The sequence below is a fragment of the Brachybacterium vulturis genome, assembly GCF_043641765.1.
In the GTDB taxonomy this organism is placed as follows: Bacteria; Actinomycetota; Actinomycetes; order Actinomycetales; family Dermabacteraceae; genus Brachybacterium; species Brachybacterium vulturis_A.
On sequence record NZ_JBHZRO010000020.1, the window covers coordinates 1 to 57,671 of the forward strand.

General features: G+C 71.0%; 47 protein-coding genes and 1 tRNA gene (1 of these 48 running past the window's edge). 21 read left to right on the plus strand and 27 right to left on the minus strand.

Translation table 11 applies throughout. The features are described from left to right. Positions 1 to 264 precede the first annotated feature (264 nt). The 6 genes from ACHUEU_RS13975 (at position 265) to ACHUEU_RS14000 (ending at position 7,169) form a co-directional block, all read left to right on the plus strand. Positions 265 to 1,299, plus strand: coding sequence for an ABC transporter substrate-binding protein (locus tag ACHUEU_RS13975; protein WP_394216739.1), 1,035 nt, complete (start codon positions 265 to 267; stop codon positions 1,297 to 1,299). Positions 1,300 to 1,308: 9 nt separating this feature from the next. After that, entirely contained in the window at positions 1,309 to 2,304 is a 996-nt protein-coding gene (locus ACHUEU_RS13980; RefSeq protein WP_394216740.1) for a FecCD family ABC transporter permease, read from the plus strand. After that, positions 2,301 to 3,350, plus strand: a complete 1,050-nt coding sequence (locus tag ACHUEU_RS13985) for a FecCD family ABC transporter permease (RefSeq protein WP_394216741.1) — start codon at positions 2,301 to 2,303, stop codon at positions 3,348 to 3,350. Before ACHUEU_RS13980 ends, ACHUEU_RS13985 begins: the two co-directional genes overlap by 4 nt. A 10-nt stretch (positions 3,351 to 3,360) precedes the next feature. Next, positions 3,361 to 5,238, plus strand: coding sequence for an SIP domain-containing protein (locus ACHUEU_RS13990; RefSeq protein ID WP_394216742.1), 1,878 nt, complete (start codon positions 3,361 to 3,363; stop codon positions 5,236 to 5,238). Between the two features lie 127 nt (positions 5,239 to 5,365). Beyond that, positions 5,366 to 6,313, plus strand: a complete 948-nt coding sequence (locus ACHUEU_RS13995) for an ABC transporter permease (RefSeq protein WP_394216743.1) — start codon at positions 5,366 to 5,368, stop codon at positions 6,311 to 6,313. Then, complete coding sequence (locus ACHUEU_RS14000; RefSeq protein WP_394216744.1) at positions 6,306 to 7,169, plus strand: ABC transporter ATP-binding protein; 864 nt, start codon at positions 6,306 to 6,308, stop codon at positions 7,167 to 7,169. Before ACHUEU_RS13995 ends, ACHUEU_RS14000 begins: the two co-directional genes overlap by 8 nt. Positions 7,170 to 7,196: 27 nt before the next feature. Here ACHUEU_RS14000 and ACHUEU_RS14005 read toward each other — a convergent pair whose 3' ends face one another. The 5 genes from ACHUEU_RS14005 to ACHUEU_RS14025 form a co-directional block, all read right to left on the minus strand. Continuing rightward, on the minus strand, positions 7,197 to 7,904 hold the full coding sequence (locus ACHUEU_RS14005; protein WP_394216745.1) for an SDR family NAD(P)-dependent oxidoreductase: 708 nt from the start codon (positions 7,902 to 7,904) through the stop codon (positions 7,197 to 7,199). Continuing rightward, a complete protein-coding gene (locus tag ACHUEU_RS14010) occupies positions 7,897 to 8,583 on the minus strand; it encodes an IspD/TarI family cytidylyltransferase (protein WP_394216746.1) in 687 nt (228 codons plus the stop codon). Before ACHUEU_RS14010 ends, ACHUEU_RS14005 begins: the two co-directional genes overlap by 8 nt. A 213-nt stretch (positions 8,584 to 8,796) precedes the next feature. Further along, positions 8,797 to 10,047: a CDP-glycerol glycerophosphotransferase family protein gene (locus tag ACHUEU_RS14015; RefSeq protein WP_394216747.1), complete on the minus strand. Its 1,251-nt coding sequence runs from the start codon at positions 10,045 to 10,047 to the stop codon at positions 8,797 to 8,799. A gap of 2 nt (positions 10,048 to 10,049) precedes the next feature. Then, on the minus strand, positions 10,050 to 11,792 hold the full coding sequence (locus tag ACHUEU_RS14020) for a glycosyltransferase family 2 protein (protein WP_394216748.1): 1,743 nt from the start codon (positions 11,790 to 11,792) through the stop codon (positions 10,050 to 10,052). Further along, positions 11,789 to 13,462, minus strand: a complete 1,674-nt coding sequence (locus ACHUEU_RS14025; protein ID WP_394216749.1) for a stealth family protein — start codon at positions 13,460 to 13,462, stop codon at positions 11,789 to 11,791. The genes ACHUEU_RS14020 and ACHUEU_RS14025 overlap by 4 nt, the downstream gene beginning before the upstream one ends. Before the next feature lie 192 nt (positions 13,463 to 13,654). On the opposite strand from ACHUEU_RS14025, the gene ACHUEU_RS14030 reads away from it, so the two are divergent. The 6 genes from ACHUEU_RS14030 to ACHUEU_RS14055 all read left to right on the plus strand — a co-directional run bounded on the left by ACHUEU_RS14030 (position 13,655) and on the right by ACHUEU_RS14055 (position 24,947). Beyond that, positions 13,655 to 15,154, plus strand: coding sequence for a stealth family protein (locus ACHUEU_RS14030; RefSeq protein ID WP_394216750.1), 1,500 nt, complete (start codon positions 13,655 to 13,657; stop codon positions 15,152 to 15,154). Beyond that, positions 15,151 to 16,059 carry a hypothetical protein gene (locus ACHUEU_RS14035; RefSeq protein WP_394216751.1) on the plus strand — a complete coding sequence of 303 codons (909 nt, stop codon included), beginning with the start codon at positions 15,151 to 15,153 and terminating at the stop codon, positions 16,057 to 16,059. Before ACHUEU_RS14030 ends, ACHUEU_RS14035 begins: the two co-directional genes overlap by 4 nt. Further along, positions 16,056 to 18,755 (plus strand): Stealth CR1 domain-containing protein, encoded by a 2,700-nt coding sequence (locus tag ACHUEU_RS14040; RefSeq protein ID WP_394216752.1) that lies wholly within the window; start codon positions 16,056 to 16,058, stop codon positions 18,753 to 18,755. Before ACHUEU_RS14035 ends, ACHUEU_RS14040 begins: the two co-directional genes overlap by 4 nt. Positions 18,756 to 18,816: 61 nt before the next feature. Beyond that, positions 18,817 to 22,230, plus strand: a complete 3,414-nt coding sequence (locus ACHUEU_RS14045) for an ATP-binding protein (protein WP_394216753.1) — start codon at positions 18,817 to 18,819, stop codon at positions 22,228 to 22,230. A gap of 139 nt (positions 22,231 to 22,369) precedes the next feature. Next, complete coding sequence (locus ACHUEU_RS14050; protein ID WP_394216754.1) at positions 22,370 to 22,879, plus strand: hypothetical protein; 510 nt, start codon at positions 22,370 to 22,372, stop codon at positions 22,877 to 22,879. A gap of 103 nt (positions 22,880 to 22,982) precedes the next feature. Then, a complete protein-coding gene (locus tag ACHUEU_RS14055; protein ID WP_394216755.1) occupies positions 22,983 to 24,947 on the plus strand; it encodes an Ig-like domain-containing protein in 1,965 nt (654 codons plus the stop codon). A 59-nt stretch (positions 24,948 to 25,006) separates the two neighbouring features. Here ACHUEU_RS14055 and ACHUEU_RS14060 read toward each other — a convergent pair whose 3' ends face one another. The 6 genes from ACHUEU_RS14060 to ACHUEU_RS14085 all read right to left on the minus strand — a co-directional run bounded on the left by ACHUEU_RS14060 (position 25,007) and on the right by ACHUEU_RS14085 (position 32,646). Continuing rightward, positions 25,007 to 25,612: a LytR C-terminal domain-containing protein gene (locus ACHUEU_RS14060; protein WP_394216756.1), complete on the minus strand. Its 606-nt coding sequence runs from the start codon at positions 25,610 to 25,612 to the stop codon at positions 25,007 to 25,009. A gap of 1 nt (position 25,613) precedes the next feature. Then, on the minus strand, positions 25,614 to 27,023 hold the full coding sequence (locus tag ACHUEU_RS14065; protein WP_394216757.1) for a beta-N-acetylhexosaminidase: 1,410 nt from the start codon (positions 27,021 to 27,023) through the stop codon (positions 25,614 to 25,616). Positions 27,024 to 27,286: 263 nt separating this feature from the next. After that, positions 27,287 to 28,585, minus strand: coding sequence for a C40 family peptidase (locus ACHUEU_RS14070; RefSeq protein WP_394216758.1), 1,299 nt, complete (start codon positions 28,583 to 28,585; stop codon positions 27,287 to 27,289). Positions 28,586 to 29,172: 587 nt separating this feature from the next. Beyond that, positions 29,173 to 29,249: transfer RNA gene (locus tag ACHUEU_RS14075), tRNA-Pro, on the minus strand. A 57-nt stretch (positions 29,250 to 29,306) separates the two neighbouring features. Further along, a complete protein-coding gene (locus tag ACHUEU_RS14080; RefSeq protein ID WP_394216759.1) occupies positions 29,307 to 30,245 on the minus strand; it encodes a metallophosphoesterase in 939 nt (312 codons plus the stop codon). A 1-nt stretch (position 30,246) separates the two neighbouring features. Continuing rightward, positions 30,247 to 32,646 (minus strand): penicillin-binding protein, encoded by a 2,400-nt coding sequence (locus tag ACHUEU_RS14085; protein WP_394216760.1) that lies wholly within the window; start codon positions 32,644 to 32,646, stop codon positions 30,247 to 30,249. A 258-nt stretch (positions 32,647 to 32,904) separates the two neighbouring features. On the opposite strand from ACHUEU_RS14085, the gene ACHUEU_RS14090 reads away from it, so the two are divergent. The 4 genes from ACHUEU_RS14090 to ACHUEU_RS14105 are packed head-to-tail and all read left to right on the plus strand — an operon-like array spanning position 32,905 to position 34,756. Next, positions 32,905 to 33,207 carry a WhiB family transcriptional regulator gene (locus tag ACHUEU_RS14090; protein WP_394216761.1) on the plus strand — a complete coding sequence of 101 codons (303 nt, stop codon included), beginning with the start codon at positions 32,905 to 32,907 and terminating at the stop codon, positions 33,205 to 33,207. A 41-nt stretch (positions 33,208 to 33,248) separates the two neighbouring features. Then, a complete protein-coding gene (locus tag ACHUEU_RS14095; RefSeq protein ID WP_096798403.1) occupies positions 33,249 to 33,419 on the plus strand; it encodes a DUF4177 domain-containing protein in 171 nt (56 codons plus the stop codon). Continuing rightward, entirely contained in the window at positions 33,409 to 33,924 is a 516-nt protein-coding gene (locus ACHUEU_RS14100; RefSeq protein ID WP_394216762.1) for a RidA family protein, read from the plus strand. The genes ACHUEU_RS14095 and ACHUEU_RS14100 overlap by 11 nt, the downstream gene beginning before the upstream one ends. A gap of 10 nt (positions 33,925 to 33,934) precedes the next feature. Beyond that, positions 33,935 to 34,756 carry an MBL fold metallo-hydrolase gene (locus ACHUEU_RS14105; RefSeq protein WP_394216763.1) on the plus strand — a complete coding sequence of 274 codons (822 nt, stop codon included), beginning with the start codon at positions 33,935 to 33,937 and terminating at the stop codon, positions 34,754 to 34,756. 161 nt (positions 34,757 to 34,917) lie between these two features. Here the strand turns inward: ACHUEU_RS14105 and ACHUEU_RS14110 are convergent, their stop codons facing one another. After that, positions 34,918 to 35,595, minus strand: coding sequence for a Crp/Fnr family transcriptional regulator (locus tag ACHUEU_RS14110; RefSeq protein ID WP_096802190.1), 678 nt, complete (start codon positions 35,593 to 35,595; stop codon positions 34,918 to 34,920). A 152-nt stretch (positions 35,596 to 35,747) separates the two neighbouring features. Here ACHUEU_RS14110 and ACHUEU_RS14115 point away from each other — a divergent pair, with 152 nt between their 5' ends. From ACHUEU_RS14115 to ACHUEU_RS14130, 4 genes are all read left to right on the plus strand, one after another. Continuing rightward, the gene (locus tag ACHUEU_RS14115; RefSeq protein WP_394216764.1) at positions 35,748 to 36,446 is read left to right on the plus strand and encodes an endonuclease III domain-containing protein; all 699 of its coding nucleotides are present in this window, start codon (positions 35,748 to 35,750) and stop codon (positions 36,444 to 36,446) included. Next, complete coding sequence (locus ACHUEU_RS14120; RefSeq protein WP_394216765.1) at positions 36,443 to 37,144, plus strand: NUDIX hydrolase; 702 nt, start codon at positions 36,443 to 36,445, stop codon at positions 37,142 to 37,144. The genes ACHUEU_RS14115 and ACHUEU_RS14120 overlap by 4 nt, the downstream gene beginning before the upstream one ends. A 241-nt stretch (positions 37,145 to 37,385) precedes the next feature. Beyond that, entirely contained in the window at positions 37,386 to 37,772 is a 387-nt protein-coding gene (locus ACHUEU_RS14125; protein WP_394216766.1) for a cold-shock protein, read from the plus strand. 4 nt (positions 37,773 to 37,776) lie between these two features. Beyond that, entirely contained in the window at positions 37,777 to 38,742 is a 966-nt protein-coding gene (locus ACHUEU_RS14130; protein ID WP_394216767.1) for a DUF3027 domain-containing protein, read from the plus strand. A gap of 31 nt (positions 38,743 to 38,773) precedes the next feature. Here ACHUEU_RS14130 and ACHUEU_RS14135 read toward each other — a convergent pair whose 3' ends face one another. From ACHUEU_RS14135 to ACHUEU_RS14175, 9 genes are all read right to left on the minus strand, one after another. Further along, entirely contained in the window at positions 38,774 to 39,949 is a 1,176-nt protein-coding gene (locus ACHUEU_RS14135; protein ID WP_394216768.1) for a DNA polymerase III subunit delta', read from the minus strand. Positions 39,950 to 39,951: 2 nt separating this feature from the next. Continuing rightward, complete coding sequence (gene tmk / locus ACHUEU_RS14140) at positions 39,952 to 40,683, minus strand: dTMP kinase (protein ID WP_394216769.1); 732 nt, start codon at positions 40,681 to 40,683, stop codon at positions 39,952 to 39,954. After that, a complete protein-coding gene (locus ACHUEU_RS14145; protein WP_394216770.1) occupies positions 40,680 to 41,753 on the minus strand; it encodes a Gfo/Idh/MocA family protein in 1,074 nt (357 codons plus the stop codon). The genes tmk and ACHUEU_RS14145 overlap by 4 nt, the downstream gene beginning before the upstream one ends. A 133-nt stretch (positions 41,754 to 41,886) precedes the next feature. Then, positions 41,887 to 42,741 carry a carbohydrate ABC transporter permease gene (locus ACHUEU_RS14150; protein ID WP_394216771.1) on the minus strand — a complete coding sequence of 285 codons (855 nt, stop codon included), beginning with the start codon at positions 42,739 to 42,741 and terminating at the stop codon, positions 41,887 to 41,889. Beyond that, on the minus strand, positions 42,738 to 43,901 hold the full coding sequence (locus tag ACHUEU_RS14155) for a carbohydrate ABC transporter permease (RefSeq protein WP_394216772.1): 1,164 nt from the start codon (positions 43,899 to 43,901) through the stop codon (positions 42,738 to 42,740). Before ACHUEU_RS14155 ends, ACHUEU_RS14150 begins: the two co-directional genes overlap by 4 nt. After that, positions 43,898 to 45,244 (minus strand): ABC transporter substrate-binding protein, encoded by a 1,347-nt coding sequence (locus tag ACHUEU_RS14160; RefSeq protein WP_394216773.1) that lies wholly within the window; start codon positions 45,242 to 45,244, stop codon positions 43,898 to 43,900. Before ACHUEU_RS14160 ends, ACHUEU_RS14155 begins: the two co-directional genes overlap by 4 nt. A 236-nt stretch (positions 45,245 to 45,480) precedes the next feature. Further along, complete coding sequence (gene topA, locus ACHUEU_RS14165; protein ID WP_394216774.1) at positions 45,481 to 48,210, minus strand: type I DNA topoisomerase; 2,730 nt, start codon at positions 48,208 to 48,210, stop codon at positions 45,481 to 45,483. A gap of 102 nt (positions 48,211 to 48,312) precedes the next feature. After that, entirely contained in the window at positions 48,313 to 49,275 is a 963-nt protein-coding gene (locus tag ACHUEU_RS14170; protein ID WP_394216775.1) for a phosphatase PAP2 family protein, read from the minus strand. After that, positions 49,272 to 50,834: a DUF7059 domain-containing protein gene (locus tag ACHUEU_RS14175; protein WP_394216776.1), complete on the minus strand. Its 1,563-nt coding sequence runs from the start codon at positions 50,832 to 50,834 to the stop codon at positions 49,272 to 49,274. The genes ACHUEU_RS14170 and ACHUEU_RS14175 overlap by 4 nt, the downstream gene beginning before the upstream one ends. Positions 50,835 to 50,937: 103 nt before the next feature. Between ACHUEU_RS14175 and ACHUEU_RS14180 the strand changes: the two genes are divergently transcribed. Further along, positions 50,938 to 53,388, plus strand: a complete 2,451-nt coding sequence (locus tag ACHUEU_RS14180) for a DEAD/DEAH box helicase (RefSeq protein ID WP_394216777.1) — start codon at positions 50,938 to 50,940, stop codon at positions 53,386 to 53,388. Positions 53,389 to 53,417: 29 nt separating this feature from the next. Here ACHUEU_RS14180 and ACHUEU_RS14185 read toward each other — a convergent pair whose 3' ends face one another. The 6 genes from ACHUEU_RS14185 to ACHUEU_RS14210 all read right to left on the minus strand — a co-directional run. Continuing rightward, complete coding sequence (locus ACHUEU_RS14185; protein WP_394216778.1) at positions 53,418 to 53,750, minus strand: Rv3654c family TadE-like protein; 333 nt, start codon at positions 53,748 to 53,750, stop codon at positions 53,418 to 53,420. Further along, on the minus strand, positions 53,747 to 54,142 hold the full coding sequence (locus ACHUEU_RS14190; protein WP_394216779.1) for a TadE family type IV pilus minor pilin: 396 nt from the start codon (positions 54,140 to 54,142) through the stop codon (positions 53,747 to 53,749). Before ACHUEU_RS14190 ends, ACHUEU_RS14185 begins: the two co-directional genes overlap by 4 nt. Beyond that, on the minus strand, positions 54,142 to 54,342 hold the full coding sequence (locus ACHUEU_RS14195) for a DUF4244 domain-containing protein (protein WP_394216780.1): 201 nt from the start codon (positions 54,340 to 54,342) through the stop codon (positions 54,142 to 54,144). Before ACHUEU_RS14195 ends, ACHUEU_RS14190 begins: the two co-directional genes overlap by 1 nt. 159 nt (positions 54,343 to 54,501) lie before the next feature. Next, positions 54,502 to 55,581, minus strand: a complete 1,080-nt coding sequence (locus tag ACHUEU_RS14200) for a type II secretion system F family protein (protein ID WP_394216781.1) — start codon at positions 55,579 to 55,581, stop codon at positions 54,502 to 54,504. Beyond that, complete coding sequence (locus tag ACHUEU_RS14205; RefSeq protein ID WP_394216782.1) at positions 55,578 to 56,822, minus strand: TadA family conjugal transfer-associated ATPase; 1,245 nt, start codon at positions 56,820 to 56,822, stop codon at positions 55,578 to 55,580. Before ACHUEU_RS14205 ends, ACHUEU_RS14200 begins: the two co-directional genes overlap by 4 nt. Continuing rightward, on the minus strand, positions 56,819 to 57,671 hold the 3' portion of the coding sequence (locus ACHUEU_RS14210) for a CpaE-like family protein (protein WP_394216783.1). 308 nt of this gene lie beyond the right edge of the window; 853 of the gene's 1,161 nt are visible here — the last part of the coding sequence; its start codon lies beyond the right edge, outside the window — the gene reads right to left on this strand; its stop codon occupies positions 56,819 to 56,821. The genes ACHUEU_RS14205 and ACHUEU_RS14210 overlap by 4 nt, the downstream gene beginning before the upstream one ends.

The following is a 57,671-nucleotide window of genomic DNA, read 5'->3' on the forward strand; positions in this document are numbered from 1 at the left end:
GATCCACGAGTCTTCATAGCGGGGCCCTGGGCCACAAGACCCGACCCAGCGACTCCGCCACCCCCATAGCGTCTGAGACGAGCTCGCCCCGCGGGTGATCCGGGTCGCTTTCTGCGCGCTGTCCGGTGCCTGTCGCGTGCCTGCGGGGTGCCCGGATCCGAGATTCCTGCACGGTCGGCAATTGCGCACCATCGGCGTCACGGAATAAGGTCAGGCTCGCCTAACCGCTGAGATCCGGCGGCCCCGACCTCTGGAGGAACCGTTGTGACGCTCTCCCGCCGTGCGCTCGTCGCCCTGTCCGTGCTCGCCGTGCCCGCCCTCGCCTCCTGTTCCGGCGGTGACGCGGATGCCGCTCGGGACGAGGGGACGGAGGGCGGATTCCAGGCCACGATCTCGCATCTGTACGGGGAGACCGTGCTCGAGGCGACGCCGACGAGGATCGCGACCGTCTCCTGGGTCAACGCGGACACGGTCCTCGCGCTCGGCCTGGTCCCGGCCGGCATGCCCGTCGTGACCTGGGGCGGCAACGAGAACGGCTCGACCGACTGGATCGATGCGAAGCTCGAGGAGCTCGGCGCCGGCTGGGACACCGACGCGGCGCCCGTGACCTACGACGAGACCGACGGCATCAACTACGACGAGATGGCGGCGCTGGTGCCGGACCTCATCATCGCCGCGTACTCCGGCATCACCGAGGAGGAGTACGACCAGCTGAGCAGGATCGCCCCCACCATCGGTCCGCTGGCCCCGAACTACACCGCCTCCTGGGAGGACGTGCTGGCCGCGGTCGGCACCGCGACCGGACTCTCCGAGCAGGCGGCGACCCTGACCGCGCAGATCACCGAGGACCTGGCCGCCGTCGGGGAGGAGAACCCCGCGGTCGCCGACGCCACCTTCATCGCCGGCACCCTGGGCCTGGCCGACAACTCCATCGCCCTCTACCTCGGCGGGGACACCCGTTCGCGGTTCTTCACCTCGCTGGGGATGACGCTGGCCGAGGTGGTCACCGAGAACACCCCCGACTCCGAGACCTTCTACCTCGAGTGGTCCGCGGAGCGGGCCGACGAACTGGTCTCGGATCTCTTCTACTCCTGGGCGGCACCCGGCACCACCGTCGAGGACTTCCAGGCCAACGAGCTGTTCGCGCAGATCCCGGCCGTCGCCTCCGGCGGCGTCGTGCTCACCGACGACGACCACCTCACCCTGTCGATCTCAGCGGCCAACGCCCTCAGCCTGCCCTGGGCGCTGGAGCACTTCGTGCCCACCGTCGTCGAGGTCGCGCAGAGCGTCCGCGGCTGACCGGCCACGGTGCGCCGTTCCACCCCGCTCGTGCTCACCGGGGCCCTGCTGGCCCTCGGGCTCACCTGCCTGCTCTCCCTGATGGTCGGTGCCCGCACCGTCTCCCCGAGCACCGTGGTGGAGGCGCTGCGCGCCTATGACGACGCCCTCACGGACCACGTGGTGGTCCACTCGCGACTGCTGCGCACCCTCGCCGGGATCGCCGTCGGTGCGGCACTGGCCGTGGCGGGTGCCGCGATGCAGGGGATGACCCGGAATCCGCTCGCCGATCCCGGGATCCTCGGGATCAACGCCGGGGCCACCACCGCCGTGGTGCTCGGGGTCTACCTCGCCGACGCCTCCCGGGTCGTCGAGCTCATGGGGCTCGCCCTGCTCGGCGCCGCGCTCGGCACCGTCGCGGTCTATGCCGTCGCCTCCCTCGGCCGCGAGGGCGCCACCCCTCTCAAGCTGGCCCTGACCGGGGCCGCCCTCACCGCCGGCCTCGGCTCGGTGGTCAACGCCCTGGTGATGATCGATGACTCCTCCCTGGACCGGCTGCGCTTCTGGCAGGTCGGCACCCTCGGCGCCCGCAGCCTCGCGGACATCACCGGGGTGGGGGTGCTGATGATGATCGGCGCGGTGACGATCCTGCTGACCACCGGGATGCTCAACGCCCTGGCGCTGGGGGACGATGCCGCGGTGGGGCTCGGGGTGACGGTGGGCCGGGCCCGGGCGCTGCTGGGCACGGCGGTCATCCTGCTGTGCGGCGCGGCCGTCGCGCTCGCCGGCCCCATCGGCTTCCTGGGCCTGGTGGTCCCGCACGCGGCTCGGCTGCTGGTGGGCGGCGACTACCGTCGGATCGTGCCGCTGTGCCTGCTGGGCGGCCCGGTGTTGCTCCTGCTCGCCGACACCGTGGGCCGGGTGATCGCCCCGCCCGCCGAGGTGCAGGTGGGCGTGATGACCGCCCTGGTGGGCGTGCCCGTGTTCATCGTGCTCATCCGCAGCCGACGGCAGGTGGGACTGTGAGCGCCGCTGCTGCTCCCGCTCCTGCGTCGCGAGCGCGCGCGCAGCGCAGCCGCCGCATCCTCCTGGTGGCGACTGTCGCCGGGCTGCTGCTGCTCGCGCTCGTCGCGGTGCGGGTGCTGGTGGGCACCCCGATGGTCCCGCTCGACCTGGCCCTGCGGGCGATCAGCGGCGAGGACGTCCCCGGGTACTCCTTCATCGTGGTGGACCACCGCCTGCCCACCGCGGTGGTCGCACTGCTGGCCGGCATCGCCTTCGGGCTCTCCGGCACGGTCTTCCAGACCCTGCTGCGCAACCCGCTGGCCAGCCCCGATGTGATCGGCGTGACCCTCGGCTCCTCGGCCGGGGCGGTGATCGCGATGGCGTTCTTCCAGGCCGACGGCCGTGCCCTGTTCTGGTTCGCGCTGCTGGGCGGCCTGGCCACCGCCGTGCTCCTGCTGGCCGTGGCCGGCAGGGGAGGACCGGGATCCTCCGGCGGTGCGGACAACCGTTTCGTGCTGGTCGGGATCGGGGTCGCCGCCGCCCTCGGTGCGCTCATCTCCTACCTGCTGACCCGGCTGACGCTGCAGTCGGCGGGCGACGCGCTGCACTGGATGATCGGCTCGCTCTCCGCCTCCACCTGGGACCGGGCGGCGGTGCTGGCCGGCGCGCTGGTGGTGCTGATCCCGCTCCTCGCCCTGCTGGTCACGCGGCTGCGGATCCTGCAGCTGGGCGACGACACCGCCACCAGCCTGGGACTGACCGTGCCCCGCACCCGGGTCGCGCTGATCCTGGTGGCGGTGACGCTGAGCGCGCTCACCGTCGCCGTCACCGGGCCGCTCTCCTTCGTGGCGTTCCTCGCCGGGCCGATCGCGCAGCGGCTCGCGGGCCGTCCCAGCTTCCTGCTCTCCGCCGCGGTCGGCGCCGTGATCGTGCTGCTGGCCGACATCGCCGGGCAGAACCTCTTCGGCGGCACCGAGCTGCCGGCCGGAGTGGTCACCGGCGCACTCGGCGCCCCGTTCCTGATGTGGATGCTCACCCGCACCCCGACCTCCGGATCCGGAAGGTGACCGTACGACCATGGCACTGATCGAAGCCCAGCACCTGCACCTGGCGTACGGCCGTCGGGAGGTCGTCCACGACCTCAGCCTGTCGCTGCCCGAGGGGCGGGTGACGATCATCGTGGGCGCCAACGGCAGCGGCAAGTCCACCCTGCTGCGCGGCATGTCCCGCCTGCTCACCCCGGCCGCCGGCGGAGTGCTGCTGGATGGCCGCGAGCTGCACTCGCTGCGGGGGAAGCAGCTCGCCCGGCGCCTCGGGCTGCTGCCGCAGTCCCCGATCGCGCCCGACGGGGTGAGCGTGCGCGAGCTGGTCTCGCGCGGCCGCTTCCCCCACCAGGGGCTGATCCCCCAGTGGACCGAGCAGGACGAGCGGGCGGTGGCAGAGGCGCTCGCCGCCACCCGCACCGACGCCCTGCAGGAACGGCTGCTCGAGGAGCTCTCCGGCGGGCAGCGGCAACGGGTGTGGATCGCGATGGCGCTCGCCCAGCAGACCGAGGTGCTGCTGCTGGACGAGCCCACCACGTTCCTCGACGTCACCCATCAGCTGGAGGTGCTCGACGTGGTCCGCGACCTGAACCGCGAGCGCGGCACCACCGTCGGCATCGTGCTGCACGACCTCAATCTCGCCGCCCGCTACGCCGACCATCTGGTCGCCGTCCGTGCCGGCGAGATCCACTCCCAGGGCACTCCGGCCGAGGTCATCACCGCGCAGATGGCCCATGAGGTCTTCGCCCTGGACGCCCACATCGCCCCCGACCCCGTCACCGGCAGCCCGATGGTGCTGCCCCGCGGACGGGACCGCACACCCTCACCCCACCACCACGAGGAGGACCCCGTGTCCACCACCACCGAGACCGTCACGAGCCGCGAGACCGCGCTGGTGCCCGCCCTCGAGCACTCCGCCATGCTCGCCTTCGAGCTCACCGTCGCCGCCCGTCGGCCACTGGGCCCCTCCCTGGTGCGATTCACCTTCACCAGCGCCGATCTGGAGCACTTCGGCACCAATTCCCATCCACTGGATCTGCGGGTGAAGCTGGTCATCCCCGGACCGGAGGCGAGCGCGGACCACTTCGCCCCGGTGCGCCCGGGCGGGCTGCTGGATCCCGCCACCCACGCCGAGTGGTACCGCAGCTGGCTGCAGATCGCTCCGACCGATCGGGGCTGGATGCGCACCTACACCGTGCGCGAGCACCGCGCGGCCGGACATCCCGGCAACTGCTCCGCACAGCCGGAGATCGATATCGACGTGGTGCTGCACCTGGACCCGGTCGAGCAGCCCGGCCAGGGCGTCGCCGCCCGCTGGGCCCGTGACGCGCAGGTGGGGGACACCATCTCCCTGCTCGGCCCCAACCGGCATCTGGTGGGCCCCGACTACGGCGGCATCGAGTTCCGCCCCGGCACCGCCCGCACGGTGCTGCTGGTGGGCGACGAGACGGCGGTGCCCGCCGTCGGCTCCATCCTCGAAGCGCTGCCCGCCTCGATCAGCGGCCATGCCCTGCTGGAGGTGCCGGAGGCCGGTGACGCCCAGCAGCTGCTGAGCCGCTCCGGGGTGCAGGTGACCTGGCTGCCGCGCGAGGGCCGGCCGCACGGGGAGCTGCTCGACGCCGCCGTGCGGCGGGTGATGAGCGAGAACAATGCCCAGGCGTTCCGCGACGCCGCGGCCGGCGCGCCTGCGGATGATGGCCCTGCGACGACGCCGGAGGAGCTCGAGGACGTCGACGTCGACGAGACCATCCTGTGGGAGACCATCACGGGCCACGGCGCGTTCTACGCCTGGCTCGCGGGGGAGGCCGGAGTGATCAAGACCCTGCGCCGTCACCTGGTCAGCGAGCTGGGACTGGACCGCACGCAGGTGTCGTTCATGGGGTACTGGCGGCAGGGGCGCGCCGAGCACTGAGCCCAGCCGAGGTGCCAGCGAGCTGCGTCACCGGGGCTGGGGCGAGCGGGACCCACGCCGTAGAGTGGACCGTCACGCGGAGTGGTCGGGCGTCGTGACCGCGACGCCCGAGAGGGGAGCAGTCGTAGTGAGTGCAGGTGAGACGGAGCAGGTGGTCGCGCCCTTGGTGCCACCGCCGCTGGAGAGAACCTTCAGCCAAGCCTCGGTCGACGCTGCGGTGAAGGAGAACGATCTCGAACAGATCGGCATCCGTCCGCGACTTCTTCCGTACTTCAGGGAGCTGTGGCAGCGCCGCGCCTTCATCCAGGTGCTCGCTTCCTCGAAGGCGGAGGCCGAGAACCAGAACACCTACCTCGGTCAGATCTGGGCGCTCTTCTCGCCGATCATCAATGCCTCGGTGTATGTGCTGATCTTCGGATTCCTGCTGAACGTGGGCCGGGCGGGCATCGAGAACACCATCGCCTTCATCGTCGTGGGTGTATTCATGTTCCGCTTCTTCGAGCGCTCCGTGATGGCCGGTGCGCACTCCTTGAACAAGAACATGAACCTGGTGCGATCGGTGGACTTCCCCCGCGCGGTGCTTCCCACTGCCGGCGTCCTCGCCGAGCTGCTGATGCTCGGTCCGGCGCTCGTGGTCATGTGCGTGATCTCGTACGCCTCAGGCTTCCTGCCCGTCGCCGGGAAGGTCACGATCGACGCCTACTGGTTGCTGCTGGTCCCCGCGATCTTCCTACTGTGGCTGTTCTCCACCGGGTGCGCCTTCATGGTGGCGCGCTGGGTCGCCATGACCCCCGACCTGGACAACCTGCTGCCGCATTTCCTGCGCATCCTCATGTACGCCTCGGGCGTGATCTTCTCGGTGGAGCAGTACCTCGGCAAGTACAGCTGGGGATGGCTGCTGGAGTACCAACCGGTGGCGGTGTACCTCTACCTGGTGCGCTCCTGCCTTCTGAACGAACCCGCCTATCAGCCGGACCTCACCATGTGGCTGTTCGGCGTGATCTGGGCGGTGCTGTTCGCCGTCGTCGGTTTCCTGATCTTCTGGAGCGGAGAGGAGAAGTACGGACGTGACTGACACCGAGGAGGTCGACTTCGAGGTCGACCAGGACGAACTCGACACTACGCCCGTGCTCGAGGTGCCTTCCGACCAGCTCTCCCTGCTGGTGAACGACCTGCACGTCTCCTACCGTGTGTTCGGGGCGAAGAAGGTGGGGCACGGGGCCGGGCGCGATTGGGGTGTCCTGGGGCGGCTCGTGCGCAGGGGTGCCAAACAGCCGACGGTTCGCGAGATCAAGGCGGTCCGAGGTATCACGTTCGCCGCGAAGCACGGCGAGGCTATCGGCATCATCGGGGTCAACGGCTCGGGCAAATCGACTCTGCTGCGTGCCATCGCCGGCCTCATCCCGCCGGCGGGCGGGAGCGTCCACGTCGCCGGCAACCCGGCTCTGCTCGGCGTCAACGCCGTGCTGATGAAGGACCTCACCGGAGAGCGCAACATCACGATCGGTGCGCTCGCCCTCGGCCTGACGAAGAAGCAGGTCAACGAGAGGTTCCAGGAGATCGTCGATTTCGCGGAGATCGGCGACTTCGTCAACCTGCCGATGAAGACCTACTCCTCCGGCATGGGTGCGCGGCTGCGTTTCGCGATCTCTGCCTCTGCGATACCGGACATCCTCATGATCGACGAGGCGTTGGCCACCGGAGATGCGGCCTTCCGCGCGAAGTCGAAGGAGAAGATGGACGAGGTCCGTGAGGGAGCCGGCACCGTCTTCCTGGTCAGCCATTCGCTGAACACCATCGTGAGCATGTGCACGCGGGTCCTGTGGGTGCACGAGGGGAAGCTCGTCATGGACGGCGGGTCCAAGGAGGTCTGTGCCGCGTACAAGAGGTACACCGATTCACGCCGGGCCGCGACGAGCGGCGGCGCGTAGACGCCGCCAGGACGGGCTCCGCATGGGTCATTGCCGGACGACGAGGTTCTCCGAATCGATGAATCGTCCCACGGGGGAGCACAGGGTGCTGATGACCTGAGCGACGTGCCCGGGTTGCATGATCGTCGTGGGGTCCTCCTCCGGTGCGAGCGTCCGACGCAGCGCCGTCGCCGTGCGACCGGGAGAGAGGCACACCACGCGGGTGCCGTAGATCGACAGCTCCTCGCGCATCACCTGGCTCATGTTGATCACCGCCGCCTTTGAGGCGGAGTAGGTGAGCCAGCCGGAGCGACCGCTGATCCCGGCCGTGGAAGCGATGTTGACGATGAGATCGAAGCGGTTGCCCAGATTCAGCAGGGTCTGGACGATCGTGAACGGACCGTAGAGATTGACGTTGATCGTCTTCTCGAAGTCGGCCATGTCGACCTGCTGGAGCGGCACCGGATTGGTGTACCCAGCATTGTTGACCAGGATGTCGGTCGCCCCGGCCTGTTCGTGAGCCTGGCTGACGGCCGCTTTCAGCGCCTCGCGATCACCGACGTCGACGGCGATCGGCATCAGCTTGCGGCCGACCTGCAGCTCCTTCTCGAGTGCGGCGACGCTGCGGTCGAAGTCCTCCGAAGCGCGAGCGAACATCACCACGGTGGTGATGTCGTCGTTGTTGAGGATGAAGCGCCGAGTGGTCTCAAGGCCGATGCCGCGGGATGCTCCGGTGACGAGCGCGGTCTTACTCATCGTCGTCCTCCTCCGGTCGCAGGAGGAACCCTGCCATCTTCAGATCGGTCTGGGTGGTCACCTTGAGGTTCTCGTCCGTTCCTTCGATGAAATGGACGGGGTGTCCGAACTCCGCGACGAGGGTCGCGTCCTCGGTGAACTCGACGTTCCGCTCGAGGGCACGCGCGTGCGCGTCCTGGAGATCGGCTTTCGCGAACTTCTGCGGCAACTGCACGTTGCGCAATCGCGAGCGGTCCAGCGAACCGACCACCGCCGAGGACTCCGGGTCCACCGGCGCCACGGTGTAGGAGATCTCCGACATCAGCGAGACGTTGCGGTGCCCGGAGTCGATCAGGCGCTGGAAGTCGCTGGTGCGTACCAGCGGGCGCGCCGTCTCATGGATGATCACGTCGTCATTGGTGCAGTGCGAGATCATCGCGGCGACCGAGGAGTGCCGGGAGGATCCGGCCTCCACGAGGGTGACCGGTGTCGAGATCGCGTAGGCCGCCAGGATCGCCTCGACGTCCTCGCGCCACTGGCGCGGATAGTTCAGCACGATCTGGGAGATCTGCTCCACTCGGTCAGCGGTGACCAGTGCATAGACGAGGATCGGGATCCCGCGGAGCTTGAGCAGCTGCTTGGGCGAGTCCGCGCCGGTGCGGCTGCCTATCCCTCCGTTGAGAAGGATCAATGAGTACATGGGGAATGTCCTTCGTTCCGGTCGGCGGTGCTCCCTGACGAGCCGCAGAGTCTATCCGCGTCCATCGAGATCGTCGGGACGTCCTCGGGATGGCACGTGCTGGTCACTGTACAAGTCGGCTGTCCTTGGCACCTGCGGCCTGCGGCCTGCGGCCTGCGGCCTGCGGGATCAGGAGACCGAGCCCCGCACGTCATCCGCGTACGGGAGCTGTGCTCAGGAGGAGTCGGCGTCACCGGAGCGCTCCTGCTCCTGGATCCGGGCCCACAGCTCGTCGCGGCGCGCGGCCAGCCGACGGCACGCCTCCAGGAAACGTGCCAGGGAGGTGCCGGGGGTGATGTCGCCGAGGTAGTACTCGATCAGCTCGAGCCGCTCTTCGTGGAGTGGATCGTGCTCGATCAGCTCACGCGCGAGGCGCCCCGTGTTCTCCGCCTCGGCAACCGCGAGCCGCGGGGACACGCTCAGCAACGCGGTCCCCGCGTCCCGAGACTGCGGGTCCGCGGGGCGGGTGATGATCAGCGGCTTGCCGGTGGTGAGCCAGTCCCCGGCGACAGCGGAGATGTCACAGAGCATGAGGTCCGCGTCGATGAAGTCCTGCTGCAGCGGACGGTCGGTGCTGACCAGGCCCTTCGAGGACTCCACCAGCGTGCGCAGCTCCCGATCGGCCTCCCCGAGCTCCGCCACGCGCACTCCGGTGAGGGGGTGAGGGCGGTAGATCACCTGGAGACCCTCGTCGAACAGGGAGCGCACGGCGGCCGCTCCGTGGGTGCTCAGCGAGCTGTAGGCCGCGGAGGCCTGGCCGCCCTCCCAGGTCGGTGCATACAACACGGTCGGGCGGTCATCAGTGCGGACCGTCACCTCGGTCCGATCAGTGTCCAGCGACGGCCTGCCCACCGGGATGCAGCGGGCGGGGGCGTCGAACAGGGTCGTATATCGCTCGAGCCGATCGATCGCCGCCTGCCCGGCGACGAAGGAGTAGTCGTAGGCCTTGATCTGGTTGGAGACTGAGACCACCTTGTCCGAGTCGCCGTGCAGCAGGGAGACGTGGATGGCAGAGCGCGATCGCAGGGCCGCGGTGTTCAGCGGGTTGTAGTTCACGTACAGCACCAGTTTGGTGTCGCTGCGCAGAATGATCGCGTCCAGGGTGGCGTCCAGGGCGATGGTGACCACGGGCAGCTCCGCCTCCGTCCGTACAGCCGCAGCGGTGCGGGAGTCCATGCACACGATGGTCACGCCCTGGGCGCGGTGCAGCTCCTGGAGGGGTCCGTACCAGCTGCGCAGCTGGTAGAGGCTGTCCATCGTGTCCGGGAAGTAGACGATCACCTCGCCGTTCAGAGTCGCATCGGTCAGGGTGGCGTCGTCGCCGAGGCCGTCGGGCATGCCTCCGGGCAGCAGTCCGAAACGGCGCAGCAGCTTGCCGCCCGTGCTGCGCACCGTGCGCTTCAAGGCGTTCCCGCGTGCGGGCATGATCAGGTCCTCTCGGCGGACGCCGCCGCGAACAGCGCGTTCCAGGCGTCGGGGGTGATGTGGCGAGGCAGCGCGGTGCGGTACCGCCGGCAGAGGGACCGCCATTGCACGGCGAGGCCTAGGTGGGAACGCAGCGACCGGCGGAGCGCACGGCGCATGTCGGATCCGCGCACGCTGAACGCCGACACCGTCGAGCCCTCGTCATCGGTGACGAGGACGGCATCGGCGCCGAGGGTGGTGCGCCAGTGGACGTCGTCAGCGTGCACGGCGAGGATCGCGCGGGGCGCGTGGTCGCTGCGGAGCATCCGGAGCACCGCACGTAGCAAGGCCGAGGGCAGGGCGAACGGCGTGCGCCTGGTCGGAGAGGTCGATATGGGCAAGTCATGGTCGTGGTGCCAGGCGCGCACGAGCTGGTCGCCGTCGGTGCGGGCGTGCTGCAGGTCGTCACCCATCCACGTCTCGGGACCGGCGCACATCGCTTCGATGCCGTCCTCCCAGAGCTCGGCGGTGAGCAGATGCCCGGAGAGCACGTGTTTGACCTGGTGGAGGAGCGAGGAGAGGATCACCCCGCGCCCGGAGCCGTAGGCGGCGGCGATGACCAATCGATTCCGGTGCAGGACTCGTGCAGTCCAGGTCATCTGGGTGCGGTAGGCGGTCCATGGCGGATGATGGACCGCGGTGCCCGGCAGTACCGCGTGATCGTAACCATGGGCCGTGGCGCGCAGCCCGTATTCGGCATCGTCCCATTTCAGGAACAGAGGCGCGGGCAGGCCCAAGTCCGAGATGGTCCCCGGGGGGAAGAGGGTGCCCCACCAGCCCGTGTAGTTCGCTCGGCTTCCGGCGGTGATGAATGTCCAGTCGGGAGGCGAGGTGCCGGCGAGATCCATCGTGTCGCGCATCCGGTTGGTGGATCGCCATTGGAAGGCGCGGGCGTCGACCATTTCGGTGTGGGTGATCAGGCGAGTGGGCTGTGCCGCAGAGAACAGCGGAGCGCCGATGATCGTCGGGCGCGTCGCCAGTGCCTGGTAGGTGAGCATCCTGTGCAACGACTCCTCGGACAGGACTGCGTCATCGTCCGAGAGCAGCACAGCCGCAGCATGGTTCCGGGAGGCCTCGAGCATTCCCCGGGCATACCCTCCGGATCCTCCGAGATTCGGTTGGGTGATCAGCCGGATCTTGGGGCGCTTGGCGAGCAGCCGGGAGAACGCGGGCAAAGCTGCGAGAGTACCGCCCTGATCGATCACGAGCACCTCGTGCACGATTCCCATCTGTGCGAATCGTTCAGTCTGAGCGACCGCGTCCTGTTCACGGAGTCTTGTCGGCATCACCACCGTGACTGGTGGTAGTTCGACAGAGGCCTCCGTGCTCCAGGCCACGGAGCGCACCGTGCCCTCGACCCAGAACCATTCTGGACCGTCGGCCTCCAGCCGCAGCTGCAGTGTCTTGATGTTGCCACCGGCCACCAGTTGCCGCTTGCCTGAGCGTGCACTCCAGACTCGCGCAGGGCCACCCTCGATCTCTAGGGTCACGGCGACCTCCCCGAGCACTGCGTGCCAGGCCGACGCCGGAAGAGCCTGTCCCCACAATTCGGTGTGAGAATGCGCAGACCAGGCGCCCAGGAGGAGCGGGGACGGCGGCGACCCATCGGTGCAGGAGGCGTCTGCCTGTACGGAGAGAACCGGTTCCGGGAATTCGGCGGAGCGGTCGGGCCCGTCATCACCGGCATGGTGAGCGTCGCTCATCATGCCCCCGGAATCTCGAACGAGCTGGTGTCGGGGAAACGACGATGAAGGAAGCTGCGCACCTGGTGGTCGAGCGTGACGGGATCGATCTCATGGGTCGACTCGTTGAGGCAGAACGTCTGCAGGACGTCCCGATCCCGCTCGAGGCCGGAAAGGCGCGCGGCTGCGTCGTGGGCGCCCACGTTCGCGTAGCGATAGCGGATGCCGCGGGTGACGGCACGACCGGTGGCAAAGGCGTAGTTCATGTGCAGTGCACCCGAGAGAGTCACATCGTCGATGCGACGGAACTGTGCGTCACGCGTGGCAGCGACGACATCGGGCCACCGCTCCTCGATCTCGTAGGACACCGAGCGGCGCAACGCGAACGGGGCATGGAAGAGCTTCCGCGAGACCCGACGACCGGTGGCTTCGCGCACCAGCGCGCGGGCATTCTTCCCCGCAGAGTCCGAGGCTGGCTCACCCTGGACCGGCGCGCCCGGACCGACGTGAGCACGCGACATGTACATCGAGGCGATGCCGTTGGGGTTGAAAAAGAGATCGGGAGTGACGGGAGAGGAGAGGAAGACATCGTCGTTGAAGTACAGGAAGTGCTCGCTGAGCCCCTCGATCCGATGCAGATTCGCCTCGATCGCCTGGGAGTTGAAGCTGGGCAGGCGGGTGCCGGCGGGGGCTATGTCCTTGTGGTCGACGATCGTCAGCCGAGGGTGGTCCTCCCGCAGCCAGGCAGGGCGCTGACGGTCCGTGACCAGGTAGACGTGCCGCACCCACGGTGCGTACTGCTCGAGGGAACGAAGAGAATGGCGCAGCTCGTCATGCGCCACGAAGCGCAAATCGGCGGCGGCATCCTCGGTCATCCGTTCGCCGGCGTCCGTCTCGAGGGCGTCGCGCTTTCGCGCCAGCCAGACCGGGTCGGTGCCGTCCACCCACGTGTAGACCACGTCGATCGGGAAATCGACGTCGAGCAGAGCGGTCTGCTGCAGTGCGGCGGCGGCATCCTCTGCCGCTGTGGAGGAGGCCGTCGGCTCAGCGTTGACGTCGAGAACGATTCGGAAGGCCTCCGGTGCGAGGAGCTCGGTGCGCGGGTTCCAGATGGCCGCCGTGTAGCGCCCTTCCTCCGTCGGATCCCAGCGCTCGAGGCGGACGGCGGATTCGAAGCCGTACCGGGAGATAACCCGGCCCGCGTGAAGCGTGACCGCGGGGTCCAGGAGGTGAAGAACCGCAGCACCCTCGAGCGCCTGAACGGAGGGTTGTCTGACGAATTCTGAGGCGCCTGCAGTAATACCGCCGATACCGATCAGTAGCGTCTGGATTTCCCGTGACAAGAGGTTCGCTGCTGCAACCCAGTCGTGTGCGCGGAGAGCGATCGTGTTCGGGGCAGCCGTCGATACGCGCGCCTCCGCGCGCGGCACATCATTGTTCTGCAGTACCGTCCTCACTCGCTCGAGGAGCTTCAGCGCGTGGTCCCGCGGTGAGCTCAGCTCCACGGAGCGAGCGGGGAGCTCGCGCACGCGGTAGGGCAGAGGAGCGTCGAACCGCGTCGTGACGGCAGTCGCGGTCCGGTCGAGTGCCGTGTCACTCCGGCGCATCCGTCTCTTCGCGATATCACGGCTCACGGTACGGACCGCCAGACTCTCCAAGTGGCGTAGGCGACGCCAGGCGGTACGCATCGTCATGATCTGATGAGCTCCCTCCAAGACGGGGACAGAAACGATCTCGTCATCAGCGCATAGGCAGATTTTTCGGACGACGGCGCCTTTCAAGGGTCAGAGTCCGAGATTGGCGGGCGTCCGGACTATAGCAATGTGAACCGCCGATGGACGCGAAGTGTCCTGCAATGGGCGCGTCTGACCGTACACTCGGCGACCGTGAGTAAGATTCGGCGGACTGCAGCCAAGCTGTACAGAGGAGACGTTACTCGTCAGCTGAGCCTGGCGGGTCGCTCGCTGCTACCTGCGCCGCAGCCCGGAAACATCTGGTCCGGCCTTCAGATCAGGCCCCAGCAGGCTCGAAAGCTCGAGCATGACGATCTGCATGCTGAGCGCGCCGATGCATTGGCGGAGGTACTGCGGGCGGTGGCCCCGGTGAAGTGCGTCTTGGCACCGCCCACACCTCGTCGGCCCTGGCGGCTTGCGGTGCGCGCCGAGGATGCCGCTGCTGCTCACCGCGCGCTCGCTGTGCTGCCCGCGCATTGGGAGTCCCGTGCCGAACCCGAGCTGAGGCGGCTCATCGTCAGTCCGCGGCTGTCGGCCGGCGGGCGGCCGCTTCCGCAGCTCTCGGAACTTGAGGTCGTGATCGACGTGTTCCAGCGGGAAGGCTCTCACTATCGGGGCGGGACGTTGGGATCGATGCGACGGATCGCCGCGGATGAGTGGGAGCGGAGCTCTGCCGAGAGCCTCGGTCAAGCAGGACGGAGGATGGCCAGCCCAGAGCCCGCAGTGCCGATCGACGTCGTCTATACCTGGGTGGACGGGGGAGACCCGCAGTGGCGTCGGCGACGGGATGCGGCACTCGCGAAGAGCCGCGGTGAACAGCCGCAGCCCCATCCTTCTGCGGTCGAAGAGAGTCGATTCCTGGACTCCGGTGAGCTGCGCTATTCGCTGAGGTCAGTGCTCCGGTATGCGAGTTGGGTACGACGAATCCATCTCGTCACGGACTCTCAGCGTCCTTCTTGGCTGAGGGACGACCCGCGCATCAACCTGGTGGATCATCGCGATCTGCTCGGTGGCAGTCGCTTCAACTCGCATGCGATCGAGTCTGCGCTGCACCGTATTCCTGACCTCGCCGAGCATTACCTCTACCTCAACGACGACGTCTTCTTCGGCCGCCTCGCGTATCCCGGAGACTTCTTCGCTGCCCCTGGGATCTCCCGATTCTTTCCGTCCGACCTCCCGCTCGATCCGGGCCCGGTGCAACGTGAAGATCTGCCGATCATGGCGGCGGCCAAGAATGGCCGCGATCTGATGGCGGCGCAGTTCGGCCTCGCGGTGCGCACGAAGATTCGACACACGGTGCACCCTCAGCTGCGCAGCGTGAACGAGCAGATCGAGGCCGAGCACCCGGGCGAGATAGCTCGGACCCGTGAGGCTAGGTTCCGCGCAGGAACCGATCTCTCGCTCGCGTCCTCCCTGCATCACTGGTACGCCTATGCCCTGGGCCGTGCGGCGCCCGCGCTTCCGAACTACCTGTACGTCGACCTGGCCTCCCCGCGGCTAGGACATACGCTGGACGCTCTGGAATCGCTGCGGCGCTACGACACCTTCTGCCTCAACCAGGAGCAGTCCGCAGTTAGCGCTGAAGCACGCGGTGAGCTACGCACGTTCCTAAACCGCTATCTGCCCACCCCCGCTCCGTGGGAGGAGAGATGACAACAGTGAATAGAACACCGCGTCTCCGAGGTGTCGAACAACTCGTCAAAGGAACCGCACACCGGGTGAGGGCACGGCTGCGTGGATCCGCACGGCGGCCCGCGCTCAGGGTGCACCTGGTGTTGGACGGTGCTGACCTGCTGAACTGGCGCAGCCACGAGGGCATCGACGCGATCCGGCTGCACCCGGGAGCTGCGGTGGGAGCGCCGGTCGACTTCTCGCGACGGCAGGCGGACGGTCCACCCCATGGGGTGATCCGGCTCGGCGTTCTTGAGCACCAGCACTACGTAGTGCTGGCGTTGCGCGGTGGGCGGTCTCGGAGGATCTCGCTGCCGGCGGACGAGTCGACGGATGGCACCCGGAATGTCGCGGTGACGCCCGATGGGCGTGTCTGGGACATCGTGCCCGATCCGGCACAAGGCGCTGTGCTCCGGAGCAGGGATCAGGTCGAGGCGCTCCGCGGTGTCAGATCCTTGAGAGCGGCTCACGGGATGGTGACCTTGGCGGCGGGACCGAGCGGAGATGACGTATTGCTCCAGCTTGAGCGGCGTTCCACGAAAGAGCGGCTGGAGATCCTGCCGATGTCTCGTGACGAAGAGGGGATTGCGCAGTTCCGCATTGGTGCGGAGCAATGGGCGAAAGTGGCTCGGCTCTCGGCGGTAAAGGGCCGTCCGGATTCCGTATGGAACCTCTACCTTGTGGACCTCTCCTCTCGGGACCGGCGCGAGCGCCTGCGCTGGGCAGGCAGCAATATCGGGAACCCGCGCCAGGCCCTGCGGTACCGAGCGACCGCCTCGCTCATGATTCGCGGGAAGAAGGTCGAGATCCGTCCCTATTGGACGGCGGACCAATACCTGGCACTCGAAGTACACGTGACGGCATCGATTGAAGGAGAGCTCGTATGAAACTCGTCTATGTCCTCACCACTGGTGGTGGGCTCGCCGGCACCGAGAAGACGTTCGCGGATCAGACCGCCGCGATGTCCGAGCGCGGCCACGACGTGACGATGGTGAGCGTTTATCGCACTGCCGAGGAAGGATTCGATTTCGGACCCCGCACCGAGATCGTGCACCTCACGGACCTCGAGGGCCCGGACGATATCCCCAGCCTGGTGATACCCGAGGAGTGGGAGAGCCAGTTCTGCAGACGCGCTGATGACGCTCTGCTCGAGTATTTCCGGACCTGCACTGCCGACATCGTGGTGACCTCCACACCAGCCTTGATGGTGTACGCGATGCTCGGGCTTCCCCCGCAAGTCAAGGTTGTGACGCAGGAGCATCGTGCGACGCAGACCAGAGGGATCCTCGCGGAACCGCTCATGCGCCATGGGATGGACGCGGACGCCGTGGTGACGCTGACCGAACGCAATGCGCAGTGGCTGCACGAGCAGTGGGGCGAGCGAGCCCCGCGGCTCGAGGTGATCCCCAATTCGCTGCCCGCGACCGGGCGGCCCGCGAGCGGCGGGCGCCAGAAGATCGTGATGGGGGCGGGAAGGTTCGTCCCGTCCAAGGGATTCGGGGATCTGATCCGGGCATTCGCCAGAGTCTCCGGCGAGTTTCCGGACTGGAGACTCCGACTCTTCGGCGACGGCCAGCAGCGTTCGCGGCTGGTCACCACCGCGCGGAACCTGGGGATCGCCGACAAGGTGGAATTCATGGGGCCCACCAAGGATATCGAGAGGGAGTGGGCCCGGGCCAGCATCGGCGCCCTGAGCTCTCGTGTCGAAGGGCTGCCATTGGTCCTGCTCGAGGCGCGTGGAGCGGGGATACCGGTGGTTGCCAACGACTGTGAGACCGGGCCACGGGAGATCATTGAGCACGGCAAGGACGGCTACCTCGTCGACGTCGGCGACGTCAACGGATTCGCCGACTGCCTGCGTCTGCTTATGGGGGACGAGGCGAGACGGGATGAGATGGGGGCGCACGCCTCCATCTCGCTCGAGCGATTCCGTCCGTCGAAGGTGGCCGATCAGTGGTCGGAGTTCTTCGATGAGGTGATGCGCGAACCGCTGACTGCCCGGCAGCAGCGGGCAGTGGCCTCGGCAGCGCCGGGCCCGGCTGCGGAGGCAGTGGAAGGGCAGGTCGCGTCGCGGACCCAGGGTGAAGAGGAGTCGGGCGCTCGTACAACGGGTGCACAGGAAGTCGAGGAGACGTTCGCGGTCAGAGTGGTAGCCGCCCAGGACCTGGTCCCCAGTCTGCTGCGCGAGCGTAACCGGGAGGCCCTAGAGGACATGTTCCGTGACCTAGATGTGTGCAGCCGACCCCTGCAGTCCGCGCCTGATCGATGGGCCTGGGCGGTCCGCACGCGCGACCGAGAGCGGGTGCTGGACAGGTTCGCCGAGCTCGAGGACCCGAGTCTTGAGGCGCGTCTGTACGCCAGCTCGGCGAGGCTGGACAGCGACGGCAGCAGCTGGTGTCGTGAGCCGGCGCAGGTAGATCGGGACGACGTCACGCGAATCTACGCCTTCCGTCACCACGCGACAGAGGGCGGAGCGCACATCGGGTACGCCGCCGGGCTGTTCATCGAGTTCTGGGACGAGCACGAGAGTCGGGAAGGTCTGTGGAGTGCGCCGCGGCGGAATCTGGAGGTCGATCTGCTACGTGGAGAGCAGTTCGATCGGCCTCTGTTCAGCAGGTGGCAGCCGATGCGGGGGAGGCCGCTCTGGTCCGTCCCCGATTTCCCGGTCGATGCGGTGTACATGTGGGTCGACGGAGCAGATCCCGCCTGGAGGGCGCGCAAAGCTGAATACTCCGGCACCGGGATACAGGTGCCGGACCTCTCGGCCGGTGACATCCGGTTCCGCAATCGTGACGAATTGCGATACTCGCTCCGCTCGGTGCAGATGCATGCCCCGTGGATCCGCCGCATCTACCTGGTCACGGACTCCCAGCGCCCTGAGTGGCTCGTCGAGGATGATCGCCTGCGGGTCATCGACCATCGGGAACTATTTCCAGACCCGGAAGTACTGCCGGTGTTCAACTCGCAAGCGATCGAATCCGTCCTGCACCGCATCCCTGACCTGGCCGAGCAGTTCCTCGTTATGAACGACGATGGTTTCTTCCTGCGTGAACAGCAGCCCATCCAGTACTTCTCCCCGACCGGGCGACCCAAGTTCTTCCCGTCACCGACCAAGATCAACGATCTCGGAGACGCCGCCGAGCCTCATGAGGCCTCCGGCGCGAACAACCGTCGGCTGCTCGAGGAGAAACTTGGGGTGAGCATTACCCAAGGGATGCTGCACACTCCGCTGCCTCATCGACGTTCCTACGTCGCGTCGGTGGCAGAACGGTACTCTGCGAAGGTCGAAGCGACACGGCGAGCGAAATTTCGCAGTGACAGCGATGTCTCCCTACTGTCTTCGCTGACCCAGTACTCGGGCTATCTCGAGGGCGAGTACGAGCTGGGGGCGCTCCGGGTCTCCTTCATCTCGCTCGGGGCTCCCCAGTCCGATGTCCGTCTCGCGCAGATCGGAGCGGGTTCGGTCGACTTCCTCAGCTTCGGCGAGGCGGAGGAAGACGCCGATCCCGAATACACCCAGGAGATGGCACTGAACTTCATGAGGGGGAAGTTCCCGATCCCGTCCCCGTGGGAGCGCCGTTGAGCGGAGGGTCTCTTGAGGTTGATTGACACGGCGAGGCCCCCGGACTCGGTACTCTGGCGGGGTGCCTTCGACGACTGAGACCGTGACCCCGCAGCGGCAGGACGGGCTGGACCTGCCCGGCGTCGTGACCGACCTCGCCGAAGCGGGGACGGTGACGGACCCCGACCACCCCCATCCCGGACAGTGGCGGCTGAACGCCGTGCAGGTCTCCAACTGGGGGACCTTCCACGGCACCCACGACCTGGCGATCTCCTCCAAAGGGTACTTCCTCACCGGCGGCCCGGGCACCGGCAAGTCCACCCTGCTGGATGCGATCAGCGCACTGCTGACCCCGCCGCGCACCCTGCAGTTCAACGCCGCGGCCTCCGACGCCGGCCCGAACCGCTCGAAGTACCGCCGCACCGTGGCCAGCTACGTGCGCGGCGCCTGGGCGATGCACTACGACCAGGCGACCGGTGAGTTCAGCCAGGAGGTGCTGCGGGAGAAGACCACCCTGTCGGTGCTGACCCTGCGCTACAGCGACGGCAAGGGCGGCACCGTCCAGCTCTCCCGGCTGCTGCTGCTGCATGCCGGCCACTCCGCGGACTCCGACGTCAAGAGCCTGTACGTCATCGCCAGGACGCCCCTGGACGTCACCGACCTGCGCCAGTTCGTCTCCACCCAGATCGAGGGCAAGGCGCTCGAGGCCGCGCATCCGGGCACCCAGACCTTCCGCCAGTTCCGGGAGTACCGGGCTGCGTTCAGCCAGCTGCTGGGCATCCCGGACGAGAAGGCGCTGGGACTGCTGCACAAGATCCAGTCCGCCAAGGAGCTCGGCGACGTCAACGCGCTGCTGCGCGACTACATGCTCGACGCCCCGCGCACCTTCGACCTGGCCGACCAGGCGCTGGCGAACTTCCAGAACCTCTCCGAGGTGTACGAGGCGCTGGTGACCGCCCGCGAGCAGCGGGAGCTGCTGCGCACCCTGCGCGGCTCGCACGAGGACTGGACGGCCATGCGCGAGCGCGGCGGCGCGCTGGTGGACCGTCGGGCGGATATCGACGTCTTCGCCGCCCAGCACCTGGTGCGGCTGCTGGGGGACGAGACCGACCGGCTCCGGCTCGAGCGGGACCGGCTCGCGGCCCAGCAGCGCCGGCTCACCCAGGACGTGGCCGAGGCCCGCTCCGATCTCGCCCAGCTCAAGGAGCAGCGCAAGCGCGCCGGCGGCGGGGAGATCGACGACTGGAAGCAGCAGATCGCCGGCCTCGAGGTGGAGCGGGAGCGGCGCCGCGAGCGCGGCGCCGAGTTCGCCGCCCAGCTGGCCACCGTCGAGCTGCGCACCCCGGCGGGGGAGGACATGTTCCTCGCGCTGCAGCGCGAGGTGACGGCGCTGCGGGAGACCCTGGAGGACGAGGAGAAGGGGGCCGACGCCGCCCGCTGGGAGGCCGAGGCGGCCGTCCGGGAACTGGGCCAGACCCTCGCCCGTACCCGGGAGGAGCTCACCTCCCTCACCAGCCGCGCCTCGAACCTCCACTCCGAGGACGTCGCCCTGCGCGACCACATCGCCGCCGAGGTGGGCATCGCCCCCACCGAGCTGCCCTTCGCCGCCGAGCTGCTGCAGGTGCGCACCGGCGAGGAGGAATGGACCGCCGCGGCCGAGCAGGCGCTGCGGGGACTGGCTCGCTCGATCCTGGTCCCGGACCGGATCTACCGCGAGGTCGCCGCCGTCATCGACCGCACCAAGCTGCGCCGCCGGATCTCCTACAACCGGGTCAACACCGATCTGCGTCGCCCTGCGAAGACCATCGACGCGCGCTCCCTGGCCGCGAAGCTCGAGGTCAAGGACGGCGAGTTCCACGTCTGGCTGTCCCACGAGATCGCCTCCCGCATGGACTACACCTGCGCGGAGAGCCTGGAGGAGTTCACCCGGCTGCACCGGGCCGTGCTGCGCTCGGGACAGATCAAGCACTCCGCCGCCCGGCACGAGAAGAACGCCGACCGGCAGATCAACGACCGCTCCCAGTGGGTGCTGGGATTCGACAACCGCGCCAAGCGGGCCGTGTTCGAGGCCGAGCGCACCCGCGCCGAGCAGGCGCTGTTCGAGGCCCAGGCCCGGCGCAAGGACGTCGAGACCGATCGCGACCGCCGCCGCGAACGTCTCTACGCGCTGCAGCTGATCAGCGCAGTCACCTGGGACGACATCGACGCCGCCTCGGTCGCGCGACGGGTGGCGAACCTGCGCGACATGGTGCGCGCCGCGGAGGACGGCTCCGCCGCACTGGCCGAGCTGGCCCGCCAGATCGACGATGTCGAGCAGTCCATCGCCGGCAGCGACGAAGAGCTGCTCGAGGTGGTGCGCAGCGCCGGCAAGCTCGCCGAGCAGGCCGAACGCGCCGAGGAGCGCCTCGTCGAGGCCCGGGAGCGGGTCGCCGAGTCGACGCTCGATCCCGAGGTCGAGACGGAGCTGGCCGAGCGCTTCGCCGCGATCGCGCCCACCCTGGTGCTGTCCACCATCGACCAGGTCACCAAGGACGCCTCGGCGACCCTGGACGCGGAGCTGATGGGCCTGACCCGTCGCACCTCCCGCGCCGAGGAGGACATGCGCACCGCGATGCGCGAGTTCTCCCGGCGCTGGCCCGCCCAGGCGGGGGACACCGCCCCGACGCTGGAGGGGGTGGACGACTACCTCGCGATCCTGCTGCGCATCGAGGAGGAGAAGCTGCCCGAGGTCGAGGACCGCTTCTTCGAGTTCTTCACCGGCAACACCCTCGGTGACGTGCAGGCGCTGGCCACCGCCATCGCCCGGGAGCCGGCGGAGATCCGCAAGCGCCTGCAGCGGATCAACACCCTCCTGGCGCAGATCGAGTTCCACTCCGGACGCTTCCTGCAGCTGTCGATGCGGCCGGTGCACCTGGCGGCGCTGGACGAGTTCAAGCGGGCGCTGGAAGAGGCGGTGGCGGACACCGCGCTGAACGACATCTCCCGGGATCGCGACCTGGCCGAGGAGCGGTTCCTCTCGCTGCGGCACCTGATGGACATGATCGGCGCGGCCCGCACCCGCGACGACCAGGTCTCCCGGGTGATCCTGGACGTGCGCCGCCACGTGCACTTCCACGCCGAGGAGGTCGACGCCGAGGGGACCGTGGTCCACGCCCACGAATCCGGCGGCCCGCTCTCCGGCGGCCAGAACGAGAGGCTCGCCACCTTCTGCCTCGCCGCGGCCCTGCGCTACCAGCTGGCGGGCACCGGCCAGGAGGTGCCCCGGTACGCGCCGATCATCATCGACGAGGCGTTCTCCAAAGGTGCGGGCAAGTTCATCACCGCCGCCATGGAGTCCTTCCGCCACTTCGGCTTCCAGGTGATCCTCGCCAACCCCGGCAAGAACCCGCAGGCCCTGGCCCCGTTCATCGGGGGCGTGGGAGTGGTCTCGATCCGGCAGGACCGCTATTCCTCGGTCGCGCCGGTGGAGTTCGTGGCGACCGCTGCCGAGGAGTAGGGCGCGGCGCCGATGGGGAGTTCTCCCCATCGGCAGCGGCCCCCGGACTCGATACTCTGGACGCCCACCGCGTCGGCCGAGCGGTGCAGCGTGATGCCGCCGCCCCCGCGTGCGGCACGAGGGTGGAAGGTGAACGGCGATGTCAGCTCTCCCCTCCGGCGCACCCGAGGCGATCCCCGGGCAGGACGAGACCCACCAGCGCATGCACGACCTGCTGACCTCGGTCACCACTGCGGTGCTCGAGGAGCAGCCGGGCCTGCTCGACTTCCACGACCACCGTCCCCAGCGGGACCGCTCCTCCGGTGACTCCTGGCGCGGGCTGCAGACCCTGTGCCACGTCAGCGCGCTGCTGGCCAGCAGCGGCCGGCCCACGAGCTCCGAGAGCGCCGCCGCACGACTGCTGGAGGCGGCCCACGGGTCCGCGGCCTCCTGGGGGCTGCACCGCCGGTCGGAGCGGAGCGGGGCAGGGGTGGTCACCGCCAGCTGGACGAACGCGGCCGGCGACCTGCTCGAGATGATCGTCGGCGTCCGGGTCGCGGTGCGCGCGATCAGCGCCCCGTTCCTGCCGGGCTCGCTGACCCCGAGGACGACCACCAGCCCGGCCTCGGCACTCAGCCCGCTGACCCCGCCACCGCGCCCGCTGCGCTGATCCGCCCCGGTGCCGGCGGCGGCCCCGAGCGGAGGGTGGCCACCGGCGCCCGGGCGTCGACTCCGTGCATCGAGTCCCCGGCCCGCGTTGCTACCCTGGCCGGATGCTCGAGCCGTCGCCGCGTCGCCCCTCGCGCGCACGTCCGGGGAGCCTGGCCGCGCGTGCGGCGGCGCTGTGCGCGGCCGGTCTGCTGGCACTGTCCACGGCGCTCCCCGCCGCAGCGCTGGGGGAGGACGGCCCCTTCGAGTTCCCGGCGGAGACGCAGACCCTGCACATGGTGCCCGGCTCGATCACCCGCATCCCGCTCGGCGCACTGATCGAGGACGATCTCGAGGACGAGGTCGATCTGGAGTCGGCCCGCCTGGCCCTGCCCGAGGGGGCGGGGGCGAGCACCCGCTCGCGGATGAGTCTGGGGGAGGATCTCCGCAGCCTCGAGGTGAGGGGGGAGGGGACCTGGTCGCTGCTCGGTGAGCAGCTCGTCTTCACTCCGCTGGTCGGGGTGGAGGGACCGAGCGCACCGATCGAGCTGACCATCGGCGGGCTGCACGAGGGTCGCTCGCAGCCGGTCCGGCTCACCCCTGAGCTGCTGGAGCTCGAGGAGATCGCCGCGCGCGGCTCGGCCGGTGAGGCGAAGAGCATCGAGCTCCCTGGCGACGTGCCCGCCGAGGGCTCCGCTCGCCTGGAGCTGGGAGGCCTGCCGTCCGGTTCCACGGTGCTCACCGACGGCAGCCGGGTCACCGTCCCCGACCAGGGCACCTGGCAGCTCACGGCCGACGGCGGGTCCCTCACCCACACCCCCGTCGGCCCCGGGCTCGGCCGGCAGCTCGACCCGGTCCGCTTCGTGATCGAGGACGACGAGGGCGCGGCGGAACGGGCCGGCCGGGTCACGCTCTCGGTCCCGATCATCTCGGATCTGGACTGGTCCGCTCCCTATGGCCAGGACATCCTCTTCGTGGTCGGCGAGGGACAGCAGTACGTCGACCCCGGGACCCTGCGTCTGCAGCCGTTGGGACCGCCGGAGTCCCACCGGGCCTCCGAGGACGGCACCGAGGTGGTGGTCGAGGGCCAGGGCACCTGGGTGCTGGACCGCGCGGCGGCCACCGTGCGCTTCTCCCCGGAGAGCGCCGAGGTGCACGAGACGGCCCCCATGGGCATCACCGGCGGCGACGGGGAGGGCCATGCCGCTGCGACCGCGCAGCTCAGCACGGCGTACCCGATCCTGCGGTCCCGGACGGTGGCCGCAGCGCCCGGCACCGAGATCAGCATCGACATGAGCACCGGCAGCCAGGACGTCAGCTCGGACTCGCTGCGCTTCGATCCGGCGACGGCACCGGAGGACGCGACCCTGGCCGAGGACGGCTCCGAGCTGACCGTCGCGGGGGAGGGGACCTGGCGGATCGACGATGCGACCGGCGCGGTGGAGATGACCCCTGCCGATGGGTTCACCGGCACCTCCACCCCGGTGGGGGTCATCGCCCGGGGCGTCTACGCCGACAATCTCGCCCAGGCCACCGTGACGGTGGTCGTCTCCCCGATCATCGCCACGCCGCGTCAGGACGAGGGACGCACCGCGCCGCAGACCCCGGTCACCGTGGACGTGCTCAGCAACGACACGGCCGGCAGCGGCGACCAGCCGCTGGAACCCGAGACGCTCCGGATCAGCTCCCTCGCGGCGACCAACCTGTCCGAGCTCGAGAACGGTCGCGGCACCCGGCTGCTCATCCCGGAGGAAGGGACCTACTCGGCGGGGGACAACGGCACGGTGACCTTCACGCCCGTCGAGGGCTTCACCGGCCGCACCACACCGATCACCTATCACGTCCGCGACAGCGCGGGCGTCCCGGTCCGGGCCTCCCTGGTGGTCGACGTGGACCCCAGCCTCAGCGCGGCCGAGGAGCCGGGGGCCGAGGTCAGCGGCATCAACAGCCTGCTGGTGGGGCTGATGCCCGGCACCCCCGGCACCTCGGTCCTCTTCGGCACCCTCGTGCTGCTGCTGCTCTTCGGCGGCGGGGTCTCGCTGGGGATCGGTCTGCGCATGGAGACCGACCGCCGCGCGTGGGAGGACTGATCGGCGTGCTGCGAGGTACGAGCGGCAGGAGAGCAGTCGATGACACGCTGGACTGAGTCTCAGCAGCCCTCGGGCGCGTCCACCGGCTCCTCGAGCGCGGCAGAGGCCGCCGCCGCCTCCTCGAGCCCGACGAAACCGTCACCGATCAGCACTGTCACCGCGTTCCCCTCCTGCTGCTCGTCCAAGCTCAGCTGCGCTCCCTGGATCTGCACCCGCACGGACTGCGCCGCCAGGTAGCCCTGGGGGCCGTGGACGATGGTGGCGGGGCCCGTGGCCGCGCGGGTGTTGCCGGGGCTCTGAACCCCATAGCCCCGCTCGGCGAGCTGCTCGGAGACGTCACCGGCCAGGCCGCTGCGGCTGGTGCCGTTCAGCACGGTCACCGTGACCTCGCCGGGCGGCAGCGGCACGGCATCGGGTTCCGGGCAGGAGAGCTCCACGGGCTCGTCCCCGAAGGACTTCTGCTCGATCACCCCGGGATCGGCCACCGGTTCGCGGAGCTCGCCCACCGCGTAGACGCCGATCGCGATCAGAGCGACGGCGAGGATCGCGAAGATCGTCAGCTGCGTGACCCGCAGGCGCCGGGTGCGGCGCAGCCGCTGGTCCCGTCGGCGGACGTCGTCCGCGGAGCGGCCGTACGGGTGCGCGTCGTGGTGGGAGCGGCTCATCTCAGTCCAGGGGGCGGTAGCGGATGCCGAATGCGTCCAAGCGCGGCAGATGGGCGCGCAGGCGCTCCTCGAACTCCTCCCAGCTCTGCTCCGGAGAGCCCCAGGCCCGCTCGGCGAGAGCGCACATACGGGGGAAGGCCATGTACTGGACCTGCTCGGCGGTGGGCATGTACTCGGTCCACAGCTGGCCCTGGATGCCCATGATCAGCGTCTGCTGGTCCTCGCCGAGCTTGTGGGGCGAGAACTTCGCGGTGAAGACGTCCTTGACGGTGGTGAGGCCGCCGATCGCGAGCGGCTCGTCCTTCGGGTTCGCCTGATAGTGGTCGAAGTAGGTGTGCTCGTTGTTCGCGATGATGGTGCGGAAGCCGCGGGAGGTCGAGTCCTTCAGCCCGTTCCCGTGACGCCAGTTCATGATCACGGTGTCATCGGGCAGATGGCTCTCGAGGACCTCGTCCCAGGCGATCACCCGCTTGCCCTTCTCGGCGAGGACGTCGGCGGCGAACTGGGTGAAACGACCCTGGATCTCGGAGACCCGGGTCAGGCCCCATTCGTTCATCCGGCTGCGGGCGGCGGGAGAGCGCTCCCACTCCACGCGCGGGCACTCGTCCCCGCCGATGTGCACGTAGGGGGCGGGGAAGAGGTCCGCGACCTGGGTGAGCACATCGCGCAGGAAGTCGAAGACCGTGTCGGAGACCCCCAGGACGTGGTCGGAGATCCCCCAGACCTCGCGCACTCCGAGCTGCTGCTCGGGGAAGTTCCCCAGCTCGGGGTAGGCGGAGATCGCCGCCTGCATGTGGCCGGGCAGGTCCACCTCGGGCACGATCATGATGCCGCGGCGGCGGGCGTACTCGACCAGCCCCGCCAGTTCCTCCTGGGTGTAGGAGCCGCCGTGCGGGACGCCGTCGAAGGTCCAGGACTCCTCGTCCTCGCCCATGTGGCCGACCAGGGTCTGCTCGCGCCAGGCCCCGACCTCGGTCAGTCGCGGGTATCCCTTGATCTCGATCCGCCAGCCCTGGTCGTCGGTGAGGTGGAGGTGCAGGACGTTCAGCCGGTGCAGCGCCATCGCATCGAGGAGGGTCTCGATCTCCGCCGCTGGGAGGAAATGGCGGGAGACGTCGAGGTGCATGCCGCGCCAGGCGTGCTTCGGCCGGTCCGAGATGGTCACGCACGGGATCGAGCCGTTCGTGCCGGTGACGATCTGGGCGAAGGTGTTGCGGCCGTCGGCCAGCGCGGCCTCGCTGCCGGCGCTGAGGGAGGCGCCGGTGGGCGAGATCGACAGGGCGTACTCGGTGGCCGGGAGGGCGTCGTTGAGGCCGACGGAGAGTCCCTCCCACGGATCGCTCGTCTCCCAGGTCCCGTCCGACCACACGACGGACTGGGGCAGCGGGACGAGGGCGAGTGGATCGGGCATTGCTTCTCCTGGGAGGACGACGTCGACCATGATCAGCTCCAGTTTGCCACGGGGAGGCGGCTCCCTGCGCCCGGAGCCGTCCGCCGTCGCCCGCAGTTCGTCGGCCGCACCGTCGGGGCCGTGCCGCCGGACCGGACGCACGGGAGCCCGGTCGGCATGGCCGACCGGGCTCCCTCACGCCGCCCTGCTCCTTCCCGTTGACGCTCTCGCGTCGAGCAGGCCGTCGTGGCCCTATATCCGTCTCCTGCGGACCGCAGGGATCCTCAGCGGTAGGTGACGAACACGTGCGGTGCGTTCCACATGGAGCGCTCGACGACCTGTTGGCGCGAACCGGAGGCGTCGATGATCTTGCCGTTGCCCACATAGATGCCCATGTGGCCGTAGTCGTTGCCGGTGTAGGCGACCAGGTCGCCGGGCTTCGCCTCGGACCGGGAGATGATCCGCCCGCCGTAGACGTAGCCCTTGGCCGTCTTGCGCGAGAGGTTCACCCCCGCCTGGTTGTACGCGTAGTGCACCAGTCCCGAGCAGTCAAAGCCGGTCGAGGGCGACTCGCCGCCCCAGTGGTACCGGGCGCCGAGCTGCGAGCGGGCCGCGTCGATGATCGCCTGTCCGCGCACGGAGACACCGCTGACCGGCGTCCGGTCCTCGTCGCGGCCGCCGGTGTCCGCGGAGATGCGGACATCGCTGCCCAGGGCGTTCCAGGTGCGGGGGCCGACGATGCCGTCCACGCCGATGCCGGCCGCGGACTGCAGGGCGCGCACGGCGCCCGCGGTGCCGCGGCCGAACACGCCGTCGACGGAGATCGAGGCGCCGGAGGCGTTGAGCGACTTCTGGAGCGACGTCACCGCGGCTCCGCGGTCGCCGTGGCGGAGCTTCGGCTGGGTGGCGGGGGCGGACGGCGCCGACGGAGCGGAGGTCCCACCGCCGACGGCCACACCGCCGCTCAGCGCGGCCCGCGTCTTGGGGCCGACGACGCCGTCCACACCGATCCCGGCCGCGGACTGCAGGGCGCGCACGGCGCCCGCGGTGCCGCGGCCGAACACGCCGTCGACGGAGATCGAGGCGCCGGAGGCGTTGAGCTGCTTCTGCAGGGTGGTCACGGCAGAGCCGCGGGACCCGAAGCGAAGCGTGGGCTGCGAGGTGCCCGTGGACGGTGCCGTGGCGACCGCGCCGGTCAGAGAGCCCCAGGTCTTGGGGCCCACCACGCCGTCGACGCCGATACCGGCCCCCGACTGCTGGCTCCGGACCGCCCGCAGGGTCGCGGAGCCGAAGACCCCGTCGACCGTGAGCGAGGCACCATGCGCGTTCAGCTGCTGCTGGAGGTGGGAGACGGCGGCGCCGCGTGCCCCCAGCCGGAGCGTGACCGAGGTGAACTGGGACTGGGTGGCCGGGGCGACGCTGGGAGCGATGCCGCGGACGGTGCCGACGGTCGAGGCGACGGGCGCCTGGGCCGTGGCTGCGGCGCCGCCGGTGAGGACGGCGGCCGCGGAGACGGCGCCGACCATGGCGGCGCCTCCGACGCCTCGACCCACGGGGGCGGTGAACCCTCGGTAGTCGATCACGGCACGGCCGGATGCCCGGTGCGTGCCTCGTGGAGCGGTGGGGAACATCGTGGGTGATCTCTTTCTCCGTCGCCACGCCCGTGCTGCACGGCGCCGAGGGCGACGCGCACGCGAGAAACGCCCGTCACCCAGGGAAGAGGAGGAAGCGACCGGGCCGGTGACGGGGAGGCGGCAGCCCGGTGAGCGCCGCCTGAGCAGAGTCGGCACCGCTGGCCACTGTATGTGCAGGTGAAGGGGAGGCCACAGGGGAGTTTGCGTTCCGCCCCACAGGTCTTTGCGAAGATTTTGCCTCAAAGGGCGGAATTTGCCCGTGTGGTCTTCGGAAATTGAATTGCACTATGGTAGTTACGCCATTGTCATTCAAGCGGAGGCGGCGGGCGCGCTCACCGACCTCCGCGACGACCAGCAGGTCAGGACGGCCTTCTTTGTCGCGAATGTCCGTTTCGGAATATCCTCCAGAATGCGCCGGAGCGGTTCGTGGGAAGCGGTGTGCAAGAACCGGCCCGGCACTGGGGGCGCACCGGCGGGAGCATTCGGGAATGAGTGAAGGGCCGGGGATCGTCATGCGATCCCTCGGCCCTTCTCGATGGTCGGGGTGACAGGATTTGAACCTGCGACCTTGCCGTCCCGAACGGCACGCGCTACCAAGCTGCGCCACACCCCGGTGATGCCTCGCCCGAGCGGGTCACCGAGGAGAAACTCTAGCAGGCTCGGGGAGTGCTCACCGCACCGGCGAGGGCTTCGGGGCGCGCAAGGTGAGCAAGGTCGCCTCCGGGGGCGTGAACAGGCGGTAGTCCGAATAGGGGCTCGCGCCCATGCCCGCGCTGACGTGCAGAGGCACTCCCTGCCAGGTGGACAGGCCACGGGCCTGTCGACGGGGGAGGTCGCAGTTGGTCACCAGCGCGCCGATGCCCGGCACCCGCAGCTGACCGCCATGGGTGTGGCCGGCCAGCACGAGGTCCGCGCCGTCGGCGACGAAGGAGTCCAGCACCCGCCGATAGGGCGCATGCGCCACCCCCAGCCGGAGCACGTTCCCGTGGGCGGGCAGCGGCGGCGACAGGGGCGGCGGCGCCGGCATCTCGTCGAGCTCCAGGTGCGGGTCATCGACACCGACCAGACGCACCTCGAGCCCGCCCAGCTCGATGCTCGCCCTGGTGTTGGTGAGATCCTTCCAGCCGTGCTCGGAGAGCCGGTCGGTGAGCTCGCCGACCGGCAGCGTGGGCTCCCGGGGGTCGGGCAGCTCGGCGGGCCGTGCGTCGGGCAGCAGGTACCGCACGGGGTTCTTCGGCACCGGCTCGAACATGTCGTTGGAGCCTCGCACGAAGGCGCCGGGGCTCTGCAGCAGCGGCGCCAGCGCCTCGGCCAGCACCGGGATCGAGGCGGCGGAGGCGATGTTGTCGCCGGTATCGATCACGAGATGCGGCCGCAGCAGCGAGAGGTACTCGAGGAAGTCGAGCTTGCGCTGCTGGTCGGGCATCAGGTGGATGTCGCTGATGTGCAGCACCCGGAACGAGCGCGTGCCCGGCGGCAGGATCCGCAGCTCGACCTCGCGCAGCGTGAAGCGGTGGATCTCGATGTGGCGCGCCCAGACGTGGGTCGCGGCGGCGGCGCCCAGGCCGAGGCCGCCCACGATCCCGGCGGCCGCGAGGGTCGGCCGCACCTCAGTTCCCTCCGGAGGACTGACGGATGACCACGGTCTCGCCCTCGGGCAGGCGGGTGCCGGCGGTCGGATTCGTGCCGATCACGTACCACTTGCCTACGGAGCTGTTCGACTCGTTGCGCACCTCGACCTGGAAGCCGGCCGACTCCACCGCGCTCGTCGCCTGGCTGAGCACCATCCCCGAGACGTCGGGGACCACGCCCTTCTGGGCCACGTCGGAGGAGGGTATGACGGGCTTCTCCGGCGCCGCCGGGAACGCCTTGCTGGGCAGTCCCTCGTGTGCGCGGCTCATGTACTCCTGCCAGGTGGGCAGGGAGATGGTGTTGCCCCAGACGTGCCCGCCGCGGAGCATCTCGCCGTCGACCGAGAAGCCGCCGGGGCGGATGTTCGCGTTCGGGTGGCCGAACCACACCGCGGTGGACATCTGTCGGGTGAAGCCGACGTACCAGGTGTGGTACTGGGAGCCCGAGGTGCCGGTCTTGCCGCCCGCGGGGTGGCCCTCGATGATCTTGCCCTTGCCGGTGGCCCGCGGGTCCTCGAGGTCCTGCTGGAGGGTCCACGCCATGACGTCTGCGACCTCCTTCTCCACGGCCTGATGGCAGTCGGCGCCGGAGATCTCCATCGGCTCGCCGTGGCGATCGAGCACCTCGGTGATGCCCTGCGGCGAGCAGTAGGTGCCGCCCGCCGCCCAGGTGGCGTAGGCGGCCGCCATGGTCAGGGCGGAGATGCGCACCTCGCCGAGCACCAGCACGGCCGGGGCCAGCTCGACGCTGTACATGTCCTCGATCGGCATCTCCCAGGTGGACTGGTCGTAGGGGTCGTAGCCGGCCGGGACCACGCCGATGTTGCGCGCGGTGTTCGCGATCTCGCAGAGGTCGAGCTGACGCGCCATGTCCGTGTAGGCGGTGTTGATCGAGAACTTGGTGGCGTTCAGGACCGTCTCCATCGGGCTGATCCGCACCGAGACCGCGTTGTCCGGATTCCAGGCTTCCGCGGAACGCCAGGCGCCCCGGGGCAGGCACTGCGCCGGCGAGCGCGAGATCGGGCGCCGCTCGGTGCTGACCTTGTCGTAGATCGTCCGGTCGTTCTCGAGCCAGTCCTGCAGCACGAAGGGCTTGAAGGTCGAGCCGACGGGGAAGCCGCTGCCGCCGCCGAGGGACTTGGGCACGTTGTAGTTGATCGCCGTCTCGCCCGGACCGACCTCCGCGTACGGGTTGAACGTGCGGTTCTGCGCCATCGTGAGGATGTTGCCGGTGCCGGGCTCGACGGTGACGATCGAGTGGCCGAAGCCGCTCGCGGAATCGCCGGGGAGCTTGCGCTGCAGGACGTCCATGGCCGCCGCCTGGGTCTCCGGATCCAGGGTGGTGCGGATGGTGAGGCCGCCGCCGTAGAGCAGTTCACGGCGCTCGTCGTAGGTCGCGGCGAAGGCCGGGTCGTTCAGCAGCGAGCGCGTGACGTAATCGCAGAAGAAGCCGCTGGTCCCGGCCGAGGCGCAGCCGGCCCGCACGTTCTGGATGTCCAGCATGTCCTCGACCGGGATCGAGGTGAACTCCTCGTACTCCTCGTCGCTGACATACCCCTCGTTGTGCATGTCGTAGAGGACCTCGTTGCGGCGCGCCTCGCCCGCCTCGGGATGGGAGACCGGGTCGTACGCGTTGGGGCCGTTGGTGATGCCCGCCAGCAGCGCCGCCTCACCGGGATTCAGGTCCGCGGCGCTCTTGTTGAAGTAGTGCCGGGAGCCGGTCTCCACGCCGTACTGCGAGGGCCCGAACTGGGCCACGTTCAGATAGGCGTTGAGGATCTGGTCCTTCGTCCACCTCTTCTCGAGGGAGAGGGCGAGCTTCGCCTCCCGCAGCTTGCGGCTGTAGGTCTGCGCGGTGGCCGCGATCTGGTCCTCCTGGTCGCCGCGCTGGACGGCGTCCATCAGGAGGGCGTTCTTCACGTACTGCTGGGTGAGCGTTGAGCCGCCCTGGGTGGCGCCGCCGGCGGCGTTGGAGGCGAAGGCGCGGACCATCCCCCTGGGATCCACGCCGCCGTGCTCGTAGAAGCGACGGTCCTCGACCGCGATCACCGCGTGCTGCATGTGCGGGGAGATCTCCTCCAGCGGCACCATGATGCGGTTCTCCGAGTAGAAGGTCGCCAGCAGCGAGCCGTCCGCGGCCTCGATCCGGCTCGCCTCGTTCAGCGGCTCCACCTCGAGCTCGGTCGGGTACGAGTCGAACAGCGCGACGCCGTCCTTGGCGACGGCCGAACCGGCCGAGACCATCGGCAGGAAGAACGCGGCCAGCAGCACGCCGGCGAGCGCGGAGACGGCGAGCAGCCCCAGCAGCAGGTAGACGGTCTGCAGCAGGGCGACGGGGAGGGAGCGGCCGGAGGCGGGCGCGGACGTGGTGCGGGCCATGGTCACACAGTACGGGCAGTCGTGGACTCGGGACCAGGCGGCAGGCCACGCGCGCCGAATCTTCACTGAATCGTGCCGTGCTCCGCCGGTGGGCGGGTCCCACGGCCGGTGAGGCCGGCGGGTACGGAGGTCGCCCGCACTCCCGGTCCGCTGAGCAGAGGGCGGGGACCGGAATTTTTTGCCATGTGGCGTGAGTCTCCTTACAGTGAGAGCCATGAACGGATCAATGTCGATCCGCCACCTGGGAAGGGGTTGCGCATGACCATCGGGGAATCTCCCACGACCACCGACTCGAGCTGGGCGACGCGAGGCGCCTGCGTGACCATGGAGCCCGACGGCTTCTTCGTGCAAGGTGCCGAGCAGCATGCGGTGAAGGTCGCCTGCGGGGCGTGTCCGGTGAAGACGGAATGTCTGGCCGACGCCCTGGACAACCGCGTCGACTTCGGCGTCTGGGGCGGGATGACCGAACGGGAGCGTCGGCGCCTGCTGCGCCGCCATCCCGAGGTGAGCAGCTGGTGGGCCGTGCTGCGCCGCGCGGAGAAGGGAGCGGTGGGCGGCTGAGGGTCCCCGCGCGGCCCCGATATCCCCGGTAGGCTCCCGCCATGAGCACTGTGACCCGCTGGGAGTACCTGACCGTTCCGCTGCTGATCCACGCGACCAAGCAGATCCTCGACAACTACGGCGAGGAGGGCTGGGAGCTGGTCCAGGTGGTGCCGGGGCCCAATCCGGAGAACCTGGTCGCCTACCTCAAGCGTCCGCTGGGTGAGGGCTGAGCCGGTGAGCGCCGCGCCGCACAGCACCCGCATCCGCGCCCGGCTCGCCGAGCGCGGGCTCGCCCTGCCCGCCGTCGCCGCGCCCGTGGCCGCCTATGTGCCGGCCGTCGCCAGCGGGCACCATGTGCACACCTCCGGTCAGCTGCCCTTCGTGGACGGTGCCCTGCCTGCGACCGGCAAGGTCGGCGCGGAGGTCGCCCCGGAGCAGGCCGCGGAGCTGGCCGCCGCCTGCTGCCTCAACGCCCTGGCGGCCATCGAGGCGCTGGTGGGGGACCTGGATCGCATCATCCGGGTCGTCAAGCTCACCGGGTACGTCGCCTCCGACCCCTCCTTCACCGCGCAGCCCACCGTGATCAACGGGGCCAGCGAGCTGCTCGGCGAGATCTTCGGCGATGCCGGCTCGCACGCCCGCGCCGCGGTCGGCGTCGCGGTGCTCCCGCTGGACGCCCCGGTGGAGCTCGACCTGCTGGTGGAGCTCGACGGCCCGGCCGTCCCGACCGACTGAGGGCGACGAGGTGGACGAGCACGCCCCGCAGCGGGCCCCCGGCGGGCCCGCCGTCGAGCTGATCGCGGTCCGGGCCGAGAACCCGGGTCCGATGACGCTGAGCGGCACCAACAGCTATGTGCTGCGCGACGGGGACCAGGTCTGGGTCGTCGATCCCGGTCCCCGCGACCCGGAGCACCTCGCCGAGCTGCTGCTGCAGTGCGGGGCGGAGTCCCGGCCCCAGGGGGTGCTGGTCACCCACCGGCACCTCGACCACACCGCCGGGGCCGCCACCCTGGCACGGCAGCTCGCCGCCCGCAGCGGGGACGAGGTGCCGCTGTGGGCGGCGGACCAGTCCGCGGTCCCCGGCTCACGCCCGCTCCCGGCGACGCTGGCGGGCGATCACGGCACCGTCGGCCACCTCATCCACCTGCCCGGCCACACCTCCGACTCGATCGCGGTGCTGGTCGACGGCGGTCGCCTGCTCAGCGGCGACACCCTGCTGGGCGGCTCCTCCACGGTGATCGTGCCGGACGACGGCGGCTCGCTGGCCGACTACCTGCAGTCGCTGGCGATCCTGCGGGCGATGACGGTGGATGGTCGTATCGGGTCGATCCATCCCGGGCACGGTCCCGCCCTCGAGACGCCGCTGGACGCCCTCGAGGCGATCGAGCAGGCGATCGCGCATCGTCGCGAACGCATCGAGGAGGTGCGTCGGGCGCGGACGGCGGGCGTGCTGACCATGGACCGGCTGCTGCGAGTGGTCTACGGTCCGGATCTTCCCGAGCAGCTCGAGGGTGCCGCGCGCTGGAACCTCCGGGCCACGCTCGCTCATCTCGCCGAGGAGCGCTGAGGCCGCGGACCGCGATGCCGAGGCCGGCGGCATGCCGGCGCGGCGGGCGCGCCCGACGCGCACCGGCCGGACACGGCGGAACCGCCGACCTCGTCCGGCGGCGAACGAGAACGGTGGTCCCGGCGTGCGTGCCCCGGCGCAGAGGCCGCGGCCGGCAGCTGTCAGCGAGCGCGGCGGCGCAGTCGCTCGACGTCGGAGATCAGGACCGCACGGGCCTCGAGCCGGATCCAGCCGCGGGAGGCGAAGTCCGCCAGCGCCTTGTTGACGGTCTCGCGGGAGGCGCCGACCAGCTGGGCGAGCTCCTCCTGGGTGAGGCCGTGGGCGACCATCACGCCGTCATCGGTCTGGCGGCCGAAGCGCTGCGCGAGGTCGAGGACGTTCTTGGCGACGCGGCCGGGCACATCGGCGAAGACCAGATCCGCGAGGGACTCGTTGGTCTTGCGCAGGCGGCGGGCGAGGGAGGCGAGCAGGTGCCGCCCCACCTCGGGGCGCTGCGCCAGGACTCGGTAGAGATCCTGCTGGGACAGCGAGTAGAGCGTCGACTCGGCGACCACCGTGGCGGTCGCGTTGCGCGGCGCGGGATCGAACAGGGACAGCTCACCGAGGGTCTCTCCGGGGCCGAGCACGGCCAGCAGGTTCTCGCGGCCGTCGCCCGAGGCGTGGCCGACCTTCACCTTGCCGGAGCCGAGGATGAACAGCCGATCGCCCGGATCCCCCTCCCGGAAGATGATGGCGCTGCGGTGGTAGTCCTCCTGCTTCATCGACGCCAGCACGGCCTGCTTGCCGTCCTCGTCGAGCGCAGCGAACAGCGGTGATGACCGTACGATGTTCTCGTCCACGGAACCTCCTGAGTGTGGGGCCCCGAGTCTCGGGACCGTGCTGTGCTACTCGATGTGTCGTGGGCCACGAACTGCGGTGGCCACCGTCACATGATGGTCAAACACTACCGTGCCGACGCCGTCCGGTCCCGCCACTCGCCGAAGGAGAACCAGTGCAGATCCCGAGGTCGACCCCCGAGGCCGTGGCCGGGCCCGGTGCCGAGCGGCCGGCCGACGCCGCCGCGGTCGCCTCCCGGCTGGAGGATCTCCACCTCGAGGCGCGCACCGAGCTCGACCATCGTGATGCCGTCGAACTCCTGGTCGCGACGGTGCTCTCGGCGCAGACCACCGACGTGCGCGTCAATCAGGTCACCCCGGAGCTGTTCTCCCGCTGGCCGGATGCGGCAGCGCTCGCCGGGGCCGAGGAGACCGACGTCGCCGAGGTGGTGCGGCCGCTGGGGATGGGGCCGACCAGGGCGCGTCGCATCATCGCCCTGGCCCGCGGGCTGCTCGTCGACCACGGTGGCCGGGTCCCTGACGACCAGGGCGCTCTGGAGGCGCTGCCCGGGGTGGGGCGCAAGACCGCGCACGTGGTGCGCGGTGCCTGGTTCGGGCACTCGCTGCTGGCGGTGGACACGCACGTCGGCCGGGTGTCCCGCCGTCTCGGCTGGACCACCCGGACCGACCCCCGCGCGGTCGAGGAGGACGTGGTCGCGCGGCTGGAGGCCGACGGCACCGGCGCCGAGGCCGAGGAGCTCACCGTGCTGGGGCTGCGGCTGATCCTCCACGGACGGCGGGTGTGCACCGCGCGGGCGCCCCGCTGCGACCAGTGCGTCCTGGCCGATATCTGCCCGCAGGTGGGCGTGGCGTGAGCGCCGCGACGGCCCATGGGCCCGGCCTGCCGGCCGAGGCCGCCTTCCTCGCTCCCTTGGCCGAGCGGGCGCGGCGCGGGGACGTGCTGGTGCGCCGCGACGTCGATCCGCGGGATCCGCGCCGGGGGGACGGCCGGGTGGTGCGGCGCAGCGCGGTGCTCATCCATCTGGCCGGCACCGGCCTGCACGACGCGCAGCTGGTGCTCGAGGAGCGCGGTCACTCCATGCGCTCCCAGCCCGGCCAGTTCTCCCTCCCCGGCGGCGGCCGCGACCCGGGGGACCGCGACGACGTGCACACCGCCCTGCGGGAGGCCGCGGAGGAGACCGGCCTGGACCCCGCCGACGTGCTGGTGCTCGGCGCCTTCGCCCCGATCCCGATGCCCTGGCGGTCCCAGGCGGTGACGCCGGTGCTGAGCTGGTCACCGGTCATGCCGCCGCTGGACGTGCAGGACCCGTTCGAGGTGGAGCGCGTGGTGTGGGCGCCGCTGGCGGGGCCCGGTTCCCTCACCGATCCCGCCCACCAGCAGCGCGGGATGCTCCGCGGCTACGGTGTGGGGCCCGCCTTCGACCTCCCGGGCGACGCCTTCGTCTGGGGCTTCACCGCGATGATCCTGGAGAAGGTGCTCACCGGCCTGGGCCTGGATCCGGTGCCGTCCACCGCGCCGGTGCGCGAGATCCCGCCCGAGCGTCGCCGCTGACCACGGCCACCGCGGATCGCCTCAGCTCCCCGCCGCCGCTGATCCGCTCCGCGGTGGCCGTGGTCACCTCGGCAGTTCCCGCTCGCCCGAGGAAGCCCGGGCACGTTAGACTCGGGTGTTGCCGGACGGTCTCCGGCAGCCCTGCGGGGCGCATACGGAGCGGCCGGCCTGGACGCTCCGGCCGCGCCCCGGGAACCAGTACTCGCAGACCGATGAACAGCAGACAAGGAATGGGATCCAGGTGCCACGCGGCAAGGTGAAGTTCTACGACGCCGAGAAGGGCTTCGGCTTCATCCTCGATGACGAGGACGGACAGAGCGTCTACGTGCACGCCTCGAACCTGCCCGAGGGGGTCGACTCCCTCCGGCCGGGCGCACGCGTGGACTTCGACATGGTCGACGGTCGTCGCGGCCCCCAGGTGCTCTCGCTGCAGCTGCTGGAGCCCGCTCCCTCGGTCAGCCGCGCCCGGCGGCAGAAGCCCGAGGAGATGGCGGGGATGGTCGAGGACCTGATCCGGCTGCTCGATGACGCCTCCAACGGCCTGCGTCAGGGGCGCTATCCCGACCGCGGCCACTCGCAGAAGATCGCCACCGTCCTCCGCGCCGTCGCCGACAATTTCGAGGCCTGAAGCCATGACGTCACCGACCACCTCCCCCCGCCGCGCCCGCACCGCGCGGCCCAAGCTCGACGCGATCGCGGCCGAGGCCGTCGAGCTCGCCCGCGAGGCGCTGCTCGAGGTCACCGAGCCGGGTCAGGTCGGTGAGCACCTCCGCGTCGAGGCGAGCGGGGAGCGGCTGGCCACCCATGTCTTCGACTGCACCATGCCCGGGTACCGCGGCTGGTCCTGGGTGGTCGTCCTCGCCCGTGCCTCGCGCGCCAAAGCCGCCACGGTCGCCGAGACCGCGCTGCTGCCCGGGGAGGATGCGATCCTCGCCCCCGAGTGGGAGCCCTGGTCCGAGCGGCTGAAGCCCTCGGACATCGGCGCCGACGACCTGCTGCCCTACCGCGAGCAGGACGCACGGCTCGAGCAGGGATACGAAGCGACCGGCGACGAGGACGCGGACCGGGTGGCGCTGTGGGAGCTGGGCCTGGGGCGTCCCCGGGTGCTCTCCCCGGAGGGTCGCAGCGAGGCCGCCGAGCGCTGGCTCGAGGGCGATTTCGGTCCCCGCCAGACCTCTGGCCGCGGCCGTCGCGGCACCGTCGCGGCCAACTGCACCAGCTGTGGCTTCTTCACCCAGCTCTCCGGGTCCCTGCGCCGCGAGTTCGGGGTGTGCACCAACGAGTGGTCCCCGGCCGACGGTCGCGTGGTGCACCTGAACTTCGGCTGCGGCGCCCATTCCGAGACCGGTCAGCAGGGCGATGATCGCGAGATCCCGCGCAGCAGCGGCGTGATCGTCGACGAGCTCGACGTCGAGGTCGAGAAGGCCCCTGCCGCACAGGACCCGGCCGAGACCGCTCCGACCCCGGTCGCCGAGGTCCCCGAGGCGGATTCTCCGCAGGATGACTCCGCTCAGGACCGGACCGCCGTCCAGGACCGGGCCGCTGAGGCCCCGGAGGCCGATTCGCCCGAGGACGAGACGCCCGGCGCCGACGCCTGACATCGACCGGCCTGTGCTGAGCGCCCCCCGCTCAGCGCAGGGAGACGGCGATGCGGGCCAGCAGGGCCTCGATCGCCAGCAGCGGCGGCACGTTCCCGCGGATGCGGTCCCTCGCCTCCTGCACCGCCTCCAGCAGCCCCAGCGTGATCGTCCCCGAGCCCCGGCCGGCGGCCTGCTCGATCTCCTGGGTCACCTCGACGTTGACCAGCTCCGCCGCCGTGCCGAGCTGACGGCTCAGCACATCGCGGAGCACGGAGTGCGCATCGAGCAGGTACCGATCCAGCACGTCACGGACCAGCCGGGTCTGCCGGCGCTTGGCATCCTCCTCGAGCTGGCGCACCTGGGAGCGCAGGGACGGCGGCACCTTGCCGTCGTCGATCCCGGCCGAGCGCAGGAAGCGCTCCTTCTCCTCGGCCGCGACCACGTCCGCATGCTCCTTCGCCTCGGCGGTGGCGCGATCCACCAGGCCCTGGGCGGCGAGCACCGCCTCCCCGGCACCCCGCAGCGAGAGCAGGGTGCGGGCCGATTCCTCGCGGGCCGCCAGCGCGCCGTCCTGCGTGGCGTAGCGCAGCGCCAGGCCGATGTGCCCCTGGGCGGCGCGGGCCGCCCGCACCGCGAGCTGCTCGTCGATCCCGTCGCGGCGACACAGCAGGTCCGCCACCACGGCGGAGGAGGGCACCGCCAGCGTCACCGAGCGGCAGCGGGAACGGATGGTGGGCGCCAGATCCTCCGCGGAGGGCGCGCACAGCATCCACACCGTCGACGGCGGGGGCTCCTCGATCGACTTCAGCAGCACGTTGAAGGTGCCGGCGCTCATGCGGTCCGCATCCTCCACGATCAGCACCCGCCGATTGCCGGTGGCCGGAGCGCGCTGCGCGGTCATCACCAGCGCGCGCACCTCCTCCTTCGCGATCGAGAGCTTGTCGGTCGCGACCACGGTGACATCGGGGTGGGTGCCCGCGAGGGTGGTCCGGCACGCCCGGCACTGCCCGCATCCGAGCCCCTGCTCGCACTGCAGGGTGGCGGCGAAGGCCCGGGCGGCGGTGGAGCGTCCGGACCCGGGCGGGCCGGTGATCAGCCAGGCCTGGGCCAGCGAGCCCTGCGGAGAGGCGGCGCGGCGGAACTGGGCGACGGCCGCGTCCTGGCCCACCACGTCCGCCCATACCCCGCCGGCCGGCGCCCGGCCGCCGCTCAGAGCCTCGGTCACCGTCACTGCTCGTCCCGGTGCCGGGTGGGCGGTGCCGGTTCGAAGGTGGGGTCGAACAGGCTCAGCACCTCGGCGACGGCGTCGAGCACCTGCGCGTGGACCTCCTCGCGGCGGAGGGTCCCGTCGATCACCGCGTAGCGCTCCGGCTCGGCGGCGGCGAGGTCGAGGAACTCCTGGCGCACCGCCTCGTGGAAGCCGAGCCCGGCGGACTCCAGACGGTCCCGTGCGGAGGAGTCGCGGCGCTCGTCCAGCGTCTGCGGCGGGACGTCCAGCAGGATCGTGCGGTGGGGGAGCAGCCCGTCCACCGCCCACAGCGAGAGGGAGGCGATCTCCTCGCCATCCAGCTCCCGCCCCGCTCCCTGGTAGGCGACCGAGGAGTCGAGGTACCGGTCGCCGAGCACCAGGCCGCCGCGGGCGAGATGCGGCCGCACCACGGAGGCGACGTGGTGGGCACGGTCCGCCGCGTAGAGCAGCGCCTCCGCCCGCGGGTCCACGTCCTCGCCGTGCAGCAGCAGGCCGCGGATGCTCCGGCCGAGCGGGGTCCCGCCGGGCTCGCGGGTGGTGAGGATGAGATCCTCGGCGACCGAGCGGTCGGTGACCAGGTGGTCCCGCAGCAGCTGCATCTGCGTGGACTTCCCGGCCCCGTCGCCGCCCTCGAAGGAGATGAACACGCCCCGCGCGGGCGGATGCGGAGACGGGATGCGCAGTCCGCGCACGGGATCCAGGATGCTCATGCGAACTCCTCCCCGGGGTAGACCACACCGAGCTCTGCCCGCATCGCGTCCATCGTGCCCATCACGTCAAGGGTGTCCTTCCAGCTCATCAGCGGAGATTCTCGGTCTCCGGCGGTGATCCGCCGCGCGGCCTCGGCGATCTCGTAGGCCATCCCGTCCCCGCGGTCCCCGGGGTGCTCGAAGGTCGCCGAGCGGCCGTCCAGCAGCGACACGGTGAGGGTGCCCGGGGCGAAGAAGGGCCCGGACAGCCGGGCGCTGCCGCGGGTCCCGCTGACCACGGCCTCGGTGGGAGTGCGGGCGCGCAGGGTGGCGGACAGCCGCGCCCGGCCGCCCAGCTCGCCGCGCGCCAGCAGACCCACATAGGCGTCGACCCCGGTCTCGGTGAGCTCTCCGCGCACCGCGAGCTCCCCGAGGCTGCCGAGCACCATCTGCGCGAAGGAGACGGGATAGACCCCGAGGTCGAGCAGCGCTCCTCCGCCCAGCTCGGGGGCGTACATGCGGTGGCGCGGATCGACGGGGAAGGACTGCCCGTGATCGGCGGCGACCTCCACGACCTCACCGAGCATCCCCTCGGCGAGCAGCTGCCGCAGCACGTCGTACTGGGGCAGGAAGCGCGCCCACATCGCCTCCATCGCGAACACGCCGCGCTCGTGGGCCAGCTCCAGCAGCTCGCGCGCCTGGGCGGTGTTCAGCGTGAAGGCCTTCTCCACCAGCACCGGGATCCCGGCCTCGAGGACCGGGCGGGCCAGTGCATGGTGCTGCGCGTGCGGGGAGGCGATGTAGACCGCGTCGAGGCCGCCCTGGGCCAGCATCTGCTCCACCGAGTCGCCCGAGGCCTCGATGCCGTGCCTCGCGGCGAACTCCTCGGCGCGCCGCGCCGAGCGCGAGACCACCGAGACGATGCGCGAGGTCGTCGCCCGGTGCGCGGTCGCGGTGAACTGGTCGGCGATGTGGCCGGGCGAGATCACCCCCCAGCGCAGCCCGGGGGCGGTCGACGGGTCGGGGACGGTGGAGGTGGGGAGGGCGAGCACGGGCTCGGCGCCGCCTCGGGGGTCGTCGGTGTCGCTCATGGGTCCAATCTACCCAGCGCCCCCGACACCGAGGTGGCGTCGGAGGCGCTGTGGAGGAGGCTCAGCCCTCGGCTGAATCCTGGAGGGCCCGTCGGTCGGCGCCCGTTGCGCGGGAACCGGCCGAGGGGTGCCCTCAGCCCTTGACCGAGCCCGCGGTCATGCCGCGCACCAGGAAGCGCTGGAGGCTGAAGAACACGATCATCGGGATCACCATCGAGATGAAGGCGCCGGCGGTCAGCAGCTCGGCGCCCTGGCCCTGGGTGCCCAGCATCTGCTGCAGGGTCACGATGATCGTCTTGTTCGCCCCGCCGCCCAGGAACAGCTTGGCGATCAGCAGGTCGTTCCACACCCACAGGAACTGCAGGGTGGCGAAGGCGGCGATCGCCGGGGAGGACATCGGAGCGACCAGGCGCCAGAACGTCTGGAAGTGCGAGGCCCCGTCGATCTTCGCGCTCTCCACGACCGAACCCGGCAGGGTGGTCATGTAGTTGCGCAGGATGTACACCGCCAGCGGCATGCCGAAGCCGGTGTGCAGCATCCACACCGCGAGGAACTGGCCGTTGATCCCCAGCCCCCGCGGGCCCAGTAGGTCCAGCATCGGCTGGAACGCCACCTGGATGGGGACCACCATCAGCGCCACGATGATGATGAACAGCGCATCCTTGCCGGGGAAGCTGATGAACGTGAACGCGTACGCGGCGAAGGCCGCGAACATGATCGGCAGCACCGTCGCCGGCACCGCCACCACCACCGAGTTGATCAGCGAGCTGGTCACCGAGGGATCGGTGAGCACCTGGACGTAGTTGTCCCCGGTCCAGCCGCCCTCCCACAGCGCCGTCCACCAGCCGGTGGTGGCCGCCGCCTCGCGGGTGCGCAGGCTGGTGACCAGCAGGCCGATCGTGGGGATCGTCCACAGGACGACCAGGAGCGGCATCGTGATCATCGCCAGCGGCGACCGCTTGCGCCCGTCCTTCATGATGCCGTTCATCGGTTCGCCTCCTGCTGCCTGAAGCTCTTGACCTGGTAGATCAGCACCGGAATCACCAGGATCAGGAGCACGACCACGATGGCCGAGGCCTGACCGGCCTGCTGCGAGGTGAACAGCTTCCGGAAGAAGAGGTTCGCGATCACGTCGGAGTCGTACAGACCGTTGGTGGTGACGTAGACGAGGTCGAAGACCTTCAGCACCAGGATCAGCACGGTGATCAGCACTGCCAGGAGCGTGGCCCGCACCTGCGGGAAGATGATCTGCCAGAAGATGCGCAGCTCGCTGGCACCGTCCACGCGCCCGGCCTCGACGGTGTCCTCGGGGACCCCCTTGATCGCCGAGCTGATCAGCACCATGGCGAAGCCCGTCTGCAGCCAGATCAGGATCACCATCAGGGCCATCGAGTTCAGCCGCGCGGTCTCGATCTGGTACCAGGGCTGCGGATCGCCGCCCAGGGCCACCACGATGGCGTTGAGCAGACCGGTCTGGGCCGTGTCGGGGGAGTTATAGGCGTAGACCAACCCCCAGATGGTCGCGGCACCGACGAAGCTGATCGCCATCGGCAGGAAGATCATCGACTTCGCGACGTTCTCCCCGCCGGGGGAGAGCTTATCGGCCAGCACCGCCACCGCCAGACCGAAGGCGACGGTCAGCACGGGCACGATGAGGATCCACAGGAAGTTGTTCAGCAGGGTGGACCAGAAGTGGCTGTCGGAGAAGATCGCCCGATAGTTCTCCAGCCCCACCCATGCGGTGGAGTCATCGTTCGCGAAGGAGTAGATGATCGTCTGCACCGTCGGGTACAGCAGGAAGATCGAGATCAGGCTGAATCCCGGCAGCAGGAAGGCATAGGGGATGAGCCCGCGGGAGAACCGCGCGGGGAAGCCTTCGACGCAGACGTTGAGGAAGTAGAAGAACACCACCGAGCCGCCGATGCCGATGATCAGGCCCAGGAGCCCGATCAGCAGGCCCGAGCCCGCGAACCACTGCGGGTAGTACGCGAAGGCCAGGAAGGCGTTGCAGATGAACCAGGCGACGACCGCCATGCCCACGACCCCGATGATCACGCGCACCGGGCGTGCGGAGCCGTGCTTGCGGTCCTCGCTCTCCGTGGAGGACGGACTCTCCGGTCCGGGGCGGGTCTGCGTCGCGGTGGTCACGCCGGCCACCCGTTCTCGATCTCGTCGCAGACCTGCTGGGAGGTCTTCGCGCCCTGCAGCCACTCGACCATGCCCTTCCAGAAGGAGCCGGCGCCGACGGCGGTCGGCATCAGGTCGGAGCCGTCGTAGCGGAAGGCCGCGGCCTCTGAGGCGATCTCCGCGATCTGCCGGGTGATCTCCGAGGAGTACAGCGACTGGTCGAAGGTGCGGTGGGGGCTGAGCCAGCCGCCCGCCTCCGCCCACTCGCCGCCGAACTGGTCGGAGGTCAGGAACTCCATGACCTTCACCGTGTCGTCGTTGAGGGTGAACAGGGTGGCGAGGTCACCGCCGCCCAGGATCGGCTGACCGTCGAATCCGCCCTCCCAGGTGGGCATCGCGTACACCCCGACCTCCGCGTCCATGTTCTCCTGGATGTCCTCGGGGAAGAAGCCGGTGACGAAGTTGCCCTGGCGCACGAGCATCGCGCGCGGCGGCTCCTCGAACAGCGGCAGCGGCGCCTCGGAGAAGGGCGTGGAGATGATCGCGTCGGTGCCGCCGAGCACGTTGCCCTCCCCCTTCAGCAGGTCACCGACGAGGTCGAAGACCTCCACCACCTCGGGAGCATTGAAGGGTATGCGGTGCTTGACCCAGTCGTCGTAGAGCACGGGACCGTGGACACGGAGCATGAACTCCTCGATCCAGTCGGTGCCCACCCAGCCGGTCGCCTGATCGGCGCCCCAGCCGTCGGACCACGGCGTGATGCCGTCGGCCTTCATCTGATCGGTGATCTCGTAGAGCTCCTGCATCGTGGCGGGCGCCTCGCCGTAGCCGCCCTCCTCGTACGCCTGCTTCGGGAACCAGATCAGCGACTTGCAGGCCATGCGCATCGGAGCGCCGAAGACGCGCCCCTCCAGGCGCGCCGAGTCCAGGAACCCGGGGATCAGCGTCGAGTTCAGCTGGTCGTAGTCCAGGAACACGTCGATCGGGGTGATCAGGCCCTCCCCGGCGAGGTCGAACATGCCGCCGGGCTGCGGGAACAGGGCGATGTCGGGGGCGTCACCGGCGCCGGCCCGCTGCCGGATGGTGTTGGTGAAGTCCGAGTCCGGGGTGTACTGGATGGTGATGCCGGAGTCGGACTGGAAGTCCTCGAGGGAGGCCATGAAGGCGTCCATCTCCTGGCCGCCGAAGGCGCCCAGGATGGTGACCGTGCCCGTGCCCGGGGTGTCGCCGGGGGTGTACCGCTCGACCGTGCCGCCGCCTGCGCTGCCGGCCGGGTCGGGATTCTGCAGGCATCCGGTCATCCCCAGCGCCGCGGTGGCCGCGGCCCCGGACATGACCATGCGCCGACTGGGACGTCGAGCCATGATCACTCCTTTGTGAGTCGACGATGTACGTCACGTCACACTGTAGGCGCGTTCTCCCGTCGTGCCTGCTGGTGTCGCAGTTGATGCCGTGTCGTGATCGAATAAGCGCTTTCCTGTCCAGTTCGGTCCGGCCTCCTCGCCCCCGGGCACGGGACAGGGCACGGACCGCATGATCCGTGCCCTGTCCTGTGAGCCCCGGGGTGCGGGGCCTCGCGGGTGCCCGCGACGCCGGGGTCCTACTTCTTCGCGGTGCTGCTCTTCTTCGTCGTGGTGGCCTTCTTCGCGGGGGCGCGCTTGGCGGGGGCCTTCTTCTTGGCCGGCCCCTTCGCGCGCTTCTCCGCGAGCTTCTCGATGGCGATCTGCTCGGAGATCTCCTCGACCTTCTCCGTCGCCCGCAGCGAGACGTTGGTGGCGCCGTCGGTGATGTACGGACCGAAGCGGCCGTCCTTGATCACGATCGGCTTCTCGCTGGTCGGATCGGTGCCGAGCTCCTTCAGCGGGGGCTTGGCGGCGGCCCGGCCCCGGGTCTTGGGCTGAGCGTAGATCTTCTCGGCCTCCTCCATGGTGATCGAGAAGATCTGCTCCTCGGTCTCCAGGGAGCGCGAGTCGGTGCCCTTCTTCATGTACGGACCGTAGCGGCCGTTCTGGGCGGTGATCTCGGTGCCGTCCTCGGTGGTGCCGACCACGCGCGGCAAACTCAGCAGCTTCAGCGCGTCCTCGAGCGTGACGGTGGCCAGATCCATCGACTGCAGCAGCGAGCCGGTGCGGGGCTTCGGCTGCTTGGACTTGGGGACCTTCTTGCCGCCGGTCTCCTCGGGGGCGGGCAGCACCTCGGTGACGTAGGGGCCGTAGCGGCCGTCCTTGGCGACGATCTCGTGCCCGGAGTCGGGATCGGTGCCCAGCACGCGGCCGTCGTCCTTGGCGCGCTCGAGCATCTCCTTCGCCTTCTCGACGGTCAGCTCATCGGGGGCGACCTCGTCGGAGACGTTCGCGCGGCGCGGATCGGCGCCCTCGACCGGGGTGCCGTCCTCGTTCCGGTCGATCAGCTCGACGTAGGCGCCGTAGCGGCCCACCCGCAGGGTGATGCCCTCACCGATCTCGATCGAGTTGATCGCCCGGGCATCGATCTCGCCGAGGTCGTCGACCATGGGCTTCAGCCCGATGGGGCCGTCGGTGCCGTCGGAGAGGTAGAAGTTCTTCAGGTACTCCGCACGCGAGAGATCGCCCTGGGCCATGCGGTCCAGCTGCTGCTCCATCTGCGCGGTGAAGTCGTAGTCGATGAACGGCCCGAAGTGCTCCTCGAGCAGGCGCACCACGGCGAAGGCGGTCCAGCTGGGCACCAGCGCGGTGCCGCGTCGCAGCACGTACCCGCGATCCTGCACGGTCGCGACCGTCGAGGCATAGGTGGAGGGGCGGCCGATGCCGCGGTCCTCCAGCGCTCGCACCAGCGAGGCCTCCGTGAAGCGCGGGGGAGGGGTGGTGGAATGGCCGTCCGGGGCCAGCTCGCGGGTCTCGAGCCGCTGGCCCTCCTGCATCTGCGGCAGGCGCTTGTCGGAGCCCTTGTCGTCGTCGTCCTTGTAGCGGGCGGCGTCCCGACCCTCCTCGTACGCGGCGAGGAAGCCGCGGAAGGTGATCACGGTGCCGGCGGCGCGGAACGTCGCGGCGCGTCCGGCGGCCTCCAGCAGCAGCTCGACGGTGGAGGTGGTGCCCTTGGCATCGGCCATCTGGGAGGCGATGGTGCGCTTCCAGATCAGCTCGTAGAGACGGAACTCGTCGCCCGCGAGCTGGCCGGCCACCTCGGCGGGAGTGCGGAAGTGGTCGCCCGCGGGGCGGATCGCCTCGTGCGCCTCCTGCGCGGCCTGCGACGTGTTCTGGTAGTACCGGGGATTGTCCGGCACGTACTGGCTGCCGTAGAGCTCGGCGGCCTGGGCGCGGGAGGCACGGATCGCCTCACCGGAGAGCGTGACCGAGTCGGTACGCATGTACGTGATGAAGCCGTTCTCGTACAGCGACTGCGCCACCCGCATCGCCTGGCGGGCGCCGAGGCGCAGCTTGCGCGAGGCCTCCTGCTGCAGCGAGGAGGTGGTGAACGGGGCCGCGGGCCGCCGGGTGTACGGCTTGGAGTCGAGCGAGGTCACCGTCGCCGGGACGTCGCCGAGCACCTCGACCAGGGTCTGCGTGGACTCCCCGGTGAGGACGGTGGCGTTCTTCGCACGCGGCTTCAGGGTGCCGTCATCGGCGAAGTCGGAGCCGGTCGCGACGCGGGCGCCGTCGACGGTGGCGATCTTCGCGGCGAACTGGGTGGCGTCGGCCCCGCCCTCGGCGGCGAAGGTGCCGGTGATGTTCCAGTAGTCGGCGGGGACGAAGGCCATCCGCTCGCGTTCGCGCTCGACCACCAGGCGGGTGGCGACGGACTGCACGCGACCGGCCGACAGCGAGGGCTTGATCTTGCGCCACAGCACCGGGGAGAGCTCGAAGCCCACCAGACGGTCCAGGATGCGGCGGGTCTCCTGCGCATCGACCAGGCTCGCGTCGATGTCGCGGGTGTTCTCCAGCGCGGCCCGGATCGCGTCCTTGGTGATCTCGTGGAACACCATGCGCTTGACCGGCAGGGACTTCTTGGGCTTGAGGGTCTCCAGCAGGTGCCAGGCGATGGCCTCGCCCTCGCGGTCCTCATCGGTGGCGAGGTAGAGGGTGTCGGCGTCCTTGAGGGCCTTCTTCAGCTCCGCGACGGTCTTCTTCTTGTCGGGACTGACGATGTAGTAGGGGTCGAAGCCGTTCTCGACGTCGACGCCGAACCGACCGTACGGCCCCTTCTTCATCTCGGCGGGCAGGTCACGAGGCACCGGGATGTCGCGGATGTGGCCCACCGACGCCATGACCTCGTACTCGTCCCCGAGATACCGACCGATGGTCCGCGCCTTCGCCGGGGACTCGACGATCACCAGATGTCGTCCGCCTGTCACGTTGCTGTGTCCTTCCTCGCCGCGTCGTCTCGCGGCCCGTCTGCCGTGGCCGAATGCCAGGGTCCGGGGTGAACCGGACGCGTCAGGGCGCTCGGCGAGTGTTCACGGTACACGGTTCGCAGAGCGGGTCCGGTGTGACGTCGGCACGCGCAGCAGGAGCGTCAGCGCGAGCCAGGAGGCGGTGACCCCGCCGATCAGGGCGGCGGTGACGAGGAAGGCGGGCAGCTGCTGGGCGGGGTCGTGGAGGTCCAGCGGGCGCGGCAGGGAGAACAGCCCGAACCCTCCCCAGGCGAGCCCGGCCGCGCCGACGAGGCCGAGCAGGAAGGCCATCACCTTCTCGACGGGGTGAGGGCGGGGCGGGGCCAGCGGAGCGGACCTCCGGGTGCCGCGCCGCCGACGACCGCGGTCGGGCCGGGCCGCGGCCCGGGCGCGCCGGCGCCGGGTGTCCAGCCCGTCCAGGGCGAGGGTCAGGAAGGTCCAGGCCGCGACGACGGTGATCGCGCCGATCACGTCGCTGGGCCGGTGCCAGCCGACCACCAGCGTGCCGATGCCGGCGGCGGTGGTCCACGCCGCCCCCAGCGGGGCGAGCACCGCCCGGGCCCGGCCCCCGGCCAGCACCAGCGCGATCATCGCGGTCGCGGCGAGGGTGGTGTGCCCGGAGGGGAAGGAGTTGGGGGTGATCTCGATCCCCGGCCCCAGCACCTCCCGGGTGAGCAGCACGCGTTTGATCACCTGGGTGGTGAGGTTGGCGCCGAGCACGAGCGTCCCGATCGGCAGCAGCAGCCCCGGGCGGCGCCGCAGCAGCACCAGCAGCACGGCGAGCACGAGCAGCGCCGTGATCACGGGGAGGCTGACGGTCCCCACCGCGATCTCGGCATAGTGGGACAGTCGCCCGTCATCGCCCTTCGCCCCGGAGGAGACCAGCTGGTCCAGGCGCTGTCCGCTCGCGGTGCCGACGGCCGTGCGGGCCAGGGCCACGACCGCGAGCACGCTCACCCCCGCGGCGAGCAGGGACAGCAGCGGGCGGCCGAACCCCCCGAGGCGGGTGGTGGGGTCGGTGTTCACAGCGTCACCATCCCGGTGAGGACCAGCTCGCGCACGGCCGCCAGCACCCGCTCGAGGGTCTCGTCCTCCTCCGCCTCGGTGAGGGCGCACACCGCACCGACCACCTGGGCGAGGGTGAGGGTGCCGTCCAGTGCGCCGACGGTGGCCGCCAGCTGCTGATCGGCGCGCACGCTCCGTGCGAACCCCGCGCCCTGGACCAGCTCGATCAGCATCGGGTCCCACTGGCCGGGGGTGAGATGGCGGCGCTCGACCACATCCGCGGCCCGCACCGGGCGGGCCGCGGCCAGGGCGGCGTCGTCCAGGGTCGCGAGCGTCCCGATCGCGCGCAGCGACGCGGCGAGATGCTCGGCGAGGGTGCCGCTGCCGGTGCCGGGCACCTGCTCGGTGCGCAGCACCCCGGGGCGCGGCGCCGCCGTGACGGGCCGGCGCAGCAGCAGGTATCCGAAGCCGAGCTGCTCCACCCCGCGACGGTCGAAGTCGTCGAGCCAGGCCCCCACCAGGGGAGCCCAGTCCGGGTCGCGGTCGGTGATCCCGCCGTCGCGCACCCAGGTCTCCGCGTACTGCGCCGGGTCCTCCTGCGCGCGCTGCAGCACCCAGGCATCCACCCCGTCGGCCGCGGCGTCCCGCAGCCAGGCGCGGGGGTGGGCGTCCCACTCGGCGGGGTCCGTGATCTCCCAGTTCCCGAGCATCACCGCGCTGCCGCCGGGGGAGAGGTGGGCGGGCAGAGCGCGGGCCAGCTCGGCCAGCAGCGTGTCGCCGGCGCGGCGGCCGTCGCGGTAGGTCCAGGTGGTCGCCCCCTCGGCCGTATCGCGGGGGGTGATGACGAACGGGGGGTTGGAGACGATCAGGTCGAATTCCTCCCCGGCCACCGGTACGAGCAGCGAGCCCTGCCGCAGCTCGATCTCGATGCCGTTCAGCGCCGCGTTGAAGGCGGCGACGGCGAGGGCGCGCGCGGAGAGGTCGGTGGCGACCACGTGCGCGGCGTGGCGGGAGGCGTGCAGTGCCTGGATGCCGCCGCCGCAGCCCAGGTCCAGCACCTTGTCGACGTGGGCGCGGGGGGTGATCCGGGCCAGGGTGAGGGAGGCGCCGCCCACCCCGAGCACGTGCTCGGGTCCCAGCGGCCGTCCGGTCGCGAGCTCCGAGAGGTCCGAGGCGATCCACCAGTCGATCTGCCCGGCGTCGTCGCTGGCCGAGTACGGCGCGAGCTCCAGCAGCGCCCGCACCGCGCCGTCGGCGTCCGCCGTGGGGGCGAGCTCCACCAGGCCCAGCCGCATCGCACCGTCGACGCCGAGCGAGGGCAGCGCGGCCTCGACCCGGGCGCGCGGCACCACCGCCCCGAGGGTGAACAGGCGCAGCAGCCCGGCCGCCGGCTCGTGGCGAGCCGCCAGCACGCGATCGGCAGGCACCGGGTTCATGCGGCGCAGCGCGTCGGCCGCGACCGGGCCGAGCAGCTGCTCGATCGTCGCTGTCAGATAGGACGCCGCCGCGAGGTCCGCGCGCAGAGCGGCGATCTCCGCGGGCAGCACCTGTGGGGGCCCGGGCGGGCTGTCGGTGGACATGGCTACGATTGTGCATCAGCCATCTGGGCCGAAACCGGAGATCAGGTGGAGCACATGTGCAGGCCCGGTGGGCGGGGTCGGCAGGGAGGAGAGGCGGGAGAGGATGCGAGCAGGCCGGGCACCAGAGCTCCTCGCCGACCTCACCGCACCGCTGACCCGTCGCACCTGCCTGACCCATATCGAGCAGCGGCCCGCCCGGGCCGGCCGTCGCGGCAGCTTCCCGGAGTGGACCGATCCGCGCCTGGTGACGCATCTCGCGCAGCAGGGCATCACCGCCCCCTGGACCCATCAGGAGCAGGCGGCGCAGCGCGCCCATGAGGGGCAGGACGTGGTGCTCGCCACCGCCACCGCCTCGGGGAAGTCCCTGGCCTATCTGCTGCCCGTGCTCACCGCCATCGGTGCACGGGAGCACGATCCCGAGGCGCGCCGGGCGACCGCGCTGTACCTGTCGCCGACGAAGGCGCTGGCCGCGGACCAGCTGACCAACATCACCACGATGGCCGACGGCGCCGGGATCCGCGATGCCCGCATCGCGGTCTATGACGGGGACACCCCCACGGAGCAGCGTCGCTGGGTGCGCCGCCACGGCACCGTGGTGCTCACCAATCCCGACATGCTCCACTTCGGGATCCTGCCCGGTCACGAGCAGTGGGCCCACTTCTTCCGTGCCCTGCGCTTCGTGGTGATCGACGAGTGCCACAGCTACCGGGGCGTCTTCGGCAGCCACGTCTCGATGGTGATCCGGCGCCTGCGACGGATCGCGGCGCACTACCGCGCCGAGCCCACGTTCATCCTCGCCTCCGCCACCACCGCGAACCCGGAGCTCTCGGCTTCCCGGCTGATCGGGCGGGACGTCGAGGCGGTCACCGAGGACGGCTCCCCGCGCGCCGGGCTGACCATCGGGCTGTGGGAGCCGGGCACCCGCACCCGGGTCGACGGCCGCGGGGATCCCGCCCGGTGGGTCGACAGCGACGGCTCCGGCGAGAGCGCTGTCGACGAGGACGGGGCGGACGGTGAGGGCGCCTCCCCGCGGCGCACCGAGGACCCGCTGCGCCGCTCCGCGACCAGCGAGGCGGGGGCGCTGCTCGCGGATCTCGTCGAACGGGACGTGCAGACGCTCGTCTTCGCCCGCTCCCGGCGCGGCGCCGAGCTGGTCGCCGGCGGGGCGCGCCGGCTGCTGGAGCAGAAGGCCGAGCAGACGGTCTCCCCGCAGCTCGCCGACCGGGCGAGCCGGATCGCCGCCTACCGCGGCGGCTACCTGGCCCGCGAGCGGCGGCAGCTGGAGGATGCGCTGCGTTCCGGGGAGCTGCAGGCGCTGGCCTCGACCAACGCCCTCGAGCTGGGGATCGACATCGCCGGGCTGGATGCGGTGGTGGTCGCCGGGTGGCCCGGCACCCGCGCCTCGCTGTGGCAGCAGTTCGGCCGGGCCGGGCGGCGCCAGGACGCGCACGGCGGAGCGCTCGCGCTCTTCGTGGCGAGGGAGGATCCGCTGGACACCTATGTGGTCCACCACCCCGAGACGATCTTCGGCGCCGAGGTCGAGGCGTCCGTCTTCGACCCCGGGAACCCGTACGTGATGACCCCGCACCTGTGCGCCGCCGCCTCCGAGCTGGCGATCCGGGACGGCGAGGAGGAGCTCTTCGGGCCCACCGCACGGGAGCTGCTGGAGACCCTGGCCGCCCGTGGGGTGCTGCGTTCGCGGGCCAGCGGCTGGTACTGGACGCTGAGCGACTCCGCGCACCAGCTCACCGACCTGCGCGGCAGCGGAGGGGAGCCGGTGCGGATCGTCGAGCAGACCAGCGGCGTGCTGCTGGGCACCGTGGACGCCGCGAGCGCCCACACCCAGGTCCATGACGGCGCCGTCTACCTCCACCAGGGCACGAACTATGTGGTGGACCATCTCGACGTCGACCAGGCGGTCGCCTTCGTGCACCGGGAGGACCCGCTGCACAGCACCCATCCGCAGACCGCCTCGACGCTGCGGATCCGGCAGATCGACCGCCAGGTGGACTGGGAGGGTGGCGTCCAGCTGTGCTTCGGCACCGTGGACGTCACCGACCAGGTCACCGGCTACCAGGTCCGCGACGTGTTCACCCAGGCCGTCCTGGCCCAGCATCCGCTGGACCTGCCGCCGCGCACCCTGACCACCAAGGCCGTGTGGTGGGTGATCCCGCAGGCGACCACCGAGGGTGCGGAGATCCCCGGGGAGGAGCTGCCCGGGGCGCTGCACGCCGCCGAGCATGCCGCGATCTCGATGCTGCCGCTGCTGGCGACCTGCGACCGCTGGGACATCGGCGGGCTCTCGGCCGCCCAGCACGAGGACACCGGGGCGCCGACGATCTTCGTCTACGACGGGGCGCCGGGCGGGGCCGGCTTCGCCGAGCGCGGGGCCGACGACGCCGCGGCCTGGGTGCGGGCCACCGCCGACATGATCGGCGAATGCGGCTGCGAGGCGGGCTGCCCCGCCTGTGTGGTCTCCCCGAAGTGCGGCAACGGCAACGAGCCGCTGTCCAAGGCGCAGGCGGTGGCCCTGCTGGGGCTGCTGCGGCCCTGAGCGGTGACGCCTCCGCGCGGCGAGAGCCCTCAGGGCAGCTCCGCCGGGCCCGGTCCGGCCCGAGAACGCGCCGTCATCGCCGGCAGCGGGGAGGCCTCGACCTCGACGGTGACCAGCACGTCCCAGCCGCGCTGCTCGCACAGCAGCAGTCGGGCACCGTTGCGAGTGGCGACCTCGGCGGCGAGGTCGCAGGGGTGGGGACGGGCCACCGCCACCGCATCTGCCGCGGCCAGCGACGCCAGATCGGCGGCGGTCGCGGCCCGGGACTGGGCGATCAGCCCGGTGCCCAGCAGGGACAGGCCCGCCACCATCGTGGTGGCCGCCCCGGTCCAGGCCAGCACCGAGGCGGCCCCGGTGCTCACGGCGCACCGCCCTGCAGCAGCTGGGGTTCGCGCCGTGCCTCCGCCTCGGCGCTGAGCGTCCAGCGGGCTCCGAGGAGCGGGCCGGCCGGAGCCTCCAGGGTGCGGCGCACCTCGACCCGCACCCACGGCCCGGCGACCGACGTGGTCACCTCGGTGCCCTCACCGCCGATCTGCTGGGCGACGGCGACGGCCGCCGCGGTGTCCTCACCGCGGGCGAGCTCCCGGGCGGCGCCGCGGGCCGCGCTCTCGAGCCGCAGCTGGGTGCCGAGGCCCATCCCGGTCAGCAGCACCACGACCACCATCACCACCACCACGGGCAGCACGATCGCGGTCTCCGCGGTGGCGGACCCCCGGTCGCCCCCGAGCGGGGACGACCGGGCGGACCGCGGCATCACAGCCCCTTGGACAGGGCCGAGGTGATGATGGCCATCAGCAGGTCGCGCACCTCCCCGGACGCCAGCAGGGCGACCAGGACGGCGGCGAAGCCGCAGGCGGCGAGCACCGTGATGGCGTACTCGGCGGTCGAGGCGCCGGTCTCGTCGCGCATCGCGCGGTCCAGGGTGCGGCGCATCCGGTGCAGGGTGTGGGACATGGGGTCCTCCTTCTCATCGTGGGCGGAGAGGTCCCCGCCCGGGGCGCGGCCGGAGCCGGCCGGGCCGCGACGGCGGTCGCCGCCGCGGTGGCGGCCGTGGCCGCCGTGCACCCGCCCGGAAGGGCAGGTGCGCCGGGCAGGGCCCGGCTGTCCTGGGTCTCACCCCGTGCCCGGGGCGAGGGTGCCGCCGAGCAGGGACATCACGGTGGGGGTGATCCCGAGGGCGACGAACGCGGGCAGCAGGGCGAGGCCGGTGGGCAGCACCAGGCGGACCGCCAGCTGGGCGGCGAGCACCTCGGCGGCCCGGGCCCGACCCCGCCGGGCGTCGCGGGCGGCCGCGCGCAGCACGCGGGACAGATCGGCGCCGGTGCCCTCGGCGAGCACCACGGAACGCTCCAGCGCCCCCAGTTCGGCGGGCAGCGCCCGGCCGGCGAGAGAGGCCGGCACCCCGGCCTGGAGGGCGGTGGCGGCCCGCTGCAGCCCCCTGGCCGCGTCCCCGTCGGGCAGGGCCTGCCCGACGGCGGCGACCGCACCGGCCAAGGGGAGTCCGGACTCCAGGGCGCCGGCGATCAGCTCGAGCTGCACCGAGGGGTCCACCCGGTGGTGCCGGGGAGGATCGGCGCGGTGGATGAGCCGATGCATCCACCACCAGCCGCATCCGGTCAGGGCGAGGCCCGCGATGCCGAGCAGGTTCCCGGTCGGGGAGGTCAGCAGCAGCCGCAGCGGGTCCCCGCCCAGCAGCATCCCCAGCCCGAGCCCGGCCAGGGGCAGCACCAGCAGGATCCGGGCGGTGGAGCGCGGCCCGGCGAAGGCGCTGCGCCGCGCCTGTGCGGCGTCGTGCAGATCGCGCAGCGCCTCGGCCAGGTGCTGCAGCATCACGGTGGTCGGTGCCCCCGTCCGCTGGCACACCGTCAGGGCGGTGCTGAGCGAGGCGACCATGTCGGTGCGGCGAAGACGTTCACCGGCGGCACGGCGGAGGTCCGCGCCTGCGGCGGCGGCCCGGGCGAGGTCCTGCAGCTCGCCGGCGGGGAGCGACCGGCCGAGCGCAGCCCAGGCCTGGCGCGGACCGGCCCCGGAGCTGATCACCGTGGCCAGCTGCTCCACCAGGTGCGCCATCTCCAGCGGACCGGCGGCCTCGCGGCGGGCACGGCGCCCCGGTGCAGGTGCGGGGGAGCGGACGGGCGGTGGGGCGAGCACCCACAGCACCACCAGCAGCACGGCGATCGCGACGGTGATCATGCCGCTCTCCGGCGTTCTGCGCGGGGTGCGCTGGATCGGCCCGGAGCGGAGGGGCCTGCGGTGACGGGCGCGGACCGGGCGGAGAGCCGGCCCGCGAGCGCCGCAGCGGCCGGACCCTCCTCGAGGCGACCCTCCCGCACCCGCAGGGCCGTCACCGCCTCCAGCAGGCCGGCCTCGCCCCGCCGCAGCAGTGCGATCTCCTCGAGGGCCCGCACCCCGCCGCGACGACCCAGGTGGACCACCACCTCGAGTGCGCTCGCGACCTGGGAGGCCAGTGCCGCCCGGTCGAGACCGCCGAGGGCACCGAGGGCCTCGAGCCGAGCGGGGACATCGCCCGCAGCGTTCGCATGGACGGTGCCGCAGCCACCCTCGTGACCGGTGTTCAGCGCCTGCAGCAGCTCCCGCAGCTCTCCGCCGCGGCATTCGCCCAGGACGATCCGGTCCGGGCGCATCCGCAGGCTCTGGCGCACCAGGGCGGTGAGGTCCACGGCGCCGGCCCCCTCGCTGTTCGGGTGCCGTGACTGCAGGTGGACGACGTGAGGGTGGTCCACGGACAGCTCCAGCACGTCCTCGACCACGACGATCCGCTCGGCGGGAGGGGCCTGGCCGAGCATCGCCGCCAGCAGGGTCGACTTCCCGGTGCCGGTGCCCCCGGTGACCAGGAACGGCACCCGCGCGGTGACGATCGCCAGCAGTGCCGCGCGGGCGTCGCGGCCCAGGGCGCCGAGCTGTTCGAGGTCCTCCAGGCCGAGGTGCCGGGCTGCGGGCAGGCGCAGGGAGAGGATCGCCCCGCCCGGGGACAGCGGCGGGAGCACGGCATGGAAGCGGATGCCGGAGGGCAGGTGCGCATCGGCCCACGGCATCGCGTCATCCAGGCGGCGGCCGCCGACGATGGCGAGGCGGACCGCCAGGTCCCGTGCCTGGGCGGGCCCGATCCGGTGCGCGGTGCGGTGCAGGCCGTCGGCGTCGTCCACCCACACCGTGCCGTCGTCGTTGACCAGCAGGTCGGTGACGCCGGGGGCGACGAGCTCCTGCAGGGGGCCGAGCCCGTCCACGTGATCGCGGATCCGGGTGGTCAGCTCGAGCGTCGCCGCCGCGCCCAGCACCCGGCCCTGCCGCCGCAGCACCCGTACGATGCGAGGGACGTCCACGGTGCCGGGGAAGCGCACCAGGTCCTCGCGCACCAGTTCGAGCAGCCCGGCGAGATCCTCCTGCGGGGCCGGGGCCCCGGCGCTGCTCATGACCGCGCCCCGGCCCCGAGCCGCGCCATCAGCTCGCGCGCGGCGCGGTCGGCGCCGCGCCGGCGCACGTCCAGCAGCGGCACGGTGCCGCGCGGGCAGTCGCGGAAGGAGGCGGCGAGGGGGAGGCCGAGATCCTCGCAGACCTCACCGGCGCCGAGCGGGCCGCTGCGCCGCACGGCGGCGTGCGCGAGCCCGCTGGGCAGCTGCCAGCTGCGCAGTCTGCGCGCCGTCGCGCGCACCGCGTGATCGGTGGCGGGGACGACCACCAGCAGCTGATCGAGATGCTCCGCCGCCGCAGGGACCAGCGCCGGGCCGAGATCCACCACCACCGTCCCGCCGAGCGCGGACAGCGCCGAGAGCACCGGCGGCAGCGTCTGCTCCGTGGGGCCGGGGTCCTCGCCGGCGACCAGCAGCCGCACCTCGTCCACCCGGGGCAGGCCCGCATGCAGCGCCTCCCCGTCGCCGGGCCCCAGGTCCGCGGCCTCCCGCCATCTGATCCCCTCCAGCGCGGGAGCCTCGACCAGCAGATCCGTGCCGCCTCCCAGCGGGTCGGCATCGACCAGGGTGCTCGGTCCCTGAGCGCGCGCCGCCGCCGCCAGACGGGCTGCGAAGCTCGAGGCGCCCGCCCCGCCGCAGCCGCCGACCACTCCCAGCAGCAGCGCGGTCGAGCGCGGCCGGGCCAGCTCGGCGAGCCGGGACAGGAACTCGTCCGAACCGGCGGGCAGTGGGAGCACCGCTCGGGCACCGGCGGTGAGCGCCGCCGACCAGACCGCGGTGGGGACGTCCGGGGCATCGGCCACCACCAGGAGCGGGCTGCCGTCGCGGCCGGAAGAACGGTACCCGGCGGCG

Bases quoted from the DNA above. Each gene is read 5' to 3' on its own strand.
- ACHUEU_RS14020 (WP_394216748.1), bottom strand. From the start codon at position 11,792: ATGATGAGCGACGCTCACCATGCCGGTGATGACGGGCCCGACCGCTCC.
- ACHUEU_RS14010 (WP_394216746.1), bottom strand. From the start codon at position 8,583: ATGTACTCATTGATCCTTCTCAACGGAGGGATAGGCAGCCGCACCGGC.
- ACHUEU_RS14095 (WP_096798403.1), top strand. From the start codon at position 33,249: ATGAGCACTGTGACCCGCTGGGAGTACCTGACCGTTCCGCTGCTGATC.
- ACHUEU_RS14160 (WP_394216773.1), bottom strand. From the start codon at position 45,244: ATGGCTCGACGTCCCAGTCGGCGCATGGTCATGTCCGGGGCCGCGGCC.
- ACHUEU_RS14085 (WP_394216760.1), bottom strand. From the start codon at position 32,646: ATGGCCCGCACCACGTCCGCGCCCGCCTCCGGCCGCTCCCTCCCCGTC.
- ACHUEU_RS14195 (WP_394216780.1), bottom strand. From the start codon at position 54,342: ATGTCCCACACCCTGCACCGGATGCGCCGCACCCTGGACCGCGCGATG.
- ACHUEU_RS14050 (WP_394216754.1), top strand. From the start codon at position 22,370: ATGTCAGCTCTCCCCTCCGGCGCACCCGAGGCGATCCCCGGGCAGGAC.
- ACHUEU_RS14060 (WP_394216756.1), bottom strand. From the start codon at position 25,612: ATGAGCCGCTCCCACCACGACGCGCACCCGTACGGCCGCTCCGCGGAC.
- ACHUEU_RS14005 (WP_394216745.1), bottom strand. From the start codon at position 7,904: ATGAGTAAGACCGCGCTCGTCACCGGAGCATCCCGCGGCATCGGCCTT.
- ACHUEU_RS14090 (WP_394216761.1), top strand. From the start codon at position 32,905: ATGACCATCGGGGAATCTCCCACGACCACCGACTCGAGCTGGGCGACG.
- ACHUEU_RS14200 (WP_394216781.1), bottom strand. From the start codon at position 55,581: ATGATCACCGTCGCGATCGCCGTGCTGCTGGTGGTGCTGTGGGTGCTC.
- tmk (WP_394216769.1), bottom strand. From the start codon at position 40,683: ATGAGCATCCTGGATCCCGTGCGCGGACTGCGCATCCCGTCTCCGCAT.
- ACHUEU_RS14205 (WP_394216782.1), bottom strand. From the start codon at position 56,822: ATGAGCAGCGCCGGGGCCCCGGCCCCGCAGGAGGATCTCGCCGGGCTG.
- ACHUEU_RS14190 (WP_394216779.1), bottom strand. From the start codon at position 54,142: ATGCCGCGGTCCGCCCGGTCGTCCCCGCTCGGGGGCGACCGGGGGTCC.
- ACHUEU_RS14055 (WP_394216755.1), top strand. From the start codon at position 22,983: ATGCTCGAGCCGTCGCCGCGTCGCCCCTCGCGCGCACGTCCGGGGAGC.
- ACHUEU_RS14035 (WP_394216751.1), top strand. From the start codon at position 15,151: ATGACAACAGTGAATAGAACACCGCGTCTCCGAGGTGTCGAACAACTC.
- ACHUEU_RS13990 (WP_394216742.1), top strand. From the start codon at position 3,361: ATGGCACTGATCGAAGCCCAGCACCTGCACCTGGCGTACGGCCGTCGG.
- ACHUEU_RS14025 (WP_394216749.1), bottom strand. From the start codon at position 13,462: ATGACGATGCGTACCGCCTGGCGTCGCCTACGCCACTTGGAGAGTCTG.
- ACHUEU_RS14130 (WP_394216767.1), top strand. From the start codon at position 37,777: ATGACGTCACCGACCACCTCCCCCCGCCGCGCCCGCACCGCGCGGCCC.
- ACHUEU_RS14175 (WP_394216776.1), bottom strand. From the start codon at position 50,834: ATGTCCACCGACAGCCCGCCCGGGCCCCCACAGGTGCTGCCCGCGGAG.
- ACHUEU_RS14180 (WP_394216777.1), top strand. From the start codon at position 50,938: ATGCGAGCAGGCCGGGCACCAGAGCTCCTCGCCGACCTCACCGCACCG.
- ACHUEU_RS14150 (WP_394216771.1), bottom strand. From the start codon at position 42,741: ATGAACGGCATCATGAAGGACGGGCGCAAGCGGTCGCCGCTGGCGATG.
- ACHUEU_RS14040 (WP_394216752.1), top strand. From the start codon at position 16,056: ATGAAACTCGTCTATGTCCTCACCACTGGTGGTGGGCTCGCCGGCACC.
- ACHUEU_RS14065 (WP_394216757.1), bottom strand. From the start codon at position 27,023: ATGCCCGATCCACTCGCCCTCGTCCCGCTGCCCCAGTCCGTCGTGTGG.
- ACHUEU_RS14145 (WP_394216770.1), bottom strand. From the start codon at position 41,753: ATGAGCGACACCGACGACCCCCGAGGCGGCGCCGAGCCCGTGCTCGCC.
- ACHUEU_RS14015 (WP_394216747.1), bottom strand. From the start codon at position 10,047: ATGCCCGCACGCGGGAACGCCTTGAAGCGCACGGTGCGCAGCACGGGC.